Origin of the sequence: Bacillus sp. AFS077874 (assembly GCF_002566505.1) — a bacterium.
Classification (GTDB): domain Bacteria; phylum Bacillota; class Bacilli; order Bacillales; family Bacillaceae_G; genus Gottfriedia.
The window spans coordinates 1-57,671 of record NZ_NUYF01000002.1; the positions used below are offsets into that span (position 1 = coordinate 1).

A 57,671-nucleotide genomic window follows, 5' to 3' on the forward strand; every position below is an offset into this window, starting at 1 on the left:
CAAGAAAGGAAAAGTGTTAGGGGTTCTTGAATTAAGAATAATAGTGTAATTACAACTAAGGAGGGTTTATGAAAAAACGATACTTATTAGCATTAATTCTAACATTTTGCTTATTTATGTCCGCATGTAAATCAATGAATGCCAGCATTAAAACGGATCAACCGAAAACATTGAACGTTAAACAAACGAAGGTAATTAAGAATTGGGAAATTAAAGTAACTCCAAGGTTAGATCATAAAAAATGGGTTTATGATACGTCGATTAAATATTTGGGAGATAAAAATGTACAGCATTTAACCGTAATATATTACGATAAAACAAAAGTTGACTATGAGGAAGTGAAACCTAAAACACCTCTCGAATCCTATTGAAGTAGTGATTATAAAAACAGCGTTTATTCTAGAAAAAATACTCATTTATCTTTTACATTAAATTGGAGTAAAGGTAACAACAAAGTTTATACTGGTGTAACTAAATTTAATGTGAAGCCAAAATAAGTAGCAAAGATTAAAGTAAACAACTAACGCATGCATTAGTTGAAGATCACGAGTTGCTTGCAGCTCATTTTTTTATTCAAGTAAATGGCAGTTTAGTTGAACAAGGAATTCAGTTTTTTGTTAAAATATAACTAATTAATATGTTCATTAGAGGAGAATATTTAAGTGGATATCAACGATCGAAAGGAAAAGATTAAATTACTTCAATTGAAAAATAATCGAAATAACTTAATTAAAGAATTGAAGACTAAAGACATACACTTAACTCTTAATTCTTTCTTAGATCCTCAATATTCCAGAGACTTAATTATTAATTTGTATAACGAAATAGATAAGTTAGGTAAAAATAAAGAGGAATTTAAGTTTGAACATAGTAGTGTTAAAGCAGTTAATGAGCTTGATTTGTTATATAGTAAAATCCCAAAGCAACTTCAAGAAAAAGAAGTTATTTTGTTTCATTTGAATTATTTTGAAACAGGTGCAATTGTTTTAAGGTTTGGAGATATTTTTAGAGATATAAATTGGATAGTTAACTTTAGTGGGTATAACGATACTTTTGATTTTATTGTTTTTGAACTGACTTTTAATTTTGGAGTTTGTATTGAAAGGTTCGAATACTGGGATACATTTACTAACTGGGGCTTATTCAACTAACGCAGTGCATTAGTTGAACAACCTAAAGCTGCTTCGGTAGCTTTTTTCTTATTCAAGTAAATGGCAGATTAGTTGCATAAGGAATAATATAAAATTTGCTTTAATGTTAATATTAGTTTAAATAGATTTTTACATAAAAAGGGGGATTAAAATGGAAATTCGTTCAGTTAAAGGTTCTGACTACTATGTAATTTCACCTCTAATCAATGAGTGGTGGGGTGGCAGGAATATGTCTGATATGTTACCAAAATTATTCTTCGACCATTTTACAAAAACCAGTTTCATTGCGGAAAAGGATGGTAAACTCGTGGGATTTCTAATAGGGTTCCTTTCTCAAACTCATTCAAATGAAGCGTATATTCATTTCGTTGGAGTTCATCCGGAATACAGGAAGCATAATATTGGAAAACATTTATACAATACTTTTTTTAATGTTGTTGAGCAAAATGAACGTAGTATTGTCCGTTGTGTAACGTCTCCTGTTAATAAAGATTCAATTGCTTTTCATACCAAGATGGGATTTGAAATTGAACAAGGAGATCGAGTAATTGATGGTGTATCTATAAATTCAAATTATGATGGTCCAGATCAAGACAGAGTTTTATTTGTAAAACATTTAGTTTAGGTAAAACCTTATTCAACTAACTGATGCATTAGTTGAATTACATGATCGGCTGTTTAGTCGGTTTTTTTTATTCAACAAAATGGCAGTTTAGTTGAATAAGGATTCTTGGTAAGCCATGTGATAATAATAAGAGTTTTTGTTAAAATATTATTGATTATATTAGGTTATATAGACTTTGTTTAAAGAATTAAATGAGATAAGGTGTGAATTAATTTTGAAAAAAGAACAAAAGGCTCTTTTTAAAAAATTGAAAAAATTCAAGAAAAGTCTATGAGAGAGCTGTCTAAAGAATTTGGCTTAAAAAAGAGGTCATACTGTTTATTTAAAAAAGTAGGAGATTTTTTTGTAACGGGAGTCTATTCAACTAATCTTACAGATGATAATGAAATTTCAATTACTATGGATTGTAATATTAAACCATTTATTTATGATGATTTATTTTGGGAAATATTCGATATACAGGAAAATGCAAAAGAACCTATGAGTTTGAGAGCAATAGGAGCATTTGTAGCACCAATCTATCCTATCAAAGAGATTAATATTGTTGAAAATAGTTTAGTTAATATTGAAGATGATATTCGACAAACCGTAATAGAATTTATTGATACGTACGAGACGTTTATAAATTCAATGGAAAAAAATGTAGATAATTTCAATAAATTCGTCATACAACAATCAGATTTTTACCATGAAGAACTGATGAAAATGTTAGCCCATATACAAAGTGGAAATTACATTAGTGCATTAAATAGTGCAAAAGATTTAATAAGTAAAGGTGATACAGGTCCCTTAGGAACTACTGGTAATAAAGGTATTTATGAATATATTGTAGAGTATTGCGAAGAAAAACGTAACATTCACTAATAACTATAATTATCTACCATCATTTTTTCTTCAACTAACGCAATGCAAGAGTTGAAGAGTGAGCTGCTGCTTTGGTGGCTTTTTTCTTGTTCAACTAAAGGATGCAGGTTAGTTGAAATTTTAACTTCATAATGATTCTATTAATGATAGAACATTGTATGGAATATATATCCATATAATCGTTGGGATGAGAATACCTCTAAATAAGATCAATAAAAAGGAGTGAGGATAGATGATAACTATTGTCATGCAAGTAATTTTAGCGTTTTTTATTTTAGTAGGAGGATTCATAAAACTTTTACGTATGCCGTTTCAGGTTGAACATTGGAGGCATTATCAATATCCATTATGGTTCATGTCTGTAATTGGATTGATTGAAATTATTGGAGCAATAGGTATGATTAGTGGTATCTGGATTAGCTACTTAACTATTGGATCAAGTGTATTATTTGTACTTCTCATGTTAGGAGCCATACATTCTCATATTTTTCGAGCACATCAATCAATTGTAATGATTATTCCTGCGACGATCTGTTTAATACTATCTATTGTATTCATTATTAAGAACATAACCTTTGCTTAAACTTGTTCGCAATTTTGGGGAAGTTTAATAAAAGAACTTACAGTTTAATTTCCTATTATAATATTACGTTAATTCCTCCTGTATAGTCAGAGGGGCTTTTGGTGCGGTGCTTCAAAAATGACAGTGTCGCTTTTTATTTATCGAGAATTAGTAAAGATTGTGAGACTTTACACTTAAACTAACGCATGCTTTAGTTGAATAAGATTCATTTTAAATCTATCATCTAAGTAAAAAAAACTTAATTTATTCTGCCTTCATTAGTAGAAATTTAATAGATATTTGTATCTTCATTTTATTTGGGATATAATACCTTAAACCATTTTCTTTACCAGATCCATTTTAGATTTTACCCTTATTCTTTTTCGAATAGGGGTTTTTTATTTTATAAGACATAAATAAAGTCGGATTCTACTAAATAGAATCCGACTTTTTTAAGTCAATTATGCTTTTTTAACATTTGTTGCTTGAGGGCCACGTTGACCTTTTTCTACTTCAAATGTAACTGCTTGACCTTCATCTAATGATTTGAAACCATCCGTTTGAATTGCTGAGAAATGTACGAATACATCATCACCATTTTCACGCTCGATGAATCCAAATCCTTTTTCTGCATTAAACCATTTTACTTTACCTTGTTCCATTTTTTGTTGCCTCCTCGTGTGGATTACACACATTGTTATATACCAATCGTGTGGATTGCACACATTGTTATATACCAATTTTAACAAATTATATAAAGATAATCAAATTATCATACAATTCGACAATATTTTTATACCATATTTTTATGCTCTATACTGTCAAATAGTATAATAGGACCCGATTATTTTGCTCTAAACGTCGTTATATAACTAACGCATGCGTTAGTTGCATAACGTTAATAAGTATTTATTACTTATTATTAATTGGTGATTTTTCTTTTTCCCAATTTGTAGGACCCTCATTTTTTGGTAAAAATTTTCTCCAATATTCACCAGTTTCTTTATTAAAAATAATGATATTATTCTCGTTTACTGGAATCATTTCGTATTTATAATCATTCGAAAATTTGGATGTATTATTTTTATTATTTGAAAAAGTTAACATTAAAAACAATCCTAAAATAGCACAACCAATTATAATTGAAGCACCAATAAAAGCTGAATTACTTTTCATTTTCCACACCTCCATTTTACAAAATTTAACAAATTATATTACTTACACATTCTATAAAACAGTTGTTTTATCTTCTTTCCTTATTGAACTAACCTGCCATTTAGTTTAAGTGTAACCCCCTTCACAATCTCATTTAATTTAACAACCTTCATTTGAAGTTTTCATTGTTTTTTCATCATATATTCTATCAAACTTTCGGCTGTTATATTATCTGTATTTGGTACGATAATTCAAAATCCCCAGATAGTTTCAATAGGTTCAAGGAGCATTGGAAATAGGGAAAAAACGCACTAGCAATAACTAATGCGTTTCTAAATATATTAATAGTAGAAATCATCCAAGGTACTAGCATCTTCTTGTAGTCCTTCTTCATAAACAATTTCTAAACTACCTGGAACTGTATCAAATCGTAATTCATTATTTCGATCATAAATCTCAAAATCATCTGTTTTATTCTGTTCTGGTACAAATTGTTTCTGAGTCATACTCCACGCATTTAATAATAATTCTCTACCCGCAGCACTATTACTAGTCGCCTGAGTGATATACTCGTAGATTTCCTTATCTTCTTTGTTTGAAATAAATAATGTAATCTGAACTCTTGCCGTTTCCTGTTTTTTTCTCCCTCGTTTTCCCATTATACTTGCACCAAATCACTAAATTTCTTCATAGCTAAATTATACATTCCGACAACATTACTAAAAATAGGTGGTGCAAACTTAAAACCATCTTTCTATAATATTTAAGTTTCTGGAATAATAGTTATTGCAATTGTTCGAACAGGGCTATCTATTTCTTTGCTCGTGGCATTGTAGTATCTAGTCATTAATTCATGTAATTCGTTTTGAAATTGTAAAAAATGTTCATCATTAATTTTTAATTCTACTACTGAAAAAGTAGCACGATCCTCTTGCCTATTTTGTTCCTCTAAATTGTTTAGATAATTTTGGTATTGAGTCATAAGTAACAACTGATAAGATGATATATAGTTTAATTTTTCCTCTATAGTAGCTTCCTTCCATTCATCTTCATCAAGTCTTGCTTCTTCTACATTTAAAACGTAATATTTTTCTGAAACTGATTTCACCTTTTTTTCTTTAATAACGCGAATAATATCAGAATCCACCATGATTTGTATATGCCTATATAGCGTTGCTTGAGGTACATCTTTAATGAGTTTAATCATCTCTAATGGTGTTAGTCCATGCTCTTTATTTCTCATTAACGCTTGGCAGATTTTCATTCTTACTGGATGCATTATAATTTCAGTTTTATTACTCATATTATCACCTTATTCTCTGTTGATTTTAATTCTCATTATAAAGAATGAGAACAGTGGTTGCAACATATCATTAATTATATTATCATTATCGATAATGAGAACGAGCATTTACTTAGGGGGAATGATGAATTGAAACTACACTATGAGTTTGATGATCTAAAAGATTTTGATTTTATGACTTATCTACCGATAATATTGCCAGTTATATTAGTATCTGCACTATTAATTTTAATTGCATTAATTGATTTGTACCGACATAGAAAAACGAGAGAAAATGTGGTCTTTTGGACGTTTATTGTTATATTTGCGAATACATTTGGACCAATTCTGTACTTTGTTATGGGGAGAAAGGATAGTGAGAGGTCATGAAATTGGAAATCAAAAATGTAACAAAAACATTTAAAGGGAAAATTGCAGTCAATAATTTCTCAATGGAACTACAATCGGGAGAATGTATTGGATTAATCGGACCGAATGGGGCAGGTAAGACAACATTACTAAAAGTGATTTCAGACATTATCAATGCTAACTCAGGAGAGGTTTTACTAAATGGTAAAAAAATATCACAAATGAAAAGGGAAATAGGTTACTTACCACAGTATCCTAACTTTTATCATTGGATGACAGTGAAAGAAACTCTTACGTTTATGGGCAAACTTTCTGGATTAACAAAAAAAGAATTAGCAAATTCGATACCGGAAATTTTGATAAAAGTTGGACTTAAAGATGAAGAGAATTCAAGGGTTGGCTCTTTATCCGGAGGAATGAAACAACGTCTTGGTATTGCCCAAGCACTACTTCATAAACCTTCATTAATAGTCATGGATGAGCCTGTATCTGCATTAGATCCAATCGGTCGAAGAGAAGTTTTAAACCTGATTGAAGAAATTAAAAAGGATACAACGATTTTATTATCGACCCATATATTGGGCGATGCAGAAGAAATATGTGAACGATTTGTAGTGATTAAGAATGGAACAAAAATAGAAGATACAACGATAACGGAACTGTTAAATCGAAATTGCGAAAATAAACTAAATTTGGAAATTACAGCAAAAGATCAAAAGTGGATTAATGTTATTAACAAATTACCATATGTGAGGGAAGTAGAGGTCATTGGGAATAAAGTGAAAATAAAAGTTGAAAACATCTCAATAAATAAAAATATGTTATTGAAAAATGCAATCGAGAATGAAGTGGATATCCTAAAATTTGATAGTAACAATGATACGTTAGAAGATATATTCCTAAAATTGGTGGTGAAGAAATGAATAACTTCATTGTACTAACTAAAAAAGAATTTGCACAAATTATTCGCGATTATAAAGTTATGTGGTTACCAATTGCTTTTATCTTTTTAGGTTTAACCCAGCCGATAGTAACTTATTTTTTGCCATCAATTTTGGAATCATTGGGCGGTAGTCAGAGAATTACAATTGACCCGAGTATGACCAAACTAAAAGGCGGCGAAGTACTGGCCAGTACACTAGGTTCTCAATTTGATCAACTTGGGATTATGATTATAGCAATCTCAATGATGGGTATAATTCAATCGGATAAAGCGAATGGCATGTTAGCCTTTATTCTAACAAGACCTGTTACAGTTATTTCATATATAGGTGGAAAAATTATATCAAATGGTTTGATGGCTGTTTTAAGTGTATCAGTTGGATACATTGTTTCTTATCTATACGTAAATTATCTTTTTACGGATGTTCCATTTTCACAGATGATAACTGGACTTGTATTTTATCTTGCATGGGTTCTTTATATCGTTACATTTACTACGATGATCAGTACTGTTTTTCACAGCCAGGGTGTTATCGCACTAGTTTCAATTGTTTACCTTATTGGTTGTAGAATTATCGTCGGTTTGAATCCAGCAATTGATTATGTAAATCCAGCTAGTATGAGTAAACTAGCAACGGAATCTTTAATAACAGGAACAGTGAATTCGAATGGAATAATCAATATACTATTAACTATTGTTTGTATTTTGATGACACTCTTGGTTACGTATTATTGGATTGCTAATAAAAAATTTAATCATGAATAAGTCTCCATCTTAAGAAAAGAAAAAAATAAATTAAATCTTATTGAACTATTCTGCCAGATAATAAAATAGGAGCCGATCATCGTTTATCGGCTCCAAGTATTATTGAACTATCGCATGCATTAGTTAGTTAAGCAACAAAAAAAGGATCAATAACTTAGATCCTTTTTATATAAACAAATCTGAAGCAGCTCTAACATACGATTTATCATATAACTGGTCTCTAAACAAATCATCATATATACGGTTTGAACTACTACCGCTTACAATTTAATTAGCACTAATAAAAAAAGAGTGTCCCTAAAAAGTAACCCTTTTAAGACACCCTATTCTTTATCAAAAAATTTCTTAACCGAGCCCACGAACCGATAATCCACCATCACTAGAAATGACTTCACCAGTGATTGCACGTGACTGGTCAGATGCTAAAAGTACATATGCTGCAACATGATCTTCAGGCATTTGTGCAAGTTGAAGTGGATTTCTTCTTTTTATATTGCTTGCTTTTGTATCATTATCTACGGATTTAGTAAAAGTACGTAAAGGTGGGATGACAGTTAGTGCTGTTAAAGTTCCTCCTGGCGCTACTGCATTTACTCGTATATTTGGTGCTAGTTCAAAGGCAAGCTGACGCATTAATCCGATTTGAGCATGCTTACTAGCCGTGTACCAAACTCCACCACCGTCTGGATAGAAGCTTGCCCCAGATACTGTAAAAATAATATTACCATTTGTTTTTTGTAATTCCTCTAAAGCTGCTTTTGCACCAAAAAATGATCCTTTTACGTTTATATTTAATAGGTAATCATATGCATCTGATAGGGCCTTTGGTGTCACATCAGCGAATTTTGCAAAACCATCGAAAACGCCTGCATTCGCAATAAATACATCTAGTTTACCAAACTGTTCAACAGTTGCTTTTACAGCTCGTTCATTGTCTTCATATTTGCTTACGTCACCTTGAATGATAAGGAGATTGTCATTAAATTCTTCTTTCATTTGCTCTAGTGTTTCAAGTGAGCGACCAATAATACTTACCTTTGCTCCTTCTTGAATGAATTGTCTTGTAACGGCTGCTCCTATTCCAGATGCGCCTCCTGTAATTAACACTACTTTATCTTTTAATAACATCACTTGGCCTCCTTTTTCTTCTATTAAACAAAGATTGCAAGATTTCTAGTATTAATTGTTGTTTGATCTACAATAAATACCCTCTTTGAAAGCTTCCACTTCCCATCTTCATATGTAAACTCGTCATGACGTTCTCCAGAAATTAAATCATGGTGAATATCTGTGCTGCGGCTACGGTAAATCAGTAAGTAACTATTAACTACTGCCTTCTCTTCTTTAACTAGCTCTTTTACGCCAACATTACTTACAAAACGGCGGGTTCTTGAAGGAGGAATTTCAGCCCATGCATAGTCAGTTTTCAATCGATCTACTCGAAGCTTTAATAATTCAATATCATCATTAAAAGTAAACATCTCAGTAGAATAGTCTGGGCGCTCAGTTCCTTCTTTATTTACGCGTACAGGCATTTGATAGATTAAATTCGAATGCATTAAACTAAACCAATCATCAAATTCAATATCATCAAGTAGTTTTGCTTCATCAATTAACCACTGTTCAAATTGTAATTTCGCTATTAATTTTTCAACATTCATTTTTCTTCCTCCCCCCTTTATTACTTTGTCATTAATTCAAGCCAATAATGATAAAAATTGCGTTGACTTGCTTCTGTAAATTTATCATCATAGGCTACCCCAGGTCCGATAAAATCGACAGGTTCACGATGTAGTCCCATTGTATAGTTATAAGTTAAATTCTTTTGAAATAGCATTGGACCTTGAGCTGCTTCCGTTATATCTGTGAATACTTCAGTATCATCTTGCTCAAAAATACCAGATGGACTAAACGTTAAGATAAAGGAATCTCTTGATCGATTCTTCCATTCCTGAGAAGCATTTTTTTCTACTAGCATCCATGCAATTACTTCCATTTTATTGTGACTAATTGGTCTCCACATTCTAATTGAAGTATTCGAAATTAATTCGCCTTTAACTTTTGTGTGAGATATTAAAAATGACATATTCGGAAAAGCATTGCCAATCATATTTTTTAAGTTTGATAGAACTTCATATTGTTCTTCTGACAAGTTACTTTTATACTCGTCCTTCAATTCTTCAGGAAAAGCAAAGTCTGGGTTTGGTGTTCCAAGGTTTAATCCGTGTCCGTTTTCAGTATGAATTTGAAAACCGCGCTTCGAATATGTCGCATTTGGTACCATGCCTAATTTTGCAATTGAACCGTGAGTTACCATCGTATGGTATGAATCACCTACAAAGTTATCAGAACCGACCTTCCAGTTTGATTTAACGATAAAACGTTGAGGAGCTCCAATTACTTCCATCTCAGCTCGTCCTACTACGATATCTAAATACCACTTAAAATCGCCGAGAAACTCTTCAAGAGGCTCTGCATTTTCGTCCCAATTTCCAAATAAAAGTCCTTTATATGATTCTAGCTTCACTTGGTGAAGACCCATTTTTGATCGGTCAAGTCTTTCGCCATAAATATCTTTTTGAAGCGGTACTCCAACAAGTTCACCTGTATTTTTAAAGTTAAATCCGTGATATGGACATGTAAATAAAGTCTTGTTTCCTTTATCAGCACGGCACAGTTTCATGCCACGATGTGTACACATATTGTAAAATGCATTAATTTCTCCCATACTTTCGCGTGAGATAATGATTGAATATCCTGCAAGCTCACGGGTCATAAAGTCCCCTGGATTTGGAATTTCGGATTCATGTCCAAGAAAAACCCATGTTTTTAAAAATACTTTTTCATGCTCTAATTCGTAAACTGCTTTATCACCTAGAAGATATGCAGGAATGACTCCTTCATCTGGTTTGACAGTTTCGTTTAAGTAATTTACTAGTTGTTCTTTTGATAATTCATCTAAAGTTTTTTCTGTTTTAATCATGCACAGCACTCTCCCTTCATATTTCGACTATCTACCCAACTTGTACATATTTATCCTTGTTTTGTAACATTGCCAAAACGCTTAACGCTGCTAAATAACTTGTTTTAGGATTATTTGGCATTGGATCATTTTCAATCTCAAGTTTAAGTTTTCCGAACGCACCAGATGCTTCAATTAAATGACTATTTTTTATTGCAATTGGATCAGCAATAATTTTCACTTTTGTATTGTTAGCACCAAGTCCAGCTAAGGATAATATAATTGCCACATTAATATTTCTTGGGTATAGCTTAATTGCTTCAGCCGCAGAGCCTTCAAACAATATCGTTTCTTTATCGAATACTTCTTTTGATAATGCTCCAGGTGGTTTTCTAGTTGTAATTGAAACAGCCTCTAGACCACCTACAGCTTTTGCTGACTTTAAAATATCCAATCCACCAATTGCCCCTGAAGGTAAGAAAACGTTTACACCATATCTTGAACAAACCTCTCGAACTCTTTCTTCAAATGCAAAATCAGCCATGACCCCAATGCTGCTTAACAATAAGTCTTTTCCACCTTCAAGAACATTTATAGCGTACTCCTTTGCAGCATCAACTGTTGCAGCCTCAATTACTAAATCTAGATCAGAAAGAAGTAGCTCCTCTACACTTTGATAAGCTTCTGTTTCAAATTCTTTAGCAAGTTGAACGCCTGATTCTTCGGAACGCGTATAAATTGAAACAATCTTTCCACCTGGTAACATTCCATCTTTATTTATAGCTTGAAGAAGAAATTGGCCAATGTTCCCACAGCCGATTAGACCTAGTTTCATGCCCATTCACCACCCTTAGTTTGCAAATCCATATGAATCTGCAAAGAATTCCAATCCACAGTGTCTTGTTTCCCTTGAAACACCACTCTCTTTTAATCCTGGGAAATCCAATGCTAAATCATTAAAGATGGTGTGATTATTATGAAAAACTGCGCCTGCTTCTAATCGATCTGCCATTTCAATAGCTAATTCTTCATTTTCAGTCCAAACAGAAGCCCTTAAGCCAAATTCACTATCATTTGCTAGTTTGATAACTTCGTCAATAGTTGAAAAAGGTAAAATAGGAATTACTGGTCCAAATTGTTCTGCACGAACGATCTCACTTTGCTGATCAATACCTGTCACGATTGTTGGTAAGATGTAGTATCCTTGATCCCACATTTCAGGATTCAGTTGAATTCCAGCTGTTATTATATTTGCACCTGCTTTTTCAGTACGCTCGATCAATCCATTAACATAGTCATACTGAGCTTTATTATTTAATGGGCCCATCGTTACATCAGGTTGAATACCATCACCTACAACAATACGCTCAAATTCTTTTTTCAGTTTTTTTACTAATTCAACATATCTAGATTCTTGTACATACACACGCTTAATTGCCGAACATACTTGGCCAGCCGCTTTTAAAATACTCATTCTTAATCGTTTAATAGCTTCTTCATCTAAGTTTGCATCTTCTAAAATGATTGCTGGGTCATTCCCACCAAGCTCCATATATACTTTTTGAAGATTTCCAGAGGACTTTTTCATAATATCTTTACCTGTTTGTGTACTTCCGACAAAAGCAATCGTACGAACTCGTGAATCGGAACAAAGCTTGTCACCAATCATTTTTCCTGATCCTGTTACAATATTGATTACACCAGGCGGAAAATGTTTAGCCACCACTTTTAAACAAGCCATAATGGTAAGTGGACAATTTGTCGCAGGTTTCACGACAACTGTATTACCTGCTAAAACAGCAGGAATCACTCGTTTAAATGTTAAAATCATAGGAGAGTTCCAAGGAGTAATTACTGCAGTAACCCCTCTAGCTCTTCTTCTTACTTGAACTTTTTGATTTCCTGAAAGTATTTCTGGACTCCACCATTTAAGTAGCTCATCCGCTCCACCATTCATTACTTCAACGCAGCGTAATAAGTCTTTTTTAGCTTCTACTAGTGTTTTTCCATTTTCACGAACAAATAACGAAACATGTTCTTCAATGATTTTAGAAAGTTCCTGTGCTGCTGCTTTCATTCTTTCTACACGATCCTGAATCTCACTCTTTGACCAAAGTTCAAATGCATTCGATGCTGCATTAATTGCTTCGTTTACGATTTCCTCAGTACAAAATGCTACTTTACCGATTACTTCCGACTTATTTGCAGGATTAATAATATTTGATGTTTCCTTACTTTCTTTCCATTCATCATTTATGAGATATCTCCCTGATACAACTGGATATGTCGAAATCATATTGAATCTCCTTTATAATTTTTTTGGCTTAAAGCTTTCAGCTGCTCCTGGAGGTCCACCAAAAGGTTTTGCCATAGGTCCAACTGCTTCCATATCTACAACGATCATTGTTGGCTTTCTTCTTTCAGTTGCTTTCTTTAGTTCATTAACAAATTCGTCTCCTGATCCAATACGTGCTGCTTCAAAATGCATTGACTCAGCTAGTTTTACAAAATCAGGACTTAATAAATTCACTGCTACTTGGCGACCGTATGCCGCTTCTTGAATATTACGAAGAACCCCATAGCCAGAATCATCAAATAACACAACAATAATAGGAAGATTTTCTTCAGCTGCAGTCACCACTTCACCTACATTAACCATAAACCCACCATCTCCAGCCAATAATACGACCGTTTGATGAGGGCAACCCAATTGAGCTCCTATAGCTGTAGGAAGACCTTGACCGATCCCGCCACCTGATGCGTGAATAGATGTTCTCGGTTCATAAATATCGAATATTCTACTACCCCATACATTTGCTTGTACTGTCACATCTCGAACCAAAATCGTATCTCTCGGTAAAATCTCTCTCATACCATCTACAAACTGTTCAAACGGACCAAGTGTTTTACGAAGTTGTCCTCGCACTTCATTTCTTAGTGAACGTACTTCTTCTATGTAAGAAGGTAAAACCGAAATAGACTTTTCATCAATTTTATTTATTAAAGCTGATAAAATATCTTTTGCATCGCCGACTAACCCAACTGTTGCTTTATAATTACGATTAATTGCATTAAAATCTGCATCAATTGAAATATGTTCTTCTGGGACAGGGACTTTCCAGTTAGAAGTTTCATTTCCTCTGAAACGTACACCTACGCTAATCAATAAATCTGCATTTCTCAAAAACTCTTTTGTCGACTCATTGGCTGCAAAATGACCTATACATTGCTCATGATCCTCTGGTATCGAACCTTTTCCAGATTGACTTGTAATGACAGCAGCTCCAAGAATTTCAGCTAAATTTGTTAACTCCTTTGAGGCATTGGCAGAAATAACACCGCCACCAGCCCAAATAACTGGACGACGTGCTTCTGAAATTTTTGAAATTGCGATATCTGGTATTACGGTAGTTAATTGCGGTTTAAAAACATCTACCTGTACTTTATCGATTGAAACGTCCTCAATAATTGCTGATTGAAAGTCGATTGGAATTTCTAAGCTAACTGGTCCTGTTGGAGCAGTTAATGCTTCTTCAATTGCTTTTCTTACTACACCAGCTGTTTGTTCTGGTCTTCTAAGTCTTACAGCATTTTTACAAGCACCGCTCATCATTGAAAGCTGGTCTTTGCATTCATGTATGTACCCTTTACCTGTACCAAGATAAGGTGATGCTACTTCTCCAGTCAGATGAAGTAGTGGAACTCCAGCTGCCCATGCTTCTACTAATGAACCAGCAGCGTTTCCAGCTCCTGTTCCTGTACTAGTAATAACTACACCTAATTTTCCTGTCGAACGTGCATAGCCATCTGCCATATTTACTGCTCCACTTTCGCCTCGTGAACAGATCAGCTTGATACTTCCATCCCTTAGAATCGCGTCATAGATGGGCATATTGTGAATACTTACGATTCCAAAAGCGACTTCTACACCTGCTTGAACTAACTCTTTTACGACGGCATCCGCAGTAGTAAATACGATCTCTTCTTGATTTTTCATCTTAGTATCCTACCTTTGTCTTATAATTTATTTAAAGTGCTTTACCGATTGCACCTGCAGTTTCAATTGTAGAACCAGCTACATAACTCGCTTTGTCTGAAGCAAGAAAAACAATTACACTAGCAACTTCTTCCGCTTCACCTACACGACCTAGTGGAATATTTCTTTTTATCGCAAGATCTTTATAATATTCTTCGGGATCCATATCAGGAGCATTCTTCAGCCTTCTACGTTCCCACTGATCTGTCCGAATTAATCCAAGACTAACTGAATTGACTAAAATATTGTCAGATGCTAATTCTTGAGACAACGTCTTACTTAAATTTAAAAGTCCTGCACGGGTTGCTGCTGTTGCTACCATATGACGCTCAGGCTCTTTTGCTAGAGTTGCATTTATATTAATAATTCGGCCCCCTCCTCTTTTCACTAAATAAGGATGAGTTGCACGAACTGCATAAATAATTGCGAAATACTTTAATTGAATTTGTTCCTGCCACTGTTCATCAGTAATATCGAAAAAATGCCCCATAACACTTTGACCAGCTGCATTCACTAACGTATCAATTCCACCAAACTTTTCTGCTGTTTGTTGAATAAACGAATTAACTTCCTCTTTTGATGTAACATCACACGTCGCAGCAAATAGATCTTCGCGTTTGCCATATGTGAGTAAATGCTTTAATGCTTTATCTGCGCGCTCTTTGCTTCTTCCGCAAATTGCTACTTTAGCACCTTCACCTAAAAATAATTCAGCTGTCTTCAGTCCAACACCAGAGGTGCCACCCATAATTACTGCAACTTTTCCCTTTAACCCAAGATCCATCCCGTCACCCCTTATAAAAGCTTTCATGGTTCTTATTCCTTAAAGCATTTTTATTTAAACTTTTTATCGCACTTTAACTGTGGTATCTACCCAGCCACGATCTGGCTCTCCGCCCATCGCTTTACGAGCTTCTGGTTTTGGTGGACCAGCAATTCCCCATTGATCCATTAGATGTGGCACGCGTTTCCAAACTCGCGCTCTCCACTCAGCCTCATCTTCAATTGTTTCAAGATAACATGTATATTCCATGACAAATCCACCAAGATCTTGAAAATAACAAAAGATATTATTACCAGGACCATGTCGACCTGGACCCCATAACTCACTTAATCCGGCTTTCCTAACATTACTAATACCTCGCATCAGTTCATCCACCGAATCAACTTCGTAAGCAATATGATTAACTGAAGCGTGTGCATCTTGGTTAAATGCAATCGAATGATGTTTTCGATTACATCTTAAGAAGGACATTTGGTGCTCACTCCAATCCGTCACTTTGAATCCAAGCACATCAGTATAAAACCCCACGATCATATCTAAATCTTTTGTGTTCATAACTACATGGTTTAATTTCACAGGATCAACGTTTTTATTAGTCCAAATTGATGTTTGAACCTCTACCCAGGCAGAAAGTTCAATTACACGGTTTTCTGGATCAACAAATCGAAGACCATATCCTCCACCAGCTTCATCCAAATAACCTGGCTCTTCAACAATATGTACACCTTTTGAATGTAAGATTTCCGCTGCGCGATCAACTGCATTTTTATCGACCATTCCAAATGCGATATGATGCAAACCGCATTTATCACCCTTTCGAAGGCTTAGTATATGATGCTCAGGTCCTGCCCCTCGAAAATAAGCAATCTTGTCATCCGAAGCATTTACACGATCTAAACCCCAAACTTTTTCGTAAAAGTTCACTTGTTCCTCAAAGTTTGGTGTGATCAAACTTATCTGTCTTAAATGAGTAATTCCTAGCACCAACAATCCCTCCCATTTATCTATATAAAGCGCTTTCTTTTATTAACTCTATTGAAAAAGGCAGCTGCAATTTATTCAAAATGCAGCTGACCCTTTTTAATTAACCTTTGATGATTGCTTCTCTTTCTTTAGCACGTTGTTTACGAAGTTCTTCAAGCGCGCTACCTTCTGGATAGGTTGGAAGGTTTGGTTTCACTGCGCCAAGCATAACTAACATACGTGCTTCAGTATCTCCATCATTTCTAATGCCTCGATGAACACCAGGAGGAGAACTAATACAATCTCTAGCTTTTAAATTAATTTCATGTACTTCATCTTTACCAACTTCTTGAATTAAAGCAGTAACTTCTCCCTCAAGAATAAAAAATACTTCTTCTACATCATCGTGTAGATGTAAAGGTCCGATACAGCCAGGAGGTAGAACCATTGTACTTAATGTAAAATGTTCTGCTGTAATTACATTTGAATCATTATTCGCTGTCGCTCCACGACCAATATAACGCATTTGAGCACGCTTATATCTCGGATCAATTTCCTCTTGAAACTTTAAAACATTCCAATCTAGCGTACGGTCTTCTAAGCGAGCCACGTATTTTTTTTCAAATTCTTTAACTGAAAAAGTTTCATTTGTCATTTTTAAAATCCTCCCTGTATTGTTGTTCTTTTTAAACAAAATGTTTTGTATCGAACACTTATTGTGTTTTATATACAAAACAGTGTTTTATCTATAAAATAATTCTAGGATGGATTATCCTTTGTGTCAACATAGTTTTTAGAAAATTTTGATATGTCATAAAAGTTAAATATAAAAAACCACTGTATTTCCAAGGTTTATAACTTGTTTTTTTTTGCAAAAAAAATATGGGTTCCCTTAGTTTGGGAACCCATCAGTGTGTAGACAAAGTACAAAAAACTTGGGTTTCAGACTGATTGCAAGCGCTTGTCAACAGTCTGATGGATTCCTTTAGTTTGGGAACCCATATTTTTAAATTTAACTATTTTACCTGATTTGAAACTCTGCCATTGTAACCCATATAGTTTGATAGTAAAACAGAGACATCTAGAAGTTTAGGCAATGCAACTTTATTCATGAAATCTTCCTGATAAGATAATTCAGTCGCTACGATATTCAGTGCTGCCAATACTTTTCCTGTTCTACCGTAAATAGGTGCAGCGATTGAATGAATACCTTGGTGAAATTCTCCACTAGTCATTGAATAGCCATTTTGGCGTATTTTATCTAATTGATCCATAAACTCTCCAGGCGTCGTTAACGTTTTATCTGTATAAGGTGTTAAATTTGTAACTTGGAACAGTTGCATAAGACTTTCCTTTGGCTCGTATGCAAGAAGTAGCTTTCCATTTGCAGTTGCATGAGCTGGTAGTCTTAAACCAATATTGACATTGACTGCCGACACCCCTCTAACTGGTGCACTTCCAACATAAACTACTTCATGTCCATCTAAAATTGATAAATGACAAGAAGCACCTATTTCATCACGTAATGATTCCATATAAGGTTGTGCAATTTCAGGTATTTTCAAGCTATTTATATAACTAAAACCTAATTCAAGAACTTTAGGAGTTAACGAATATTGTTTCGTATTTTCATCCTGTGTTAAGTATCCAATTGACTGCAATGTATAAAGTAATCGATAAGGTACTGTTCTGCTTACCCCTAACTTTTTTGCAATCTCTGAAAGTGACAAACTAGGATGTTCCTCATTAAAAAGCTTAATAATTTCTAATCCTCTAACTAAAGAATTAGCGCTATATTTTTCTTTTTCTACATTATCCATCGAGCAAACCTCTCCTAATACAATAGATTCAATTCTACTTTTGACTTATCGGTTGTTTCTTTAAAAAGTTTAACACGGATTGATTAAATATTTTAGGATCTTCTTGATAGCATAAATGCCCTGTATTTGGAACGATAACAAATTCTGAATTTGGAATCAACTCGTGAAATATTTGTGATTCACTTACTGGAGTTACTTGGTCTAACTCCCCACACATAACAAGTGTTGGAACAGATATTGAAGACAGAATCTCCATTTGGTTTAAGTTCGATAATGAGTAGGAAACAGAACGGTAACCAGATAGACGAACTTGTGACATTATACGTTCTGCCTCTTTTATAACCTCAGGTGATGCATTTGGCGCAAGTAATGCTTTTACTCTTTTTCTGGCTAGTTCAGTTGGATGTAGATTTTCAATTGAGTTTAATCTATTTTGAAGTTTTTTCTCGTTTTCTTCTCTACTTAACCCAGCTGCTCCACGTGTTGCATCTGAAATAATTAACGCATCGACCATATGTGGAAAACGATTCGTAAAATCAATTGCAATTGCCGATCCCATTGAATGACCTAGTAAATAGATAGAATCTAACCCTAGACTATCCAAAAACTCTTTAAGAACATTAGCAAACTCGGAAAATTCATGGAACTCCTTTTGTAGATCGGAACTCCCACCATAACCTGGTGCATCCCAAACAATAACTCTATACTGTTCCTTCAATTCACTTAATTGATGCTTCCATGACTGAGAATTATTACCCAAACCATGTAAAATTACAAGAGGTTGTCCTTCTCCTGTTTCTTGATAATGAATCGATAACTCTTTTAAATGACTAATCGGCATTCGCATTACCTCCACTCTATTTTCTATACTCAAAATCTACTAAGCTAAATATCAAAAAACATAATGTTTCATATAAAAAACATGTTTTTTTAACTTGAATTATAGATTTGTCAGAATTTAATGTCAATAACCCAATTTTTCATTGGATAGGTAAATAATTGATTATGCATTGAAACATAAAAACTGGAAAATTTTTCAGTAAAATCATAATTGACAAACTTTTCTAATTATTTTATCTTTAAAAGAGTTTCATCTTTAAAATATGAAACAGTGTTTTATATTTAAAACATTAACACATCGAAAGGAGTGAATCGCTCAAGTTTGAGCCAAAATTAATACTTGAAGTATCAAAACAAATTATTTGAACTTCAATATCTATTAGGTAAACGTAGTTTCTGCTTTTTCCTTCCAAATTTTAAACGTAATTACTTGATTTTAAAAGGAGAGAGAATTTTAATGCTACATAGACAAAAAAGATGGATTTTAATTGCTTTACCAATCTTTTTCTTTTGGTTCTTTGGACAAATTGATAAAGTTGGCATTTCTGTCATACAAACAGATCCAGAGTTTTTGAAGGCACTCGGAATGACTGGTGTTGACAAAAATGCAAAAATTGGTCTTCTTTCATTTGTTTTTACGATTGCATATGGAATTTCGAATCTATTTTGGGGATTCATTATTGATAAGTTTGGTGCGAGAAAAACGGCTATAGCTGGATTATTTGTTTGGTCTCTTACTATGTTTTCATCTGGTCTCTCCACTACATATGAAGCATTTATTATAAGTCGAATTATTCTAGGATTTGGAGAAGGGATGATGATTCCTGTTTCGGGGAAATTTATTTCTGCTTGGTTCAACAAACGAGAGCTAGGGCGCGCTCAAGCTTCTTGGCTTACAGGTAACTATTTAGGACCAGCAATTGGAGCAGTTATATTAGTACTTGTTATTTCTTCACTTCATTGGCAATCAGCTTTCTTTCTACTCGCTGGATTTAACTTTTTAATTAATATTCCAATGTTTATATTTCTTACAAGAAATACACCTGGTGAACACCCGTGGGTTAGTAAAGAAGAGTTGGATCTCATTCATCTTCCAGTAGAACCAATAGAACATCAAGTAAGTAGTTCCAATGGGAATAAAAATTTTATTCAAGATTATCGTTTTTGGATTGTATGGTTTGGTATGTTAGTCTGTTCTTTCCTTTTCTTTGGCATAAGCATATGGCTGCCAACATATTTGATCGAGGCAAAAGGTTTTGAGCGTGAAGGTATGACAAGTATTACTTCTTTATCGTGGTTATTTGCCCTTGGATTTGTACTCGCATGTGGCTTTCTTGCCGATAAAACAAGACGCCCAAGCTTAATGGCATCAATCTTATTTTCACTGACTGCTCTATTTTTAACAACAGCAGTTTTTGTTCCAAATCCAGTATTAGCAGGGATTTGCATGGGACTTGCTATGGGATGTCAAGGTGGAGTCTTCCATCTTAGTAATATGTTCTTAGTAAAATATTCAACTCAAGAGACGGCAGGCCGTGCAGCAGGCTTAATAGGATTTACAAACTTAATGGGTGGATTTTCTAGTTATATTATGGGCTGGTTACGTGATTCTTCAGGAGGCAATTTCACGACCTCAATTATTATGTTAATCATTACGGCTCTCTTAGGTTTGATTGCATATTTATTTTCTATTAAAGAAGAAGCAACCGAACTACGTGCTGTACCCCTTCCTCCACAAAAAATTAATGCTTAATCAACGTTTTGAAGACGCTTTAATAAAAGAGGAGCGTCCTAAAAGTATAACTTTCAATGGGTAGCCCCTTTTTTATAACGGTAAAAAACAAATAAGAAGTCCGATTTTCCAAATAAACACTGAAGAGTTGCAAAGAACAATGAACTGCAATTAAATTTATTAAAACTGCAATTAAAATTGGAGAACCGCAAATAAAATTGCCAAAACTGCAATTAAATCTAAGAAAATTGCAATTAAAATTCATAATTACCTATACCAGTTGGGGTATTACGACATGAAAATTGTATAATAGTAGATGACTTGAATTGGATAACTAGCAAATATATTGTAACTCTTACTAAATCAAATAAAACTCTACTAATATCTTTTAAAAACAGCCATTTTCTCAACTAAAATGAATAGATCTGTTGAGATACCCCTACTACTTTAATCTTCATATAAAAAAGGCGTCTCATGTCAGTTAATCTGACTTTTTGAGACGCCTTCTTTTACAAATAGATGATCACTATCCAAAATTGAATTTTCTACAGTGATCATCTCTAGTATTACTTATCTAAATCAATTTTAGTTCCAGGGCGGACTGTCCAGGAAGGATTTTTTCCTACCTTATCCCCTTCTTTTACTCCTTTAAGAATGGCAATGTATTTCCCTTGTTTTTTGCCAGTTTTTACATTTTGTTTATAGATAGTTCCTTTTTTAAGTACATACACATATTTTGATTTTCCTGATCCTTTAACGCTCGTCTCAGGTATTGCTAACAAATCCTTTGATTGTACTACTACTTCAAGATTTGTTTCATAGCCAGGATATAGATTCTCTTGTGAATCTAGCGTTGCTCTAAAAGAGTAATATGGTATAGCTTCTTTTTTGGAATTCTTATCTTGATTTGTGGATTGATCATTCATAGGATAGTTACTTACCTCTGAAATGCTTCCTTTCCAGTTTTTATCGGCAATAACCTTTGAAGTGACTTTAATTGCTTGACCTGGCTCAACTTTTGCTTTCTCTTCTTCTGTTAGCTTCCCTTCAATTTCAAATGGTTCGTTTGAAGCGATTTGCATAATTGAGATTTGTTGTTTATCTGTTACCTTATAGCCTTGACCGATACTTTTGTTCAAGTTAAGTACTACTCCATCACTATTACTGTTAACAGTTAATGATTCTTGCTGTGCTTTTAGCTTTTCAGCTTCAAGTGTATATTGTTCTACTTTTAGCTGTGCAGCATTAAGCTCTTCCTTTGTAGTATTAAGTTCAGCTTGTAGCGATTGAATCTCTGGTGTATTTGTTGTATTTGTTGCATTTTTATCTGTATTATTTGCATCAGTTGTACTCGGTGTTGATGTTGACGCTGAAATAGCATTTTGAATGTCTTTCTCTAATGATGCAATTTGGTCGTTTTTCTGCGTAACAGTTGTTTCTGCTAGCTTCTTATTCACTTCTGCTTGTCCAATTTCCGCTGCTATAGTTGTATCTTCATAAGAAAAAAGTTTTTGCCCTTTAGTGACAGTATCTCCTTCTTTAACAAAAATCTCATTTATAGAACCTTTAGTTGGATTAACGTAAATTGTTTCAGTATGACTTTGTACGACACGACCAGACACAGTTTCGGTTTTCGTAAAACTTTTTACCGTTGGACTGATAAACTGTAATGTTTGAGATTTACTTTTTTTAATTTCTACCACCGCTACGCTAAGAACCACAGAAACGATTAAAAGAACAATGATCCCCATTAAAATAAATTTCTTCTGACGTGGCGTAATTACTTTTACTTGTTCTTTTTCTTCGTCAATTCTTTTCGCCGTTTCCATAAAACGCTTGCCCCTTCCTTATCTTGCCAAAAACTTAATACGACATCTCCTATATCTATTGTCTATTGTTTTAAAAAGCGTTTCAAGGAGATTTTTTAGAAAATCATAAATATTTGATATGTTTTTTTTAATAATCCATTTATTTGTACTTTTGAGGGAATTTTAGGTTGATTTGGGCTGATTTTTGTTATTTCGGAATATTCAAATTTTAATTTCAAAAAAATAATTTTATCGTTTATGTTTTAATTTTTCCTAGGAAGAACGAATGAGTAGAGACTACTAAAAAAGTCACAGAACCCCTTGATAAATCTATGTATTTTCGCACATACTTTCATTAATTTAATGAAAATTTAGACTCTATAAGATTAAAATATAATATTTAAAACATTCATACTATTATTGCGTAGTATTATTGAACTATGTTACAATACAAAAAATATCTTTCTAGAAAAGCTATAAAATTGTATTTCGTATACGCATTAGAAAACGCTTACGAAAATTTCGAGGAATTAACATTCTTTCCTCTATCAATTTGGGAAATTATTACAACTCTCCCATTGCAAAAAGATTAGTTACTACACACTCTTTTAAGCGGTGTGTATTTATTTACTAAAAATACAGATTATTCACAAAAGGGGGAGTCTTTGGATGAATGCTTTTTTCAGGAAAAAGTCGATTGAGCAGCTTCAACAAGATGGGGCTAAAAATACCGGACTTAACCGCGTTTTAGGTTTATGGCAACTGACTGCCATTGGTTTAGGCGGAATCATAGGTGTAGGTATTTTCGTATTAACCGGTGTAGCAGCTGCTGAACACGCTGGTCCGGCAGTTCTCTTATCGTTTATTATTGCTGGTTTAGCTAGCGCAGCAGCAGCATTGTGTTATGCAGAATTTGCTGGATTAATACCGGTAGCCGGAAGTGCTTATACTTACAGCTATGCTGTTTTAGGAGAAGGTACAGCTTGGTTAATCGGGTGGGATTTGTTACTCGAGTATGCTTTAGTTGTTGCAGTAGTAGCTATTGGATGGTCTGGCTACATGCAAGAGTTTTTAACACAAATGGGAGTTCATATTCCTGTATGGGCACAAGGCGCGCCTGGTACGGGAGCAGGTCACAAGGTTGACTTAATCGCAGTTTTAGTAAGTCTTGGAATTGCTGGCTTACTTACATTAGGAACTGAAATGGGTTCTAAATTTAATTCATTAATGGTTATCATCAAATTAGGTATTATTCTTTTAGTTATTGGCGTTGGAAGTTTTCATATTAATACAGCTAACTGGCACCCATTCATGCCTTTTGGTTTTCATGGCGTAATGAGTGGAGCAGCTCTAGTATTCTTTGCTGTATTCGGATATGACACATTAACTACAGCAGCTGAAGAAGCAAAAAGACCGCAACGTGATTTACCACTTGCAGTTATCATATCATTAGCTGTCGCTTTATGTTTGTATGTTGCAATGTCACTTATTATTACGGGGATGGCTCCGTATGAAACACTTAATAACGCAGCTCCTGTAGCAAAAGCTTTTAGTAATATTGGTATGAAATGGATTACGTTAATCATTTCTGCGGCTGCCATTGCAGGAATTCTATCAGTATTGTTCTCGTTTATGCTTGCTGGATCACGTATTTGGTTCTCAATGAGTAGAGATGGTCTATTACCAAACTGGTTTACAAAATTACATCCTAAATATAAAACACCTTATCGTCCTACTTTATTAATTGGTTTAATTACGGCATTTGTAGCAGGTGTTACGCCAATTAACGAAGTTGCAGAATTAGTTAATATCGGAACGTTAACAGCATTTATTTTAATTTGTTCTTCTATTATTGTATTACGTATAAAACGTCCTGATTTAAAAAGAGGTTTCAAAACACCATTGGTACCGATTATTCCTTTAATTGGGATTGGATTTTCTGCATATCTAATCGCTAGTCTTCCAGGTATTACATTTATTCGTTTTATTGTCTGGATGGCTATAGGACTTGTTGTGTATGGATTATATGGTAAGAAAAGAAGTAAGCTTGCGACAGCGAATAACAATAATAAAACGAAAATAAGCTAGAGCAGTATTAAAAAGCCACAGGGAAATTGGTTTTCCTTGTGGCTTTTTAAGCATTAGTACAGCATTAATCGAAACAAAAAAAGCATGTATCCGATTTTCTAATAGGCTTTTAGAAGGTCAAAACTTACTTTCTAGCTCCGTCTTTTCCAACTTTATATTTACCTACTTTAGTATTAACAGCCATTACGCCAGATTTGTTGAAGTAATAGTATTTACCACTGATTTTTTTCCAGCCATTATTAAATCTTGAGCCATCACTGTTTAAGTAATACTTCTTACCACTTACTGTTAACCAACCAGTTTTTACTACGCCGTTTTTATCGAAGTAGTAGTATTTACCGCTGATCGATTTCCAGCCATTGCTAAATCTTGAGCCATCGCTGTTTAAGTAATACTTCTTGCCACTTACTGTTAACCAACCAGTTTTTACTACACCGTTTTTATCGAAATAGTAGTTTTTACCACTAATTGACTTCCATCCATTGCTATATCTTGAGCCATCGCTGTTTGAGTAATACTTCTTACCACTTACTGTTAACCAACCAGTTTTCATTACTCCAGACTTGTCGAAGTAATAGTATTTGCCACTAATTGACTTCCATCCATTACTAAATCTTGAGCCATCGCTGTTTAAGTAATACTTTTTGCCACTTACTGTTAACCAACCAGCTTTTGCTTTCACACCAGTTGAATTAAAGTAGTAAGTTTTTCCTCCGATTACATTCCAGCCATATACTTTTTCACCTTTACTATTTAAATAGTAAGTGTCTTACCATCGTTTAACCAACCAGTTTGCATGAAGCCATCTTTATTAAAGAAGTACCACTTGCCACTATTATTTAACCAGCCAATGTGTAAAGTACCATCTTTGTCTGCATAAACCATTTTAGTGCCAACTTGTTTCCAAGCGCTGCGTAATAAACCAGATTTAGCATCAAAGTACGCTTTGTCACCGTATAAATTAAAGATACCAGATTGTGCTACACCTTTTGAATCAAAGTAGAAGTACGTATTGTTTTCTGGAACAAACGTGATGTCTGTTGCCATTACTCCGCCCTCTTGATCGAAGTAGTAACGTTTTCCACTTAAATCTAACCAACCTCTATGCATTTCACCAGTTGTTGGGTCAAAGTAGAATGTTGATGTCCAAGTGTAATCTTCTTCTGTTTGTTTAAGTTCTAAGAAGCCTTTGTGCATTTTACCTTCTTCATCATAGTAGTAAACTTTATTATCATCTTTTACTACCCAACCTGTTGTTAATGGAGCATCTGCACGATTAATTACTACTTCCTTCACTGTTTCGTTACCAGCAAGGTCAGTCGCTCTTAATGTAAATTTGTTTTCTCCCTCTTTTAAAGGAACCGTTACTTTATAATCTTTGTTTAGTGGTTTTACGACATCAACTGGGCTAATTAATGGAACTTCAAATTCGTGGTTTTCACCAACGTAGAAGTTTAAGTAGCTATAGTTATCTTTTAAGTTTACATTAAATGTAACTTGATCTACATTTTTGTCCACTCGCTCAGGAGCATCTACATTAATTTCTGCTGCATGCGTATCTACATAGACATGTCGAGCAACCGAGAAGCTCTTATTAGCAAAGTCTGTAGCTTCAACTTGTACAGTGTAAGGACCATCTTGGTCAAACGTTACAGTTGTTGAATAGTTGTAGTGTCCAGTCTTCGCATCAAAATCAACTGGAACTTCTTTTCCATTAACTTTAACTGTTTTAATACCAATTTCATCTGTTACGAAACCTTTTACCGGAACTTTGTTATCACTATAAGCTCCCCATGGTTCTGGTGAGTTAGGAATATATTCACCGTTTTTATCTTTAGAGCCATCAGTAATAAATACTAGTGGAAGATCAATGTCACCAATTGCTGCAGTATCCTCTGCGCCGTTACCTGCATAGTCAACAGCAACTACTTCTACTATTGCCTTATTTGGAGCTGATGATAAATCAAATGAAGATTTAGTATTGTCAGTAGTTCCAACTTTGTTTCCATTTACGAAGATCGTATAATTTTGCACTCCAGTTCCATTATCTGATCCTTCCCAAGTTACAACTTTTTTATCTGGATCATAAGTAGCTTTAATGCTTGGAGCGTGAGTATCTACATAAACAGGAATTTTCTTAGATTGCCACTGTGCACCTTCATAACCAATTACAGACTTAATCTCGTAATTGTATAATCCGTCTGGAACGACTTCACCGTTTACTTTACCATCCCAAATTGTTGACATGCTATCCTTCACGATACTGCCTTTACCACTGTCATAGGTATTTTTTGTAACATCAGATTGAGCACTTAAGCGGCGAAGGAATTTACCGTCTTTGTCTAGGATGTTATATTGTACTTCTTCTGCATTTCTTAAGAATGATGGAAGTGCGTTAATATCATCGGCAAATTTATCCCCGTTTGGTGATACTGCATAAAAGTTCTTTCCAGGAACAGAACCCCAGTAAGTTTTATCTCGATCAACTTTCATGTCATGTGCTTTACTATTAAGCCATGTTAAATCAAAAAAACGAGTTTCACCAAGATCTTTAAATCCATCAACGATTGGCAAACTGTCCCATTTACCGTAGAAGCCTACGTATGGTGCAGTTAAGTTTGGATTTCCAAGAGTACCGATAAGGTTTACAGATCCTTCAACGAATATATTATTATGAAGATCCACAGAAATCTCTTTTCCAGCCTTATCGAATCCTGGAATTTTTGCATTAGTTAGATCAATCTTTACAGTGAAATCAACAGATTTACCCGCAGGTACCATAATTGAATCTGGTGCATCTATTTTCGCACCTTCTAATGCGCCTGTTTGAAGAGCGTTATGATCGACATCATTAGTTTGATAGAATTCATCTGTTAGTGCAGTAGTATCTACTTTATAAAACGCATCTTTATCAGAAATATTTTTAGCTGTATAAGTCATTGAAACTTGCTTAGATTGGAAATCCTTCAATTCGTATTTCGCTTCACCTGTTGACTTGTTATAGAAGTAAACTGGTGTTGTAACAGCATTTTCAATTTGCATCATGCCAGCACCTTGACGGCGAGGAGAGTACGGATGACCATCTAAATCATTAATTACCTTTGAAGTATTCATTAATAATACTTTCGCTAAATGAGTTCGTTCGCTAACGCTTAAAGAACTGAAACGCTTATCATTTTTCAAGTATTCTTGTACCAATGCAGAACCACCGGCTACATGTGGAGCTGCCATTGAAGTACCACTCATTACTTCATATTGATTGTTATTAACAGTTGAATAGATATTTCCACCAGGAGCTGTAATTTCAGGCTTCAACTCAAGACTTGGTGTAACTCCCCATGAAGTAAAGCTTGTCATTCGTCCCATTTCAGGACTTTCATTTTTCGCTGTTTGAGCAACATGTATTGTTCCTGAACCATTAATCGCATTCGCTAACGCTTCACCATCTGCTTTTGAGTTAACAAGCATCATTGGAACATCCCAACCGCCCTGGTTATCGTATTGAACTCCGTTTGTTGCATTCCACACGATAATACCAGCAGCACCAGCTTGAGCAGCATACTTTGTCTTATCAGCAAAAGTATATGTTCCACGAGCTACTAATACGATTTTTCCTTTTACATCTACACCTTTATAATCATCTGGTCCACCTAATTTGTAGCTTCCATCAGCAGCGTTTTTCCCAAGGTTTACAACTGGAATATTTCCACCAAATTTATCTGATAGATCTTTCCAACCATCAATACCTTTACCTAAGACACTTAAACTATTATTTCCATCAACGGTGATCGCATGTTCATAAAGATAAGCTTCATTTCCAGAAGCAGCTACTGAGATTGTATCTTTATTAAGACCAGGTGCACCTGTTACACCAATATCAGGATTTTGTGATAGAGGATCATCCCATCCAGAACCAATTTGATTTGAGTTACCTGAAGAAACAGCACACACAATACCATTGTCAACTGCACGAGTAATTGCAAGATCTTCTGCGCTATTTGGCTCATAAGAAGATGCTACAGAACCAAGACTCATGTTTAGTACATCTGCACCTAGTTTAATAGAATCGTCGATCGCTGCAAGATAAATATCAGACCATGTAGATGGATAGCTTGGGTCATTACTAAATACTTTCATCGCAAGAACTTGTGCTTCCGGTGCAACCCCTTTAATACCACCGTTTGCTTCGTCACCATTTGCAGCAGTAATACCTGCTACGTGCATACCGTGCATAGAAGCACCAGGTCCAAGATCTGTTACGATATCGTTTTGGTCATAATAGTTATAACCATAAGGAACTTTGTCAGTGTAGAACTTACCTGGTAAAGCTTTATCTTTTACAATTTGAGCTACAGAATCTTTTGTTAAGTCCTCTTTTGAAGGATCAGTTAATTTAAAGTCACGGTGTGTTGGGTCAATCCCTGTATCAATAATAGAGATAACCATTCCTTTACCGTCGTAGCCAGTATCTTTCCAAGTCTCTTTAGACTGGATAAATTGATGACTCTTCGTCATATCAGGAGTAGATGGCTCAGCTGTAGGACGATTATATTCATTTGCTATATAAACATTTTTTACACCTGAAGTAGCTTCAATTTTTGCTACATCACCAAATTCAACTACACCACTGAAACCGTTAAATGCAGTTGAAAATTGTTTCTTATAATTAATAGTAATTCCTTTTGCTTGTAACTTAGATTTAACTGAGTTTTGTTGGCTTTCTACTGTAGCGTAAAGATTAGATTTTTGACTTTCAGATAAATCTTTAAATAATTCCCCTTGTTTTGTTGCGTATTCAATTGGTGACTGCCCGTCCACTTCAACGATGACGCGAACTTTATCTGACGCTTTTAAATTTGCTTTCGCATCAGATACTTTGTTTTTATTTTGTAATTCTTTTGCTTCCTGAGTTTGTCTAATTTGTTCTAATTTTGATGCTAAATCACCTGGTCGGTAAGATTCAGCTGAAGTTGGTGAAACAAAAGCTAAATTAGAAAGAGCAAGAGCAGATGCTAAAGCATATGTAGTTATTTTGCGATTATTTTTGTTATTCATTTCTTAGTTCCTCTCAAAAATTTTTAAGTGAAAAATAAAATCGATCAGTACAAAACCTTCCTAAAAAACTTCCCCTGTTTTTTACGGTCATTCGAGGAATATCGACAGATTCATCGCCTTATTTCTCAATAAAGAACATGCCAAATTACCTCTAATACTTTCCCAGATAACCCCCTAATATCTCCTTTCATCGTTATGAATCTATTAATGCCTATACATTCTTACATAATTTTTTAATAAAATTAGTTTTTAAGGAATAATAGATAAATTAAATAATTCTTTTTTTGAGCCAAAACTCCTTTATAAAATTTACAATATTTTTAAAATTTTTACATTTTTTTGTATTTTTTAATAAAAATATGTAATTTTATGTACTAATTTATCGATTTGAAGCAGTTTTTTATAGATTTAAAGTTCTAGATATGTCTATACCAATAGATAAATATTCACAAATTTTTAATAAATGTAAAAGGATGTCATAGGACTTCTGTGGTAAATTTAGGAGAAAAAATTTCAAAATCAAAGTAGGTTTTGTTGGTCGAAGATGGCAAGAAGATTAGATTAACAATACAAATAGGATCAAAAAATAAAAAAAACAGCACCCCCAACAGGTTTGCTGCCTTAATATTTTATTTAAAAAACTTAGGTAAATATTCTTTATGAGCTTCTAGCATTTCGTCAACGATTGCTACAGCTACTTTATCATTTGCTACAAGCGGATTAATCGTCAAAGCAAGAATGGCTTTTTCGCGACTTCCTTCTACAGCAGCTTCAATTGCTGTTTGTTCGAAAGATTTAATCGTTTGAATTAATCCTCGTACTGGAACTGGTAATTCACCGATTGTTAGTGGAATTGGACCATCTTTTGTGATGACACAGCTAACTTCTACTGCACCGTCATATGGTAAGCCTGAAATAGCTCCCTTGTTCATCGTGTTTAATGGTTGGATATCTCTCGTATCATTATAAATAGATGAAATTAAACGACAAGCCGCATCAGAATAGTAAGCTCCACCACGTTTTTCTAGCTCAGGTGGTTTTATATCTAGCGCTTCATCTTTATATTTTTCAAAAAGAGTAGCTTCAATTTTTTGCACGACTTCTGCACGCGTTTCATTCGATTCAAAATCTTTTAATGCTCTTTCAAGCATTTCAGATGTTTTATAATAGTAATGGTGATAAGAACAAGGAATGACATTGACTGCTTTTACGAATTCAGGTGCCCATTCTTCAGCATCTATATTTTTTACAAAACTAGCATTAGCAGGATCCATAATCATTTCAAGCACTTGCTCTTTTACACTAACTCCGTCTAAATAAACCTCTGTACCATATACCATATGATTTAGACCTGCAAAATCAATACGTACACGTGAATGATCTACGTTTAATAGTTTTGCAACACCCATTTCCATTCCGATCGGTATATTGCAAAGACCAATGAATCTCTTAATATTTGAATATCTTAATGCTGCTTCTGTAACCATACCTGCAGGGTTTGTAAAGTTAAGAATCCAAGCATCTGGACATAGCTCCTCAACTTCTTTACAAATATCCAAAATAACAGGAATTGTACGTAAGGCTTTAAACAATCCACCTGACCCGTTTGTTTCTTGACCGATTACCCCATGTTTAAGTGGAATTCTTTCATCAAGTGCACGTGCAGCTAGTTGTCCAACACGAAGCTGTGTTGTAACAAAATCAGCATCTTTTAAGGCTTCACGACGATCATACGAAAGATGAATCTCCATTGGTACTCCAGCTTTTTTGACCATACGCTTTGCTAGTGCACCAACTGTTTCTAATTTTTCGCGGCCAGCTTCTACATCAACAAGCCAAAGCTCAGTTACTGGAATTTGTTCATAGCGCTTAATAATTCCCTCAACCAATTCTGGCGTATAACTTGAGCCCCCACCTATTGTAACGATTTTAAATTTCATTGACATTACTTTAGGCCCCTTTCATACATGTCAACGAACTCTTTTGCCAAATCTTTTACAGTCATTGCATTCATTAAGTGATCTTGAGCATGAATCATTAAAAGTGAAATCTCCGTTGGAGTGCCACCAATCTCTGATTGAATAAGCGTTGTTTGAATATGGTGTGCCTCATTTAAAGCATCACCTGATTCTTTCAATTTCTTGCGAGCTAAATCGAAGTCTTGTTTTTTTGCTGCTTGAATCGCTTCCATTGCAGCACTTCGACCATTTCCACCATGAAGAATCAGTGTGAAAATTTCCGTTTCATTTTTTACCATAAAACTGACCTCCTCTCTTTATTAATAAAATTTTTTATCGTCATAACCCCATGGTTATTAATTTTCAAAGTTATAAACCTAAAAGGTATTCATCGTATTTTTCTTGAGTAAAGATCAGAAAAGTCACTTATCAACAATTACTATTTATTTTCAATTAAATTGATAGCTTGCTCTAAGATCGCTTCACCATCACACATGCCGTAATTCATCATATTAATTACTTCAACTGGAATGTTTTTCTCTTCACAGATTTCTTCCATTTCTTCTAAAAGGAAACGTACTTGTGGACCTAACAATAACACATCAGCTTCATCGATTTCTGAGCGAACAACTGATTCAGAAACTGCCCAAATGCGTGCTGAAATCCCTTTTGATACAGCAACTTTTTCCATTTTAGAAACGATTAGACTTGTTGACATGCCTGCAGCACAGCAAAGTAAGATATTCATGATGATTTCCTCTTTCTTTAGTAAGTTTTAAGTTTTTTTATATTTCATTCTTATTTATAACGACAAATCGACCGATTCGATCGTGAACCGCTAATGATTTTTTATTAGCAAACATGCTAATAACTGATAAAAAGAACGGAAGACCTTGAAAAATAAACATCGTCAAAAATTTAAAGAAACTTCTAACAATCACTAGTAATACATAAGGAAGTATTCCCTTTTTATTATTAATGCGTGTTAACTTCAATCGAAAGATCTTCTTTCCAATTGTCGAACCTCTTAACAATAAGGTTGTTAAGACGTCATAACAAAAATAGATTATAAGCGATTGGAGAAATGCTTCATTAAAAAGAGCCATTACCTTTACAGCTGCATCTTGACTAGCAGTTGCTTTTTGAAGCTCAATCATATTTGCTAGAACTCCTGGAAAGTTTGGAAGTCCCGTGATTCGATACACAATTGACAAGATGATTGAAACAATTATTGCATCAATGACAAAGGCACCGATTCTTTTTAATCGAAACGAAGTAATAATTTTTTGTCGATTTTCCATCAGTTTTAGTCCCTTCTTCTAATCAATTATTCATCTATTTGCTTGGGAGAATTATTTACTAGCTTTCTCCATTTCTAAATTTTTCTTATCCCAAATTCGAATGAATGGGAACCAAATGATCGAAGCCACTGCAAAAGCTACCAATTGCATGACTACCCCCATAATCTTACCACCTGTCATTAGATAACCACTTATGAAATATGGTGTTGTCCATGGGATGATTGTTCCAGTTGTATGTGGGAAAATTCCCATTGCCGTACCAAAGTACGTTACTGTTAATACTGCTACTGGAGCTAGAATATAAGGAATCATTAAAAATGGATTTAAAACAATCGGAACACCAAACATGATTGGCTCATTAACGTTAAAGATAGATGGCCCAATTGCTAGACGTCCTACCTTCTTAAGAAGTTTTGACTTCGCTAAAAATGCCATATAGATTGCAACTGGTAAAGTAGCACCAGAACCACCCATCCAAATTCCATTCTCATAGAATGTATACGTAATGATATGTGGTAACGTTTTACCAGCTTTAAGTGCTTCTAAGTTTGCATCTGCATTTGTAATCCAAATTGGTTCCATAACAGACGTGATGATTGATGAACCGTGGATACCAAAACTCCATAAAAGGTGTTCCATTAAACATGCGACAAGTGTACCAACATAAGTTGATCCTAAAATTGTAAACGGTTGTGTCACAACTTTATGAACAAACGTTGCAAAATCTCCCCAACCAGTATGACTAAATCCGTATCGAACTAGTAAGAAGAAAAGGATAATCACAAAGCCAGGAATAAGAGCCGTAAATGAACGTGAAACTGTTGGCGGCACAGTATCTGGTAAAGTGATGATGATCTTCTTTTGTAAGAAGTAACGATAAATTTCAGCAGTAATAATTGCAATGATTAATCCAACAAACAAGTATTGTGCACCAAAAAGATCAGGTGACCATGCAGATACTGTTTCCTTACCATCTTTGAAAGTACTCATAATATTAACAATTAAATAACTTGCTAATGCTAATACCCCAGCTGGAACTCCATCAATATTCTTTTTATCGACCTTATAACTACTTGCTAAGGAATACGCTACGCCAAATACTGCAACTAATGCGATAATCCCCATTGAACCGTTATAAACGATGTCTCCAAAGGCATTCCAATTTTCACCAAATACTTTTGCCATGAAGTTTTGATACCAATCCGCTTCTAACCAAGCTACGATAATGAAAAATGAACCAATGATCATTAGTGGCATGGCAAACATAATACCGTCACGCAAAGCAAGTAAGTGTCTTTGATTACCTATTTTCGAAGCGATCGGTAAGAATTTTTTTTCAAAAAAGCTGCTGTTCATTTCGATATCCCCTCTCAAAGGAATTAGGATCTTGGTAAATCAGTAATTCCCCATATACCAAGATCCCTTTTAGGATTTATTTCTTTTTTAAATTTAAGATTTAAAGTTTGAATTTAATAACAGTTGTGTAACTACCGTAAACTTTAACTTTTCCATCAAGAGTGAAAGCACGAACTTTAAAGTAGTACGTTTTACCTTTAACTAATCCTGTTGCAGTAAATGTTCCAGTTGTTGTTGTTTTTGTTGTTTGATCAGAGAAATCGCTTTTTGTAGCACGAACGATTTCATAACCAGAAACACCACTTACGCCTGTCCAATTTAATTTAATTGAAGTAGTACTTGCTTTTGTTGCTTTTAGTCCTGTTGCTTTAGCAACATCCCATTTTGCATAAAGTGTTGTATTTGCTGTTACTTTATCTGTTGCAAAGTTCCATGCAGTTTTAAGTCCTGCATCTTTGTACCATCCAGCAAAGACAAATCCTTTTTTCGTTGGATTAGCTGGTTTCGCAATGATAGAATCATAGTTTCCAGTTATAGTGGCTACGTTAGATCCACCTTTACTGTTAAATGTTACTGTGTATTTGCCAATACCCCATTTAGCGTAAAGTGTAGTAGATGCTGTTACTTTATCAGTTGCAAAGTTCCATGCTTGTGTACCTGAAGCATCTTTATACCAACCAAGGAATGTATAACCTGTTTTTGTTGGTGTTGGAGATGTAATCGCTTCATTGTATGTTGCAGTTACTGGTTCTACTGCAGATCCACCTTGTGAATCAAATGATACTGTTTGTTTTGCATCCTTAGATACTGTGCGTACAAAAGTCATCACGTGGCTATCATTTGCAAATTGTGCTTCTCCGTTCAATGTCATTCCAGAGTATACAACCGTCGCAGTGATGTTAGCTGGCTTATCAGTGTTGTATGTTACTTTTCCATCCGCATCAACAGCAACATCGTCTGGTGAAGATGATTCGTAACTAACATCTACATATTTGTTTCCATCTGTGTTTAATCCTTTTTCAGCCATTGCATCTTTTAACCAAGTTGGGTACGCAAATGCGTTCTTGTCAAGCTCAGTAGGAGCAATTTTTTCAGCTGACTTCATTGGATCAACAACTTTGATTGTGTAAGTGATTTTTTTCGGTGTTCTAAAGAATCCGTCGATTACATAGCCCGTAACTGTACTAGTTCCTGGTCTTAAAGCAGTTGCGTATGAACCATAGTGCACACCATCTACACTAATTCCTGCTGCATCTACATTTCCAACTTCACCGTAAGCTGCTAAAGTTCTTAAATCAAGAACTTGAGATACATTTGAATCAGCATTGATTTGCGTTGGTAATCCATTGCTATATCCAGCTAAATCCCAAGAATTCGTTAACCAAGCTACATTGTTCGTATATCCTGTTGTTTTAGCATCCAATTTAACTGAGTCACCAACATTAATCGTGAATGTATGTGTGTCTTCGTTATATTTAGCATTTGGATTCATAGCTGCTACATTCGTTGGATAATTAATACTTTCTGTTCCGTTATTTACTGGCGCAGAAACTTTTGATCCTAAATCTTCTACATATGCAGCATCCTCAGGGTTTTGAGTTAACCAATAAGGCATAGATGTTACAGTTGAAGATTCCATTGATAAGCTGTTACCAGAATCAATTGTTCGTCGGTCCATCGTTCCGAAAATATTTGTATTGTATTTAGACATCATCACTTCATCACGTGGAATTAATTGATCAACCATTAAATCAGGTGTCACATGCGTTACGTCATTTCTGTTTGCAGAAAGAGAATCCCAGTTCATGAAGTTATTTGGTATACGCGTCATTTGCCATGTTGAACCTTCAAGGTCAACCGTTGAACTTCCGATACTAAATCCTTTTTCTTTCAATGCACCTAGAGAAGCTGCGTAGAAAGTTGACATAAATGGATTTTTCTCTCTCTTTTCATTGAACCACCATTGGTTCATACCATCTAAGATTCCTTTAGCGTTCATTTTCTCTGCATGGTGAGATAATGTGTAGTATGAAAGTGCAGCTTCTTCTTCATCAGAATAGTTCATGTATGATTCGTAAGATACACCACTTACGCCAATATCGTCTCCGTTATGAGCAGAAATACCAAAATATCTTGAGTGGTACTGTAATGACATATCAAGTAATGAAGTTGAGTTATATGACTTTGGATATCTTGTTTCATAATCATTGTGCTCTGAAGCTGTTGTAGACGTTTTTACACCATTCATTACTTTGTATTCATTTGCAAAATCAAGTGGAGAAATTACTGCAACACCTTGTGCTTCAAGTGCAGCTTTTTCAGCTGGTGTATAACCGCCCATATCTCTTGCAGCTACAAGCATTTGTAATGCCAATGTTGCATTTAATGGACCATCTTCGTAGTCATTTCTTCCCCATGCATTTGATACACCGTCAAGGAATTCTGGATTTAAATTAGCCCATTTAGTTGGAGCTGAAGGAGCATTTAATCCATTTCCAGGAGCTGTTCCATTGAAGCGAGATTCAATTGGGTTCTCCCCAGTAACACTTACTTGATAATAGTTGTTTAAAACCATTGCGTTTGTATGATTAATTAAATCATTTTTCACAAGAGCCGCTAATTCAGGATCACTATCTTTAAACGTGTTATAAGCTAGGTCTAATGTAAAGTAATGACCTACTAATTCGTCTGTAGACGTAGTTGCTTTATAATAGACTTTGTTTGAGTCTAAAGCTTTTGTTGCATCATCTAAATTAGGATTTTGCTCTTTTACAATATTCGTTAAACGTTGTGGTACCGCAACAGTGTCATACGCTTTGATTCCAGCTGTTCCTCCACTGATTTTACCTGGAACAGAATATTTAACTGTATTTCCATTTACATCAGTCGTAGTTCCTGCACTTTTTTGAAGCCAAGCTTGATCCCATGATTTGCTTTCTGCAGTCGTAGAACCATTGTTGCTGCCCTCTACTTTATATGATCTAGCAAAGAAGCCAGCAGAAGCAGGTTTTCCTGTTGTGTCCAACGTATAATTTCCTTCATTATCAACGAATACTGGTTTACCTTCGTTATCCGCAAGCCACTTCTTACCTTCATCAATCATCGTTACTTTGCCACCTAGTGAGTTAACAACATAAACAACATCGTTAACATTGTCTTTTGAAGGTACTTTTAACTGAGTTCCAGATACATAACCAAGCGTTACAATGGCTTCAACAGCACGAACAGCAGAAGCTTTAGCATCTATTGTTCTAGCATCTTTTTCACCAAAGTTTTCTTTCATATAGTTATATCTCCAAATTTCACCTGAAGCGTACATTGTTGTCCATAATCCATCATTATCTGTATCAGAAATTGAGCTTATAGCATCTTTATCTGCAGTCATAAGAGCTTTAATCATATTATCCTTATTAGCAAAACTCATAGAACCAGATTGGAATCCAAATCGATCTGCGTAGTTTCTAGAAATTTCTTCTTGAACTAATGATTTGCCCATTAGAGACATTTTTTTTCTTACAATATGAGTAGCATTTCCTTTTTCGCCTAGAATCCAAAGACCATTATTTCCATCAGACATAATGTTTGTAATTACTTCTTTGGCGTTAAATTGTGTCGGGTTTCCGTTTTTATCGACTCCTGAACCTGAATTTTCACCAGTTTGAGGAATATATCTTCCACCTTGTAAATATTGAATTTGATCAGCTGGAGCTAAGTTTGGATCATATAAAGTAATTGCATCAGATACGATACCAGTTGTCACAGGATGATCTTTTTCTTCACCAAAATTTACGTTTCCATTTGACTTAATTAAAGTATCCTTTGAAACTAACCATTTTACGCCATTTTCTCCATTAACATAGCCAACATAGTTTTTTGAAGGAAACTTAGTTCCTGATGGAGCAGTTGGAATATTTGATGTTTGCAAGTTAGATGATGAAAGAGCAGCAGGAATCTTCGAATCTCCCGCATTGTAATAGTAAACTACCTTTTCAAGATTAGTAGATGCCTGCGTTTCAATTACAGAAACCGTAATATTCACAGTAGCTGCATTACCACTTAAATCTACTCCAGTACCTGTGATGATTGCAGATCCGCCAGATACCCCTAAAATCTTTCCACTATAATCACCTTTTGCGTTACCAATCGTGTCAACATATGCAACGTATGGATCAGAGGTTGTCCATTTTATTTGCTTTGTTGTATCTAATCCACTTGGTTTTGCATGAGTGATTTGTGTAGTATTCATAAAAATCTTAGTGCCAGTTGAGATTGGCGCTACTGATTGAGTTGTAATAGTTGGTGCTGCTTTTGCAACAACTCCACTAAATGGAGTTGCAAACATTGAAGCTGCTAATACTGAAGCCGGTAAAGCTCTACCTAAAAACCATTTATTTCTTTTCATTTATCTTCCTCCAAAATAATTTTTTTAATTAAATTTCTAATCGAAGATCCCTTTTTTATAAGTAACCGTTTTCAAGATTATCTAAAAAGGACAACTAATTTTTTTACTAGAATGATCGCTAAACTGCTACGAACCATATTGAAACAAGATTTTTGAAATTTCATATTGAAAATCGTTAAAATTATTTGATTTTAATACTTTCTGCTTCGTCTCGGGGTGGTCCATTAAATGTAAAAATAATCGACTTAACTCTTTGTGTAAAAACAAGTCTCCGGCACGAAGATTAATTAAAAATAAGATTTGTACAACTTTCCCATCAATTGTTGGTGGATTTTTAAAAATCACCACACTGATTGAATCCTGAATCGCAACCATTTTTAATGCATGTGGCGCAGCAATTCCATTTTGCAGTATCGTCGATATTTTTTCTTCACGCTCGACAACTAAAGCCGGATAGTTAGGTGCTGCAAATCCTAGTTCAACAACGCTTTTTGCCTTTTCTTTTATAAAGGCTTTATAGTCAAACGACTCTTTGCTTTCTTCTATATAAAACAAATCTGTATGAAATAAAGATAAAAGTGTTGGTACATCTTCTTTAACTTTATTAGCCGGGTATCTAGTAAGCGTACGACGAATTCTTTGGACATCCGTTTCAGTTAGTATTGGTGCTACTTGAATATACGGAATCGAAATATTGTCAAATGGAATCGAAGTCGATGAAACTAATAAGTCATAATCTTCTAAATTTAATAATTGAAGCTCACTATACAAAACGACGTTAATTCTTGCCCCTTGAAAAAGTGTTTCAAGTTTCATTTTCATCAAATCAGCCGACCCTGCTCCTAAACCGTAAGATAGTAGAATTTTTCTGTAGGAACTTAATTGTTTTTGCTTCTCCCTTTCCACGTGAGCTGCTAAATGCATTGTAATATAACCCATTTCGTCACTAGAAAGTTCGAACCCCCATATTTCCTTTATCATTTCAGAAAAATTTAAAGCAATCATAAACACATCTGAATACCTACTGTATACATCATCTATCAATGGATTCGTAAGCTTTAAATTGAAATATAATCTTCTTAACAGAGGATACATATGCATGATCAGCGTATTTAAAAGTTGCTGATCGCCTGAAAACTGTGTAAAGAATGTTTGATCTAATCGTTCCAAACAATTCCCTAGTTTTTGTTTTAAGTCATTTTTTTCATGTTCCTCAATATCGTCTACACTCGATTTACCACTTATATGTGCAGCTAAATAAATAATTTCACTTTCTGGTAATACGACATGATATAGTTCAGAAAGAATTTCACAAATCCTCTTTGCTATATTCATAAACGATGGTTTGATTAGAGAAACATCTAACTTTTTCTCTTGATTAGGCAAGATAAAGTTGTGTTGAGTTACTCGAAACGAGAGTACTTGGATATGCACTAAAATATTCTCAAGTGCAAAATAACTTAATTTCAGCTGATTATTCTGTACTTCTTCACTCAAAACAGCTCGAATTTCCTCAAAAGGAAAAGCTTTCTCAAAAGTTTGATAATTCGACTTCTTTAACAGCCCTGTTTCTTTTTGACTTAAGAAGTAGGAAAACGCTCTTCTAAAATTCGTTTCATCCCCAAGTAAACGAACTCCGTAACGTGATTTTGTTTCTACTTTTAAATCAAAAATCCTTACTTGCTTTTCAACTTCAATCATGTCGGTAAAAACTGTCGATCTGCTAATCATTAGACTATCAGCAAACATATCGATCGTTTGAAACTCTGTCGTTTGAAGCAAAAGCATAATAATATTATTCACTCGAACGCGAGGTAAATCTGGTGCTAATGCCCCGTCTATTTCATTCATATATGTTTGAACCAACTCTTGGTTCTCTACATATAGTAAATAGCCCTCACCACGCTTTTTCTGAATCACAAATCCTGACTTTTCTCCAATCGCGTTTAATTCTTTCAATTCATTTCGCAATGTACGATTCGAAATAGCGAATTCTGATTCAAGTTCCTGTGAAGTTAGTGATTTTCCTTTTTGATACAAATATTGCAAAATTATGTCTCTTCGCATACATTACCTCACCACCCTAGATGCCTAATCTAGTATTTTAAGTTTACTTTCCATCAAATCTATTTAACAGTTTGAATTTTTCCAAAATAGTTCGCAATTTAAAACAAATAAGTCTAGTCCATACGGCACACTACATTCTAATGCAATAATACGACCTATGTCCTACAATAAAATACAGGTACATTTTACTAGCACCAACCGATTCTATTTCTTTTGTATACAAAAAAAATCCTTATCTTAGCATAAAAGCAATAGGATCAAGGATTTTGGCTTTTTGTTGTTTTAAGCATTTCTTAACAACGTATTAGAAATTCTGTAAGATGCGGTTAACACTTTAATTCGCACAAACACGAAAAGCGCTCCCATAAAATGGGAACGCAAAAGCGGGTCAATAATGTAAGATCAATCTTTTTAAATCTTTTAATAGATATTCAATTAATAATTAAACACCATAATACTTAGCAAACAACTCTTTATTCCATTCATCTCCACCATCCACATTAGAGCTTTTAAACACAGGTGGTTTTAATCCAGCTTGATGATATTTTTTTGCTAATAATATAGAAATTGATTGAGCAACATATGCTCCAGCTATTGTGGAAGTTGCCCCCATACCTGTATTTGCTTCTTCTACATAAAAGGCTGCATCTCCAGACCCGGTGCAATTATCTATGACTACATCACTAAAATCGCAAAGATATTTTCCGCTACTATGTCTTGATTTTGATCCTTCAGGATGATTTGGATTTGTAAAAGCAATAACCTTTGCACCGCATTCCTGTGTCATTTTTGCAAGTTCAACAGTCATTCCATTTCTTCCCGAATTGGAAGCAATCACAAGAATATCCTTTGAGCTGATTTTGTATAAATCAAAAATTACCTTTGCATAAGCTTCTATTCGTTCAATCACTGTACTTTTTAATGGATGGTCATGTAGAAAAAACTCATTCGGTAAAATTGGAGAGACACCCGCAAATCCACCCGCTCTTACATAAAATTCTTCTGCAAACATATGGGAATGACCTGAACCAGTAACAAGGAAGCGACCACCATTTTGAATGGCTTCAAAAATACAAGTTGTTGCATGGTCAATGTTTTGATTCTGTGTTGTATATAGTTTTTCGAGATTTGCCATCACATACTTAAAATAATTCTCCATAAATGAATACCTTCTTTTATCGATTTAATAAAATTACCAACCGTACTTCTTTTCACTCCATTTTTTAATAACTAGATCTTGTTTTACGAAAACAAGACTATTTTGTTCGATATCTTTATCGATGATTGCACCTGCTCCTAACACACTATAAGCCCCTATTTTACATCCAGGCATAATAATCGTATTCACACCAGTTCTACAATAATCACCAAGATAAGCTGCATTCGAAAAATATATAGGTATTTCTTTCCGTCCATTTATAACGTGCTCAGTTTCACCGTCATCAAAGCGTAATGTTCCACAAACCGTAGCTGCACCGATATCCGTATAACTGCCTATTGCGCCATAAAACTCGCCATAGTGGTAAAGATAGACCTTATCCATTACCATCCCACCAAGGAACTCTGCACAATGGTCGAATATACAATGCGAACCAATTGAAACTCCATCATAAATCATACAATAATTACGAATGGCCGTATGATCGCCTATAACTGCGTTGCCATTGAAAATCGCACCATTATCTATGATTGTATGATCACCTACAATTAGATTACCGTGAATGACAACTCGATCACCAATTGAGGAATTCTTACCAAGCTTTACGTGACCATGAATAGTTGCATTTTCTGAAATCGTCGCACCTTCTGCTAGTTCGTTCTCTTTTATTGCATTACAAAAATGATTCACCATATATTCATTCGCTTCTAACATATGCCAAGGCTTATCGATATCAAAGAAATAGCCATTACACTCAATCGCTTGTAATTTTGTTTTCTCAAGTGATTTTAGAAGGGCAGCTTCGATGTATCGTTCTTTCGGAGCACCCACTCCTACTTTTACATTCGGAAAATAATCGGGCGTTCTTTTCAATTCATCTAGTAATGACTCGTCAAAAAGAAATCCTGCGAATTGATGGGTAATACTGTCACCACGGTAGTGAGCACCGATTGACTGAACAAATCCATCCTTTATACTCGCACCGATCCAATTCCTTGATGTCTCTTCTAATTTTTTTAACAAAACAGTAGGTTTTTTCGAATTAGCTAATTGCTCTAAATCCTTTTGTTCGATAATCGTATCACCGTAAAGAACTAGAAACTCCTTAGTACTTGAAAGTTTCTCAACTCCCTTTATTAAACTTTCTGCACTTCCTAAATTTGATTGATCAACAACAAATTTAACATGATCTATGTCGAATAGAAGATTCTCAATTTCTCTTTGATATTCCTCATTAACGACAACAACTATCTCTTCTATTCCCACTGCTAAAATGGATTCAATATTATAACGTATTAATGGTTTACCAGCGATTTTTATTGCTGTTTTGGAGCGAACTGCGTTGAAAGGATTCATTTTGCTCCCTTTGCCTGCCGCAAGAATTACTGCACTTTTTACCATTCTAATACCTCGACTATAAAATTTTTTTACTTATATTCAACTAATCGAAACTTATTTTTGCCTGCTAAAAGATAAGGCATTAATTCGTATGCAAAAGGATGAACAAATCCAATGACATTATGTTCAACGGATTGCCCTAAATCTTTTAATGAAATTTGTACCTCTCCCTCATATTGTGCACTTCGATTATTTAAAATAGAAACTGTATATTTCTCCCTTGGAGCACGATAGCAATGAGGTACTTCCATTCCCCTTGTATCAGTTGCACGAATGAGATTTGCTGGTTGATCTACTCTTGAAATAAGAACCTGCTCACTAATTTTCACCTTTGTCTGTTCGGGAACATATTGATTAAAAACAACTGGAATTTCTATATAGTCCTGTTTGTAACATCTAGCCATTTCGTTAAGCTCTGAAAAATCCGCAAATGAGTCACCAATTAACACATCATTAAAACCATTTGCAAATAACTCTAGCATGGCAATATGGCTAGGCAAGAAGCGGTGTTTTTCAATTGTACAAACTCCATGACCTAAATGGTGTAAATCTTTAGGCGAAAGCTGCGAAGCAACAAATCCTCCAACTGGCACACCGAATAAAGCAAACATATTGTTAATTGAGCGTATGTCTTCTAAAGACAATGCTGTATCTGGTAGAGGAAAAAAATTATGACAAGCTGTAAGTTGTCCGATATTCCCTTCTCTTTCTATTGTTTCTAAAAACTCACGGCATTCGCGTAAAGCGTTTCCATTTTGATTATTAGAAGAAGACATTGAAGCATTTACTTCTATTAGAATTCCCTGTTTATTTTTTGAAAGGAGCGCAACTTCTTCACTCGTAAACCCTCCATCGATGCGGAGCCTTGTGATGCCCATATTCTGTAATGCTGTAAGGTCGTTTAATGTACAACCCAACTCACTGAAAACTTCATCATTCATATCTGCTGACACAGTCATATTAAGTTCCTTGCAATACCTAAATAATTCATTCCAAGTGTCCGCATTTACATTTATTGCACCTTCAAAACCATGATTATTTAAAATCAGCGAAACAAATACCTTTTTAAAGCCTAATAATTTAGCCTTCTCTAAATAATCTTTGATTTGATCTAAAGGATAAAAGTTGGGATACACACTAATTCCTATTTCACGCATATTCGATCGCCATTCCTTTAATTTTATTTTGAATTACTTGTATTTCTCACCAATAATGATGGCACCGAAAACTGGATCATAAAGAGGTGCAGATAGTTCAACTTGTGGTAAAGCCACACTTAACTTCTCCTTTAGCGTATCGAAATACTCAGCTGATTTCGTCAACAAACTTCCTGCCACAGATAGTCGGAAATTAATTGAACCCATTTGTCGGCTGATTCCAATGACTAAACGAACCAACTTATCTAGTTCTCCTTCGACAATTGTACGAGCAGCTTCGTCACCTTTTACCCATGCCTCTAAAACGATTGGTGTACATGAAGCTACCTTATCTACAGGTATTGTATCTTCCAAGTATAATAAATCCATAAAATCTTCCGGAGAATTCAACTTAAAATGAGCCAGCAATTTTTCGGTAAATGAAGTAGGAGCAATTACTTTGTCATACTCATTCATAACAGCCGTGATTGCATGTAAACCGATTTGGAAACCGCCACCCTCATCACTTATTAATCCGCCCCATCCGCCTGAGCGTATTGTATTTCCTTTTGAGTCTACTCCCATAACAATGGAGCCTGTTCCAGCAATCATCAAAGCATCTTTTCGATCTCCGTTCCCACCTACAAGAGCAATTTCTGCATCATTTACTACTTCTAGCTGGCAAGTAAAACCACTTTCTTTTAATGCATTCAAATAAATATCAATATCTTTCGGTCGATCTACTCCTGCAGAGCCTAGTACAAGAATCGCATTTTGTAAACGCTCTCCAAAATATGAAACAAGTGATTCATATATTTCACTAAATACTGGTCTAAGCCCTTCTACACCGATGTTGTTATAATTTGACATCCCAAAATTTTGATCAAATAACGTATCTCCATCCAGACGTTCTTTGACCATAACTCTCGTTTTCGTTCCTCCGCCATCCATTCCGATTATCAATCTATTCATTATGTGTAGATCCATCCTTTCGTTAAGCTAGTGAGTTATCGTATCAATCTACTAATACTTATCTTATTTCATTTTAGTTTTCAAATTTGTTATGAATGTATAGTTGCATTTATTGTAAAGTAAACATTTCTCATTTACTAGGTGGATATTTTCTTCATGTAAAGGAAAAAAACCACTTATTCAATGTTAACAACTCGTCAAAGTTCTAGATTGTAAATGAAAACAAAAAAAGTACCCTATAGTTAGACTTTTTAATTGTCTACTCTAGAGAGTACTTTTTAATTGTATTTATATGTGCAGACTGTAATTGACAACACAAGGGCTGACACTTTTACAGTTCCAATATTCCATCAAGATTCTTTGACTCAAAATTATCAAGCATTGCACGTACTTCATCTGTTGATGATGTATTCATTAATTGATTTCTTAATTCACTTGCCCCTCTAAACCCACGAACATATATCTTAAAAAAGCGATGAAGAGCCTTGAACGAACGCAGCTCTAAATATGAATATTTATCATGGAGATCCATATGCAATCTTAAGAGATCAAGTAGTTCCTTACTGCTATGTTCTTTCGGCTCCTTTTCAAAAGCAAACGGATTATGGAAAATACCGCGGCCAATCATAATCCCATCAATACCGTATTGATGAGCGAGCTTTAAGCCAATTTGACGGTCAGTGATATCCCCATTGATCGTTAAGAGTGTATCAGGTGCCACTTCATCACGAAGTTTCTTTATCTCCGGTATTAATTCCCAATGTGCATCCACTTTGCTCATTTCATCTCTTGTACGAAGATGGATCGACAGATTGGCAATGTCTTGTTTCAAAATATGAGTTAGCCAGTCACGCCATTCGTCTACCTCAGAGAAACCAAGCCTTGTCTTCACACTTACAGGTAATCCTCCTGCTTTTGCTGCTTGTATTAGTTCTGCTGCGACTTCTGGACGGCGTATCAGACCGCTTCCCTTTCCGTGCCCTGCCACATTAGGTACAGGACAGCCCATATTGATATCCACACCTTTAAATCCAAGTTCTGCCATACCAATACTCATTTGTCGGAAGAATTCGGGCTTATCACCCCATATATGAGCTACCATCGGCTGTTCATCCTCTGTAAAAGCCAAACGTCCACGCACACTTTTGTTTCCTTCTGGGTGACAATAACTCTCACTGTTTGTAAACTCTGTGAAAAACACATCTGGTCTGGCTGCTTCACTTACAACGTGGCGAAAAACAACATCCGTCACTTCTTCCATTGGTGCTAGTATAAAAAATGGTCGCGGTAAATCACGCCAAAAATTATCTTTCATTTCCATTTTCAAATCCTCTCATTATGGGATTACAGTCCAATCTCATATCCCAAAATTAAAAAGCAAGATATACTTGCTTGCACTTGTATCGTCATTCCCTTATTATTTCCACGCCATCAAATAGCAATCCAGTGTTCTTAGTTAATAAGGGTTTCGCTAAAAAAAACTGAAGAACTTTAGAAGTACGCTGGGTTCAATACACTTAGTGTCAGTTCCCTTCCTTAAGTACTAATTTCGCGACAGCTTCTACGTGACTAGTATGTGGGAACATATCCACTGGCTGTATTTCTACTGTTTTATAACCACCGTCTTCAAGTACTCGTAAATCTCTTGCTAATGTAGCAGGATTACATGATACGTAAACTACTTTGCTTGGTTTCATATCAATGATTGTATTTAATAAAGCCTCGTCACAACCTTTTCTTGGAGGGTCTACAACTAATACTTCAGCTGTAATTCCTTGCTTGTACCAATTAGGTATAACTTCTTCAGCTTTCCCTACTTCAAATTCAACATTTGTCATCTCGTTAATCCTAGCATTTCGTTTCGCATCTTCAATCGCTTCTGGTACAATTTCTACACCATAAACCTTTTTAGCCTTTTGAGCTAAAAATAATGATATTGAACCGATTCCGCAGTATGCATCAATAACTGTTTCACTACCATTTAAGTTTGTATACTCGAGTGCTTTATCATATAAAACCTTAGTTTGTGTAGGGTTTACTTGATAAAATGATCGAGCTGATATTTCGAAAGTAATATCACCAATTTTATCTTTGATTGTTTCACTTCCGTATAATACAATTGTTTGATTTCCAAGAATCACATTTGTTTTTTCATTATTTACGTTTTGAATAATGCTTGTAATTGTTGGATATTTCTCAACAATTCTAGCTATTAATTCTTCTTTTTGAGCAAAGTTCACTTTATTAGTAACAAGAACTAGCATTGATTCATTTGTATAGTAACCATAGCGTGCCATAATATGACGCAATAGTCCTTTGTGGCCAACTTCATCGTATGGCTCGATTTTTAATTCTTCACAAAGATCTTTCACAGCTTGTATCATTTCATCATTTTCTTTTCCTTGAATGTAGCATTCATTCATTGGAATAATTTCATGGCTTCTCTTTTGATAGAAACCAACAACTAATCCACCTTCTAGTTCCCCTACTGGAACTTGTGCTTTGTTACGGTAACTCCATGGATTTTCCATTCCTAACACTGGATGAATTACTACGTCATCAAGTTTCCCAATTCGTTTTACAACTTCTACTACTTGTTTATGTTTCGCCTCAAGTTGGCCTTCATAGCTCATATGTTGAGTTTGACAACCACCACATTGATTGTAAATTGAACAAATCGGTTCAACTCGTACATCACTTTCTTTTTGGAATTCTATAATTTTACCGAACCCAAAGCCTTTGCTTGTTTTTAGCACCTTAATTTGTGCTTTTTCACCTGGAAGTGCATTTGGTACAAAGATCGGATATCCTTCTACCTTTGCAACTCCATGTCCCTCATGAGTTAAATCGATAAATTCAACATCTATAAATTGATTCTTTTCTACAGGTAACACTCTTTTCGACAAGTCCCTTACCTACCTTTCAACCTTTTATTAAACCATTTCATTATACAAAATAAATAACCACGTTAACTACCGTGGTTACTTTTTCTAGTATTTACTACTATTTCACTTATTATGGTACATAGATTTCTAGGTGGTTGTAAAGCATATCAACAGTACATGGTGTTTCTCCACCATACTCACCATCAATATTTAATAGTAGTTTATCATCAGACATAATTTTCAAGTGGCTTGCTCTAGTATAAAGAACATATTCATTTTGTACATGCTGACCACTTAATAGCTGGGCACATACTCTGATGATTTCGGCTATATTTGATTTCTTTAAGACTAATAAATCAAATTGCCCATCATTAATACTTGCCTCTGGTGCAATTTTTTCAAATCCACCAACTGAATTTGTATTCGATAATAAGAACAAATACGCTTCTTCATCAAAGACTTTTCCATCGTACTCAATTTTTAATCGAGTAGGCTTAACCCTTGGTAACATTTCAATACCTTTTAAATAATATGCTAGTTGTCCTAACATTGTTTTTAGTTTGCTAGGTACTTCATATGTTAATTCTGTAATTTTACCGGCAGCTAAAATATTTACAAAATATTTATCATCAACTCTTCCAATATCAAGAGGTACAGTTTGCCCATTTGTTATGACTTCAGCCGCTTCCATAATTGAAACATTCACACCAATTGCTCTAGCAAAATCATTTGTTGTCCCAACCGGGATTAATCCTAACTTTGGTCGATATTCTTGTTCTGCCATACCACTAATGACTTCATTAAGTGTTCCATCTCCACCGCAAGCTACAACTAAATCAAATTTTCGTTCACATGCTTCTCTTGCTGCGATTGTCGCATCACCTGCACCGGTTGTTGCATGACAAGAGGTTTCATAACCTGCTTGCTCGAACAATTGCAACACATCGGGAAGCTTTTTCTTAAAAATTTCACGACCAGAAGTAGGGTTGTAGATAATTCTTGCACGTTTCATCATTAACCATCCTACTTATTTATTTAAGTTCTCTAACTTATATCCTAACCTAAAAAGTTTTTGTAGTAAACTTTTTCCATTTACTTATCTATTTTTACCTTTCTAAAGCATGTTCAAACCCATATTGAAAAGCAATATTATATTAAATTTAGATTACATTCGATTCTTTGCTATATTTTTCTATCGTTTTGAACAACTTAATTATTATAGTACATATTGATGATAAATACATTAAAGTAGAATTAAGGATTGATAATGAGATGGAAAACAAACCGTTCGTGAATGTAGAGTATTTTGCTCTAAAAAAGTTGAAAATTTACCGAGATAGTGTTTTGCGTTTTTTATTAAGAGCAATAATGGCTAGTATGTTTATAGGCTTCGGAGTTATAGTAGCATTTAAATCAGGTCATTTCTTTCATGCTGCGTATACACCATTTGCCTACCCAATGGCTGCTATAACAATTACCGTCGCCATCCTTCTAATTGCATACGGTGGTGCTGACCTATTTATAGGAAACATATTTTATTTTGCCTATACTGCCATAAGAGGAAAAATGAAATGGCCAGAGGTGTTACATTTATGGCTTATATCTTACATTGGAAACATACTAGGTGCTGGTTGTTTTTCTTTATTAATTCATATAACAGGATTATATAACGACCCAACAGTAAAATGGATCTCCTTTTGTATGCATCAACAAGCCAGCCATATTATTGAATCATTTTGACTCTAAACAATACAAAAAAACTACGGAACTTATAACCCGTAGTTTTTTGTATTGAAAACCTTATCTTTTTTGAATTTCTTCCATTAAGATCTTATTTAATAGTGGTGGATTCGCTTGACCTTTAGTCGCTTTCATCATTTGACCAACAAGGAAACCAATAGCTCGGTCCTTACCATTTTTAAAGTCTTCAATAGATTGTGGGTTAGCATCAAGAGTTTCAATAACGATTTTACGAAGAGCGCCTTCATCAGATAATTGTACTAAACCTTTCGCTTTTACAATTTCATTTGCGTCTCCGCCGTTTTCGATTAACTCAGTGAATACTTTTTTCGCAATCTTAGAAGAGATTGTACCGTCTGTAATTAACTTAAGCATACTAGACAAGTTTTCTGGCGTTAAAGCAACTTCATGCAGTTCTTTTTGTGATTTATTTAAATATGCCGAAACTTCACCCATTAACCAGTTAGATGCTAATTTTGCATCTGCACCATTGTTTACTGTTTCATCAAAGAAATCAGACATTTCTTTTGTTAAAGTTAATACCATTGCATCATATGCCGGTAAACCTAATTGCTCTACATAGCGTTTTTGACGAGCATCTGGAAGCTCCGGAATACTTTGGCGAACACGTTCTTTCCACTCATCATCAATGTATAGTTCAACTAAGTCTGGTTCTGGGAAGTAACGGTAATCATCCGATCCTTCTTTTACACGCATTAAGATTGTAGTTTTTGTAGCTTCATCGTAACGACGTGTTTCTTGTTGGATTACTCCGCCAGATAATAAAACTTTTTCTTGGCGAACTTGCTCATGCTCTAATCCTTTTTGAACGAAAGCAAATGAGTTTAAGTTCTTTAATTCTGCTTTTGTACCAAATTCCTCTTGTCCAAATGGACGTAAAGAAATATTCGCATCACAACGAAGTGAGCCTTCTTCCATTTTTACATCAGATACCCCACTGAATTGAATAATTGACTTAAGTTTTTCTAAATATGCATAAGCCTCTTCAGGAGTTCTCATATCCGGCTCAGAAACGATTTCAATTAATGGAGTTCCTTGACGGTTAAAGTCTACTAATGAATATCCTTCATCTGTATGATTTAACTTTCCAGCATCCTCTTCTAAGTGAACGCGAGTAATACCGATACGTTTCTTTTTGCCACCAACTTCGATTTCAATCCATCCATTTTCACCAATCGGCTTATCAAATTGAGAGATTTGGTAAGCTTTTGGATTATCAGGATAGAAATAGTTTTTACGGTCAAACTTTGTCTCAGTTGCAATTTCACAATTTAATGCCATTGCTGCTCTCATACCAAAGTTTACAGCTTCTTCATTTAATACTGGTAACACACCTGGATAACCTAAATCAATTACACCAGTGTTTGTATTTGGTTCTGCACCAAACGCATTAGGGCTTGGTGAGAAGATTTTTGATTTTGTTTTTAATTCTACGTGTACTTCTAAACCGATTATCGTTTCAAAATTCATCTTTCCCGCGCCTCCTTATAGTTGTGGTCTTTGTTTTGTAAAGTCAGTTGCTTGCTCGTATGCATGGGCAACTCTGTAAATTGTAGACTCATCAAAATGTTTACCGATAATTTGTAATCCTAATGGAAGACCATTATGGAAACCACAAGGAACAGAAATCGCAGGAACACCCGCTAAGTTAATCGGAATCGTTAAAATATCATTTGCGTACATTGTCATTGGATCACTTACTTTTTCTCCTACCTTAAATGCAGGAGTTGGTGTAGTTGGGCCAATAATAACATCATAGTTTTCAAATACTTTCTCGAAATCTTCTTTTATTAATGTACGTACTTGTTGAGCTTTTTTATAGTAAGCATCATAGTAACCAGAACTTAATGCATAAGTTCCTAACATGATACGGCGTTTTACTTCGTCTCCAAAGCCTTCAGCTCTAGTTTTCTTATAAAGATCAATTAAGTTTTCTACATCAGCTGCACGATGACCGTAACGAATACCATCGAAACGAGCTAAGTTAGCAGATGCTTCAGATGAAGAAATTAAATAATATGTAGCTAATGCATATTTAGAATGTGGTAATGAAACCTCTTCCCAAGTAGCGCCTAAGCTTTCTAATAAATTTAATGCAGCCATAACAGACGCACGAGCTTCTTCACCAACACCTTCTCCTAAATATTCTTTAGGTACAGCGATACGAAGACCTTTTACATCACCTGTTAACGCCTTAGCAAATGAAGGAACTTCTACATTTGCTGAAGTTGAGTCACTTGCATCTAATCCTGAAATTGCTTGTAATAACAATGCATTATCTTCTACATTTCTAGTTATTGGACCAATTTGGTCTAGAGAAGAAGCAAATGCTACTAAACCAGAACGAGATACACGACCATATGTAGGTTTTAAACCAACAACTCCACAAAATGAAGCAGGTTGACGAATTGATCCACCTGTATCTGAACCTAAAGAGAATAATACTTCTCCAGCAGCTACTGAAGCTGCAGATCCACCGCTACTTCCGCCTGGTACGTATTCAGTATTCCAAGGATTACGAGTACCACCGAACGCAGAATTTTCATTAGATGAACCCATTGCAAATTCATCCATATTTAATTTTCCGATCGTAATGCTTTCAGCTTGAGCTAATTTCGTAACAACTGTCGCATCATAAATTGGATTGAAGTTCTCAAGAATTTTACTCGCACAAGTAGTACGAAGACCCTTTGTAACGATATTATCTTTTACACCGATAGGCATACCAGCAAGAATTCCACGAGACTCATCCCAAGGCTTTTCATCAAGTGCTTTTGCTTGTAGACGCGCTTGCTCTTCATTTAAAGTTAAAAATGATTTTACTTCACCATCAACTGCTGAAATTCGCTCATAAGATTCATTTACTAACTCTTCTACTTTAATCTCTTTTGATTTTAATTTGCTATGTAATTCTGAAACTGTATATTCAAATAATGACATTCTAATTTCCCCCCTTAATCCAATATTGACGGTACTTTAACTTGTCCATCTTTGTGGTCTGGTGCATTTTTCAGTACCTCTTCAATTGGTAAACCTTTACCTGGCTCATCTTTACGTAATACATTACGCATTTTTAGGACATGTGTAGTTGGTTTCACATTTGTTGTATCAAGTTCACCTAACTGCTCAGCAAAATCTAAAATTGCTCCAAGTTGTTTTGAAAACTTCTCTGCTTCTTCCTCTGTCACCGCTAAACGCGCTAAATGAGCAACGTGCTTAACTTGCTCCATTGTAATTTTTGACATTTATATGCACCTCCATATTATTCGCACAACATACAATATACTGATAATACCAAATTTCCCATGTGTCGGGCAACATTCCACTTAAATACAAGTAAAATAATTACAGACTGTCCGTCAAACGCTCTCTTTCTTCTTTACTTCACCTAACAGAAGCTCATTATCGTATAGGATAACTCCGCTCCTCATTAGGTTAGATGAACCTCGAAAGAAATTCGCTTTCAAACAGTCTGTCCTAAAATTCTTACATATAAAATTAATCAAACGTTTGTTTAAATATGGACTAAAGTTTATTCGGCAGGGATTCTTGTTAGTTCAATTCCATATTTTTTAAAATACTCAATTGAATAATCATCCGGATAGCCTACATTATATACAACTCTAGTAATTCCCGCTCCATTTATCATTTTCGCACAAGCTCGACACGGTGCAGTTGTACAATAAATTGTCCAATTATCACCTTTCGTTTTTTGAATCCCTGATTGTACTAATTGATAAATCGCATTTTCTTCAGCATGGAAAGCATCACAAGGATACTGATCTGAGTATTTGCCACTGTCTAATAACCCTTCTTGGCGAGCAGCAAAGCGTGGACATCCTCCATCAATACAATGCTTAGCACCTTTCGGATATCCATTATACCCAGAAGCAATTATTCTATTATCACTTACAATAACTGCTCCAACCCTTCTACTTCCGCAAGTTGAACGAAGAGAAGTTATAAATGCCTGTCCTAAAAAATAAGAGTCCCAATCATCGCGAGTTCCTAAAGGAATTGAATCTACTAATTGAATTATTCTCTGTAAAATTTGCATGGTATCCCTTCTCTCTGTTCACTATTACTTATTTAAAATTATAGCATAATAATATGGGGAAGGTTGAGTTAGAAGTAAAGTATTGAGCATAACAAAGAGAGCGTAAATTTACTTACGCCCTTCAAAATAAATAACTCATTATAAAATGATGCTGATTCTAATTTGATAAATTTATAATTTAGCATCTACTTGTGAGTCAATTCACAAGTTTTTATTTAAAAAAACACCTAATTAAAAAATACGTGCTTCCTAAAGGATTATAATGTATAAAAATTTTAAAATGATGATCGAAAACAAACTAGCTGCTATGTATAGTAAAATTTTCATTCTCTTATCAGGTATTTCTATATCCATACTTCTCACCTTCTAAACTATAGAAAATGTATCCATTATAAGAATTCCTAACTGATTGTGTTAAACCTATTAAGATCATATTTGATAACAGTGAACTTCCACCATAACTTAGAAATGGTAGCGTAATACCTGTTACAGGTAGTAAACCTATTGTCATTCCTATATTTTGAAAGATTTGAAAAGCTAATACGGATACCGCACCAACACAGATCAATGTTCCAAACAAATTATTAGTTTTTTTCAAAGTATCTAAAGAAATATTCATTATTCTATTTAGCAAAAGAAAAAACAAGGCTATGCATAAAGCCCCTCCAACAAATCCAAATTCTTCACCTATATTGGCAAAAATGAAATCAGTATGTTTTTCTGGAATGTAGACAGCTCCATTTAAGTATCCTTTTCCAGATAGTTGACCAGTACCAATTGCAAGTAAGCCCTGTTTTGTTTGAAATCCAGCATCACTATGCTCAAATGGATTTAACCAGCCTTCAATTCTACTTCTCTGATGAGGCATTAATAAAGATAATATTCTTGCTTCAAAGTAAAATTAAAGATGGTGGCAACGAAATAAGTAGAATTTTACATAACAATATTAAATTAGTTTTTACATTATTTATTTTAAATACCCTATTATGTTTATCTACCAACGCACTAATACTTATAAGCAAACTAATCTTCATAAATTCTGAAGGTTGTAATGAACCAATAAACGGTAACTGAAACCATGCTTTTGCCCCGTTAACTGGTCTCGCAATACTTTCAGGAGCAAATATTAAAACGATTAAAAGTAGAATACATGTTGCATAAATAATCCAGTTTATCCTTTTGATTAGATTAAGATCAATTGTCGCAACTAATATAGATATAGTAAGTCCGATTAAATAGAAAACACCCTGTCTTATTACGAAACTTCCCTGATACTGACCGCTTTTACTAGCCGAATAGATCGCAAAAATACTAATAAGCATTAGACACAACATTAAAATTAACATGATAAAGTCGTAGGATTTAATAAGATCTTTTTTAGGATTCATACTCAAATTCCTTTAACATTCATTCCTTTTAACCATTATACTAATTGCTTGATTGCTTTTACTACGGAACAAGCTGATGTTTCAAAAAACATTCTAATTTTAGACATACTATAGACAAAAGTAATTTTAATCTTTGATGATAAGTAATAAAATAAGAAAACCCCACAAAGAAATTATTTTCCTTGTGGGGTTTCTTCTTTTAAAGGTTGTCAATAAAACAAGCCTTTACTCTATTTATTAAAGCATTTCTGAAGTTGTTTTACCTTGCATGTGAAGAACTAGGTAGTCTGGTCCGCCTGCTTTTGAGTCAGTACCTGACATGTTGAATCCACCAAATGGTTGGTAACCAACGATTGCACCAGTACATCCACGGTTGAAGTATAAGTTACCAGCGTGGAAATCTTCACGTGCTTTTTCGATGTTTGCACGGTTGTTAGAGATAACAGCACCTGTTAAACCGTATTCAGTGTTGTTAGCAATTTCTAAAGCGTGATCAAAGTCGTTAGCTTTGCAGAATGCTACAACTGGTCCAAAGATTTCTTCTTTCATTAAACGAGCATCTTCAGCAACGTCAGCAACGATTGTTGGTTTGATGAACCAACCAGTAGAATCGTCTCCTTCTCCACCTGTTACTACACGGCCTTCTTCACGTCCGATTTGTACGTAGCTCATTACTTTATTGAAAGCAGCTTGGTCATTAACTGGACCCATGTAAGTTGAACGGTCTTCTGGGTTTCCAACAGTTAATTCGTTTGTTAATTCGATTGCACGAGCAAGAACTTGATCATACACATCTTGGTGAATTACTGCACGAGAACATGCTGAACATTTTTGACCAGAGAATCCGAATGCAGAAGAAACGATTGATTTAGCAGCTAATTCTAAATCAGCTTCTTTATCAACTACCATTGTGTCTTTACCGCCCATTTCAGCGATTACACGTTTTAACCAGATTTGACCTGGGTTTACTTTTGCAGCGCGCTCATAAATACGGATACCTACTTCTTTAGAACCAGTAAAGCTGATGAAACGAGTGCGTGGGTGATCAACTAAGTAATCTCCTACTTCAGCACCACTACCTGGTACGAAGTTTACTACTCCTGCAGGTAATCCAGCTTCTTCTAATACTTCTAAGAATTTGTAAGCAACTACTGGAGTAGTACTTGCTGGTTTTAATAGAACAGTGTTACCTGTTACTACAGCAGCTACAGTTGTTCCAGCCATGATTGCAAATGGGAAGTTCCAAGGAGAGATTACAACACCAACTCCTAATGGAATGTAGTTGAAACGGTTATATTCACCAGGACGGCTTTCAACAGGAATTCCGTCTTTTAATTGTAACATTTGACGAGCATAGAACTCTAAGAAATCAATTGCTTCAGCTGTATCAGCATCTGCTTCATTCCAAGGTTTACCAGCTTCTTTAGTTAATAAAGCTGAGAATTCGTGTTTACGACGACGAATAATTGCAGCCGCACGGAATAAGATGTCAGCACGAACTTCAGGTTTAACTTTTTTCCATGTATTAAAAGTTGTATCAGCAATTTGCATAGCTTTTTCAGCTAAGTCACGGCTTGCTTTAGATACAGAACCAATAACTTCTTTATGATTTGAAGGATTTACAGATACGATCTGTTCTTCAGTAAAGATACGCTCTCCACCAATGATTAGTGGATATTTTTCACCTAAATAAGATGAAACTTTTGCTAATCCTTGTTTGTATTGTTCTTGATTTTCCTCTAAGCCAAAGTTTGTAAATGGCTCATGTTTGTAAGGTATAACCATTGAATAAATCCCCCTTTAGTTTGAAAATAGCAACAACTGTAACCGTTTTTCTATCAGTGTTTTCAGTCAATTGCTAGTAGAATAACTACTGTATAAAAAACTCACATTTACATAATACAATATTCCTATATATTCTTCAAATATGAAACGCTTACAGATTCTTCCCTTATATTAAAAAAAAGGAAGAGTTGTCCTCTTCCTTTTAGTTATAAATATGCACACTTGGTTCCTTAGCATCTACA

48 protein-coding genes and 2 pseudogenes (1 of these 50 running past the window's edge) are annotated in these 57,671 nt (G+C 34.7%); 11 read left to right on the forward strand and 39 right to left on the reverse strand.

From position 1 onward, the window contains the following. Positions 1 to 68: 68 nt before the first annotated feature. From COJ46_RS00570 to COJ46_RS00590, 5 genes are all read left to right on the forward strand, one after another. Positions 69 to 371: a hypothetical protein gene (locus COJ46_RS00570; RefSeq protein WP_098565594.1), complete on the forward strand. Its 303-nt coding sequence runs from the start codon at positions 69 to 71 to the stop codon at positions 369 to 371. A gap of 291 nt (positions 372 to 662) precedes the next feature. Continuing rightward, on the forward strand, positions 663 to 1,151 hold the full coding sequence (locus COJ46_RS00575) for a YxiF family protein (protein WP_097974047.1): 489 nt from the start codon (positions 663 to 665) through the stop codon (positions 1,149 to 1,151). 151 nt (positions 1,152 to 1,302) lie between these two features. Further along, the gene (locus COJ46_RS00580) at positions 1,303 to 1,776 is read left to right on the forward strand and encodes a GNAT family N-acetyltransferase (protein ID WP_097974045.1); all 474 of its coding nucleotides are present in this window, start codon (positions 1,303 to 1,305) and stop codon (positions 1,774 to 1,776) included. Between the two features lie 270 nt (positions 1,777 to 2,046). Continuing rightward, positions 2,047 to 2,640, forward strand: a complete 594-nt coding sequence (locus COJ46_RS00585) for a hypothetical protein (protein WP_097974044.1) — start codon at positions 2,047 to 2,049, stop codon at positions 2,638 to 2,640. Positions 2,641 to 2,872: 232 nt separating this feature from the next. Then, complete coding sequence (locus COJ46_RS00590) at positions 2,873 to 3,223, forward strand: DoxX family protein (protein ID WP_141437757.1); 351 nt, start codon at positions 2,873 to 2,875, stop codon at positions 3,221 to 3,223. Between the two features lie 440 nt (positions 3,224 to 3,663). Here the strand turns inward: COJ46_RS00590 and COJ46_RS00595 are convergent, their stop codons facing one another. From COJ46_RS00595 to COJ46_RS00610, 4 genes are all read right to left on the reverse strand, one after another. Beyond that, positions 3,664 to 3,864, reverse strand: a complete 201-nt coding sequence (locus tag COJ46_RS00595; RefSeq protein ID WP_097974042.1) for a cold-shock protein — start codon at positions 3,862 to 3,864, stop codon at positions 3,664 to 3,666. 250 nt (positions 3,865 to 4,114) lie between these two features. Further along, complete coding sequence (locus COJ46_RS00600; protein WP_098565595.1) at positions 4,115 to 4,378, reverse strand: hypothetical protein; 264 nt, start codon at positions 4,376 to 4,378, stop codon at positions 4,115 to 4,117. Positions 4,379 to 4,698: 320 nt separating this feature from the next. After that, the gene (locus COJ46_RS00605; protein ID WP_098565596.1) at positions 4,699 to 5,016 is read right to left on the reverse strand and encodes a hypothetical protein; all 318 of its coding nucleotides are present in this window, start codon (positions 5,014 to 5,016) and stop codon (positions 4,699 to 4,701) included. Positions 5,017 to 5,120: 104 nt separating this feature from the next. Next, positions 5,121 to 5,660 (reverse strand): helix-turn-helix domain-containing protein, encoded by a 540-nt coding sequence (locus COJ46_RS00610; RefSeq protein ID WP_097974038.1) that lies wholly within the window; start codon positions 5,658 to 5,660, stop codon positions 5,121 to 5,123. Positions 5,661 to 5,789: 129 nt separating this feature from the next. Here COJ46_RS00610 and COJ46_RS00615 point away from each other — a divergent pair, with 129 nt between their 5' ends. From COJ46_RS00615 to COJ46_RS00625, 3 genes are read left to right on the forward strand one after another with little or no spacing between them, the layout of a single operon-like run. Next, the gene (locus COJ46_RS00615; protein ID WP_097974036.1) at positions 5,790 to 6,029 is read left to right on the forward strand and encodes a PLDc N-terminal domain-containing protein; all 240 of its coding nucleotides are present in this window, start codon (positions 5,790 to 5,792) and stop codon (positions 6,027 to 6,029) included. Further along, complete coding sequence (locus tag COJ46_RS00620) at positions 6,026 to 6,931, forward strand: ABC transporter ATP-binding protein (RefSeq protein ID WP_097974034.1); 906 nt, start codon at positions 6,026 to 6,028, stop codon at positions 6,929 to 6,931. Before COJ46_RS00615 ends, COJ46_RS00620 begins: the two co-directional genes overlap by 4 nt. Next, positions 6,928 to 7,716 carry an ABC transporter permease gene (locus tag COJ46_RS00625; RefSeq protein WP_097974032.1) on the forward strand — a complete coding sequence of 263 codons (789 nt, stop codon included), beginning with the start codon at positions 6,928 to 6,930 and terminating at the stop codon, positions 7,714 to 7,716. The genes COJ46_RS00620 and COJ46_RS00625 overlap by 4 nt, the downstream gene beginning before the upstream one ends. A 345-nt stretch (positions 7,717 to 8,061) precedes the next feature. Here COJ46_RS00625 and COJ46_RS00630 read toward each other — a convergent pair whose 3' ends face one another. The 11 genes from COJ46_RS00630 to COJ46_RS00680 all read right to left on the reverse strand — a co-directional run bounded on the left by COJ46_RS00630 (position 8,062) and on the right by COJ46_RS00680 (position 19,122). Further along, positions 8,062 to 8,844: an SDR family NAD(P)-dependent oxidoreductase gene (locus COJ46_RS00630; protein ID WP_097974030.1), complete on the reverse strand. Its 783-nt coding sequence runs from the start codon at positions 8,842 to 8,844 to the stop codon at positions 8,062 to 8,064. A gap of 23 nt (positions 8,845 to 8,867) precedes the next feature. After that, entirely contained in the window at positions 8,868 to 9,377 is a 510-nt protein-coding gene (locus tag COJ46_RS00635) for an aromatic-ring-hydroxylating dioxygenase subunit beta (RefSeq protein ID WP_097974029.1), read from the reverse strand. A gap of 20 nt (positions 9,378 to 9,397) precedes the next feature. Further along, positions 9,398 to 10,699 (reverse strand): aromatic ring-hydroxylating oxygenase subunit alpha, encoded by a 1,302-nt coding sequence (locus COJ46_RS00640; protein WP_097974027.1) that lies wholly within the window; start codon positions 10,697 to 10,699, stop codon positions 9,398 to 9,400. Between the two features lie 31 nt (positions 10,700 to 10,730). Then, complete coding sequence (gene nadX, locus COJ46_RS00645) at positions 10,731 to 11,513, reverse strand: aspartate dehydrogenase (RefSeq protein ID WP_098565597.1); 783 nt, start codon at positions 11,511 to 11,513, stop codon at positions 10,731 to 10,733. A gap of 15 nt (positions 11,514 to 11,528) precedes the next feature. Then, a complete protein-coding gene (locus COJ46_RS00650) occupies positions 11,529 to 12,974 on the reverse strand; it encodes an aldehyde dehydrogenase family protein (protein WP_097974024.1) in 1,446 nt (481 codons plus the stop codon). A gap of 12 nt (positions 12,975 to 12,986) precedes the next feature. After that, a complete protein-coding gene (locus tag COJ46_RS00655; RefSeq protein ID WP_098565598.1) occupies positions 12,987 to 14,675 on the reverse strand; it encodes a thiamine pyrophosphate-binding protein in 1,689 nt (562 codons plus the stop codon). Positions 14,676 to 14,706: 31 nt separating this feature from the next. Then, a complete protein-coding gene (locus COJ46_RS00660; protein WP_097974021.1) occupies positions 14,707 to 15,498 on the reverse strand; it encodes an SDR family oxidoreductase in 792 nt (263 codons plus the stop codon). 63 nt (positions 15,499 to 15,561) lie between these two features. After that, positions 15,562 to 16,482, reverse strand: coding sequence for a VOC family protein (locus tag COJ46_RS00665; protein WP_097974019.1), 921 nt, complete (start codon positions 16,480 to 16,482; stop codon positions 15,562 to 15,564). Between the two features lie 100 nt (positions 16,483 to 16,582). Then, positions 16,583 to 17,116 carry a cupin domain-containing protein gene (locus COJ46_RS00670; protein WP_097974017.1) on the reverse strand — a complete coding sequence of 178 codons (534 nt, stop codon included), beginning with the start codon at positions 17,114 to 17,116 and terminating at the stop codon, positions 16,583 to 16,585. Positions 17,117 to 17,477: 361 nt separating this feature from the next. Then, positions 17,478 to 18,281, reverse strand: coding sequence for an IclR family transcriptional regulator (locus COJ46_RS00675; protein ID WP_097974016.1), 804 nt, complete (start codon positions 18,279 to 18,281; stop codon positions 17,478 to 17,480). A 34-nt stretch (positions 18,282 to 18,315) separates the two neighbouring features. After that, complete coding sequence (locus COJ46_RS00680; protein ID WP_097974014.1) at positions 18,316 to 19,122, reverse strand: alpha/beta fold hydrolase; 807 nt, start codon at positions 19,120 to 19,122, stop codon at positions 18,316 to 18,318. Between the two features lie 456 nt (positions 19,123 to 19,578). Between COJ46_RS00680 and COJ46_RS00685 the strand changes: the two genes are divergently transcribed. After that, positions 19,579 to 20,874 (forward strand): MFS transporter, encoded by a 1,296-nt coding sequence (locus COJ46_RS00685; protein ID WP_097974013.1) that lies wholly within the window; start codon positions 19,579 to 19,581, stop codon positions 20,872 to 20,874. Between the two features lie 545 nt (positions 20,875 to 21,419). On the opposite strand, the gene COJ46_RS00690 is transcribed toward COJ46_RS00685, so the two are convergent. After that, entirely contained in the window at positions 21,420 to 22,682 is a 1,263-nt protein-coding gene (locus tag COJ46_RS00690) for an efflux RND transporter periplasmic adaptor subunit (protein ID WP_098565599.1), read from the reverse strand. A gap of 648 nt (positions 22,683 to 23,330) precedes the next feature. On the opposite strand from COJ46_RS00690, the gene COJ46_RS00695 reads away from it, so the two are divergent. Beyond that, a complete protein-coding gene (locus tag COJ46_RS00695) occupies positions 23,331 to 24,749 on the forward strand; it encodes an amino acid permease (protein ID WP_097974009.1) in 1,419 nt (472 codons plus the stop codon). A gap of 124 nt (positions 24,750 to 24,873) precedes the next feature. On the opposite strand, the pseudogene COJ46_RS00700 reads toward COJ46_RS00695, so the two are convergent. The 16 genes and pseudogenes from COJ46_RS00700 to COJ46_RS00775 all read right to left on the reverse strand — a co-directional run. Further along, a pseudogene (locus tag COJ46_RS00700) lies at positions 24,874 to 25,479 on the reverse strand (hypothetical protein); the annotation flags it as partial. Positions 25,480 to 25,502: 23 nt separating this feature from the next. Beyond that, positions 25,503 to 29,804: a S8 family serine peptidase gene (locus COJ46_RS00705; protein WP_098565601.1), complete on the reverse strand. Its 4,302-nt coding sequence runs from the start codon at positions 29,802 to 29,804 to the stop codon at positions 25,503 to 25,505. 629 nt (positions 29,805 to 30,433) lie between these two features. Next, entirely contained in the window at positions 30,434 to 31,750 is a 1,317-nt protein-coding gene (locus COJ46_RS00710) for a 6-phospho-beta-glucosidase (protein WP_098565602.1), read from the reverse strand. Then, on the reverse strand, positions 31,750 to 32,061 hold the full coding sequence (locus COJ46_RS00715) for a PTS lactose/cellobiose transporter subunit IIA (RefSeq protein WP_097974004.1): 312 nt from the start codon (positions 32,059 to 32,061) through the stop codon (positions 31,750 to 31,752). The genes COJ46_RS00710 and COJ46_RS00715 overlap by 1 nt, the downstream gene beginning before the upstream one ends. A 140-nt stretch (positions 32,062 to 32,201) precedes the next feature. Continuing rightward, positions 32,202 to 32,510 (reverse strand): PTS sugar transporter subunit IIB, encoded by a 309-nt coding sequence (locus COJ46_RS00720; protein WP_097974002.1) that lies wholly within the window; start codon positions 32,508 to 32,510, stop codon positions 32,202 to 32,204. A 37-nt stretch (positions 32,511 to 32,547) separates the two neighbouring features. After that, entirely contained in the window at positions 32,548 to 33,063 is a 516-nt protein-coding gene (locus COJ46_RS00725) for an RDD family protein (protein WP_097974000.1), read from the reverse strand. Between the two features lie 51 nt (positions 33,064 to 33,114). After that, positions 33,115 to 34,419 carry a PTS cellobiose transporter subunit IIC gene (gene celB / locus COJ46_RS00730; RefSeq protein WP_097973999.1) on the reverse strand — a complete coding sequence of 435 codons (1,305 nt, stop codon included), beginning with the start codon at positions 34,417 to 34,419 and terminating at the stop codon, positions 33,115 to 33,117. 100 nt (positions 34,420 to 34,519) lie between these two features. Continuing rightward, entirely contained in the window at positions 34,520 to 38,821 is a 4,302-nt protein-coding gene (locus tag COJ46_RS00735; protein ID WP_098565603.1) for an InlB B-repeat-containing protein, read from the reverse strand. Between the two features lie 126 nt (positions 38,822 to 38,947). Continuing rightward, on the reverse strand, positions 38,948 to 40,888 hold the full coding sequence (locus COJ46_RS00740) for a BglG family transcription antiterminator (RefSeq protein ID WP_098565604.1): 1,941 nt from the start codon (positions 40,886 to 40,888) through the stop codon (positions 38,948 to 38,950). Positions 40,889 to 41,330: 442 nt separating this feature from the next. Beyond that, complete coding sequence (locus COJ46_RS00745; RefSeq protein WP_098565605.1) at positions 41,331 to 42,047, reverse strand: SIS domain-containing protein; 717 nt, start codon at positions 42,045 to 42,047, stop codon at positions 41,331 to 41,333. A 33-nt stretch (positions 42,048 to 42,080) separates the two neighbouring features. Further along, positions 42,081 to 43,448, reverse strand: a complete 1,368-nt coding sequence (locus COJ46_RS00750; RefSeq protein ID WP_218008673.1) for a nucleotidyltransferase family protein — start codon at positions 43,446 to 43,448, stop codon at positions 42,081 to 42,083. A 26-nt stretch (positions 43,449 to 43,474) separates the two neighbouring features. Continuing rightward, positions 43,475 to 44,602: a MupG family TIM beta-alpha barrel fold protein gene (locus COJ46_RS00755; RefSeq protein ID WP_098565607.1), complete on the reverse strand. Its 1,128-nt coding sequence runs from the start codon at positions 44,600 to 44,602 to the stop codon at positions 43,475 to 43,477. A gap of 33 nt (positions 44,603 to 44,635) precedes the next feature. After that, positions 44,636 to 45,553 carry an N-acetylglucosamine kinase gene (locus COJ46_RS00760; protein ID WP_176527912.1) on the reverse strand — a complete coding sequence of 306 codons (918 nt, stop codon included), beginning with the start codon at positions 45,551 to 45,553 and terminating at the stop codon, positions 44,636 to 44,638. A 331-nt stretch (positions 45,554 to 45,884) separates the two neighbouring features. Then, positions 45,885 to 46,868 carry a tRNA dihydrouridine synthase gene (locus COJ46_RS00765; protein ID WP_097974048.1) on the reverse strand — a complete coding sequence of 328 codons (984 nt, stop codon included), beginning with the start codon at positions 46,866 to 46,868 and terminating at the stop codon, positions 45,885 to 45,887. Positions 46,869 to 47,076: 208 nt separating this feature from the next. After that, on the reverse strand, positions 47,077 to 48,459 hold the full coding sequence (gene rlmD / locus COJ46_RS00770) for a 23S rRNA (uracil(1939)-C(5))-methyltransferase RlmD (RefSeq protein ID WP_098565609.1): 1,383 nt from the start codon (positions 48,457 to 48,459) through the stop codon (positions 47,077 to 47,079). A 109-nt stretch (positions 48,460 to 48,568) separates the two neighbouring features. Continuing rightward, positions 48,569 to 49,453: a diacylglycerol kinase gene (locus COJ46_RS00775; RefSeq protein ID WP_097973985.1), complete on the reverse strand. Its 885-nt coding sequence runs from the start codon at positions 49,451 to 49,453 to the stop codon at positions 48,569 to 48,571. Positions 49,454 to 49,710: 257 nt separating this feature from the next. On the opposite strand from COJ46_RS00775, the gene COJ46_RS00780 reads away from it, so the two are divergent. Then, a complete protein-coding gene (locus COJ46_RS00780; protein WP_097973983.1) occupies positions 49,711 to 50,178 on the forward strand; it encodes a formate/nitrite transporter family protein in 468 nt (155 codons plus the stop codon). A 60-nt stretch (positions 50,179 to 50,238) separates the two neighbouring features. Here COJ46_RS00780 and gatB read toward each other — a convergent pair whose 3' ends face one another. The 7 genes and pseudogenes from gatB to COJ46_RS00815 form a co-directional block, all read right to left on the reverse strand. Continuing rightward, positions 50,239 to 51,669 carry an Asp-tRNA(Asn)/Glu-tRNA(Gln) amidotransferase subunit GatB gene (gene gatB / locus COJ46_RS00785; RefSeq protein WP_098565610.1) on the reverse strand — a complete coding sequence of 477 codons (1,431 nt, stop codon included), beginning with the start codon at positions 51,667 to 51,669 and terminating at the stop codon, positions 50,239 to 50,241. A gap of 15 nt (positions 51,670 to 51,684) precedes the next feature. Next, positions 51,685 to 53,139 carry an Asp-tRNA(Asn)/Glu-tRNA(Gln) amidotransferase subunit GatA gene (gene gatA, locus COJ46_RS00790; protein ID WP_069032660.1) on the reverse strand — a complete coding sequence of 485 codons (1,455 nt, stop codon included), beginning with the start codon at positions 53,137 to 53,139 and terminating at the stop codon, positions 51,685 to 51,687. Between the two features lie 14 nt (positions 53,140 to 53,153). Then, on the reverse strand, positions 53,154 to 53,444 hold the full coding sequence (gene gatC / locus COJ46_RS00795) for an Asp-tRNA(Asn)/Glu-tRNA(Gln) amidotransferase subunit GatC (RefSeq protein WP_069032659.1): 291 nt from the start codon (positions 53,442 to 53,444) through the stop codon (positions 53,154 to 53,156). Between the two features lie 287 nt (positions 53,445 to 53,731). Next, the gene (locus COJ46_RS00800; RefSeq protein ID WP_069032658.1) at positions 53,732 to 54,256 is read right to left on the reverse strand and encodes a deoxycytidylate deaminase; all 525 of its coding nucleotides are present in this window, start codon (positions 54,254 to 54,256) and stop codon (positions 53,732 to 53,734) included. Positions 54,257 to 54,590: 334 nt separating this feature from the next. Beyond that, positions 54,591 to 55,602: pseudogene (locus COJ46_RS00805) on the reverse strand (FtsW/RodA/SpoVE family cell cycle protein). A 279-nt stretch (positions 55,603 to 55,881) separates the two neighbouring features. Then, positions 55,882 to 57,429 (reverse strand): L-glutamate gamma-semialdehyde dehydrogenase, encoded by a 1,548-nt coding sequence (gene pruA / locus COJ46_RS00810; RefSeq protein WP_097973978.1) that lies wholly within the window; start codon positions 57,427 to 57,429, stop codon positions 55,882 to 55,884. A 202-nt stretch (positions 57,430 to 57,631) separates the two neighbouring features. Further along, positions 57,632 to 57,671, reverse strand: partial view of a CamS family sex pheromone protein gene (locus tag COJ46_RS00815; protein WP_097973977.1) — the final stretch only. The gene runs 1,163 nt beyond the window's last position; 40 of the gene's 1,203 nt are visible here — the last part of the coding sequence; the start codon falls outside the window, past its right edge; the stop codon is at positions 57,632 to 57,634.

Bases quoted from the DNA above. Each gene is read 5' to 3' on its own strand.
- COJ46_RS00570 (WP_098565594.1), top strand. From the start codon at position 69: ATGAAAAAACGATACTTATTAGCATTAATTCTAACATTTTGCTTATTT.
- COJ46_RS00580 (WP_097974045.1), top strand. From the start codon at position 1,303: ATGGAAATTCGTTCAGTTAAAGGTTCTGACTACTATGTAATTTCACCT.
- COJ46_RS00585 (WP_097974044.1), top strand. From the start codon at position 2,047: ATGAGAGAGCTGTCTAAAGAATTTGGCTTAAAAAAGAGGTCATACTGT.
- COJ46_RS00590 (WP_141437757.1), top strand. From the start codon at position 2,873: ATGATAACTATTGTCATGCAAGTAATTTTAGCGTTTTTTATTTTAGTA.
- COJ46_RS00595 (WP_097974042.1), bottom strand. From the start codon at position 3,864: ATGGAACAAGGTAAAGTAAAATGGTTTAATGCAGAAAAAGGATTTGGA.
- COJ46_RS00600 (WP_098565595.1), bottom strand. From the start codon at position 4,378: ATGAAAAGTAATTCAGCTTTTATTGGTGCTTCAATTATAATTGGTTGT.
- COJ46_RS00605 (WP_098565596.1), bottom strand. From the start codon at position 5,016: ATGGGAAAACGAGGGAGAAAAAAACAGGAAACGGCAAGAGTTCAGATT.
- COJ46_RS00610 (WP_097974038.1), bottom strand. From the start codon at position 5,660: ATGAGTAATAAAACTGAAATTATAATGCATCCAGTAAGAATGAAAATC.
- COJ46_RS00620 (WP_097974034.1), top strand. From the start codon at position 6,026: ATGAAATTGGAAATCAAAAATGTAACAAAAACATTTAAAGGGAAAATT.
- COJ46_RS00625 (WP_097974032.1), top strand. From the start codon at position 6,928: ATGAATAACTTCATTGTACTAACTAAAAAAGAATTTGCACAAATTATT.
- COJ46_RS00630 (WP_097974030.1), bottom strand. From the start codon at position 8,844: ATGTTATTAAAAGATAAAGTAGTGTTAATTACAGGAGGCGCATCTGGA.
- COJ46_RS00635 (WP_097974029.1), bottom strand. From the start codon at position 9,377: ATGAATGTTGAAAAATTAATAGCGAAATTACAATTTGAACAGTGGTTA.
- COJ46_RS00640 (WP_097974027.1), bottom strand. From the start codon at position 10,699: ATGATTAAAACAGAAAAAACTTTAGATGAATTATCAAAAGAACAACTA.
- nadX (WP_098565597.1), bottom strand. From the start codon at position 11,513: ATGAAACTAGGTCTAATCGGCTGTGGGAACATTGGCCAATTTCTTCTT.
- COJ46_RS00650 (WP_097974024.1), bottom strand. From the start codon at position 12,974: ATGATTTCGACATATCCAGTTGTATCAGGGAGATATCTCATAAATGAT.
- COJ46_RS00655 (WP_098565598.1), bottom strand. From the start codon at position 14,675: ATGAAAAATCAAGAAGAGATCGTATTTACTACTGCGGATGCCGTCGTA.
- COJ46_RS00660 (WP_097974021.1), bottom strand. From the start codon at position 15,498: ATGGATCTTGGGTTAAAGGGAAAAGTTGCAGTAATTATGGGTGGCACC.
- COJ46_RS00670 (WP_097974017.1), bottom strand. From the start codon at position 17,116: ATGACAAATGAAACTTTTTCAGTTAAAGAATTTGAAAAAAAATACGTG.
- COJ46_RS00675 (WP_097974016.1), bottom strand. From the start codon at position 18,281: ATGGATAATGTAGAAAAAGAAAAATATAGCGCTAATTCTTTAGTTAGA.
- COJ46_RS00680 (WP_097974014.1), bottom strand. From the start codon at position 19,122: ATGCCGATTAGTCATTTAAAAGAGTTATCGATTCATTATCAAGAAACA.
- COJ46_RS00685 (WP_097974013.1), top strand. From the start codon at position 19,579: ATGCTACATAGACAAAAAAGATGGATTTTAATTGCTTTACCAATCTTT.
- COJ46_RS00690 (WP_098565599.1), bottom strand. From the start codon at position 22,682: ATGGAAACGGCGAAAAGAATTGACGAAGAAAAAGAACAAGTAAAAGTA.
- COJ46_RS00695 (WP_097974009.1), top strand. From the start codon at position 23,331: ATGAATGCTTTTTTCAGGAAAAAGTCGATTGAGCAGCTTCAACAAGAT.
- COJ46_RS00705 (WP_098565601.1), bottom strand. From the start codon at position 29,804: ATGAATAACAAAAATAATCGCAAAATAACTACATATGCTTTAGCATCT.
- COJ46_RS00710 (WP_098565602.1), bottom strand. From the start codon at position 31,750: ATGTCAATGAAATTTAAAATCGTTACAATAGGTGGGGGCTCAAGTTAT.
- COJ46_RS00715 (WP_097974004.1), bottom strand. From the start codon at position 32,061: ATGGTAAAAAATGAAACGGAAATTTTCACACTGATTCTTCATGGTGGA.
- COJ46_RS00720 (WP_097974002.1), bottom strand. From the start codon at position 32,510: ATGAATATCTTACTTTGCTGTGCTGCAGGCATGTCAACAAGTCTAATC.
- COJ46_RS00725 (WP_097974000.1), bottom strand. From the start codon at position 33,063: ATGGAAAATCGACAAAAAATTATTACTTCGTTTCGATTAAAAAGAATC.
- celB (WP_097973999.1), bottom strand. From the start codon at position 34,419: ATGAACAGCAGCTTTTTTGAAAAAAAATTCTTACCGATCGCTTCGAAA.
- COJ46_RS00735 (WP_098565603.1), bottom strand. From the start codon at position 38,821: ATGAAAAGAAATAAATGGTTTTTAGGTAGAGCTTTACCGGCTTCAGTA.
- COJ46_RS00740 (WP_098565604.1), bottom strand. From the start codon at position 40,888: ATGCGAAGAGACATAATTTTGCAATATTTGTATCAAAAAGGAAAATCA.
- COJ46_RS00745 (WP_098565605.1), bottom strand. From the start codon at position 42,047: ATGGAGAATTATTTTAAGTATGTGATGGCAAATCTCGAAAAACTATAT.
- COJ46_RS00750 (WP_218008673.1), bottom strand. From the start codon at position 43,448: ATGGTAAAAAGTGCAGTAATTCTTGCGGCAGGCAAAGGGAGCAAAATG.
- COJ46_RS00755 (WP_098565607.1), bottom strand. From the start codon at position 44,602: ATGCGTGAAATAGGAATTAGTGTGTATCCCAACTTTTATCCTTTAGAT.
- COJ46_RS00760 (WP_176527912.1), bottom strand. From the start codon at position 45,553: ATGAATAGATTGATAATCGGAATGGATGGCGGAGGAACGAAAACGAGA.
- COJ46_RS00765 (WP_097974048.1), bottom strand. From the start codon at position 46,868: ATGAAAGATAATTTTTGGCGTGATTTACCGCGACCATTTTTTATACTA.
- COJ46_RS00775 (WP_097973985.1), bottom strand. From the start codon at position 49,453: ATGATGAAACGTGCAAGAATTATCTACAACCCTACTTCTGGTCGTGAA.
- COJ46_RS00780 (WP_097973983.1), top strand. From the start codon at position 49,711: ATGGAAAACAAACCGTTCGTGAATGTAGAGTATTTTGCTCTAAAAAAG.
- gatB (WP_098565610.1), bottom strand. From the start codon at position 51,669: ATGAATTTTGAAACGATAATCGGTTTAGAAGTACACGTAGAATTAAAA.
- gatA (WP_069032660.1), bottom strand. From the start codon at position 53,139: ATGTCATTATTTGAATATACAGTTTCAGAATTACATAGCAAATTAAAA.
- gatC (WP_069032659.1), bottom strand. From the start codon at position 53,444: ATGTCAAAAATTACAATGGAGCAAGTTAAGCACGTTGCTCATTTAGCG.
- COJ46_RS00800 (WP_069032658.1), bottom strand. From the start codon at position 54,256: ATGCAAATTTTACAGAGAATAATTCAATTAGTAGATTCAATTCCTTTA.
- pruA (WP_097973978.1), bottom strand. From the start codon at position 57,429: ATGGTTATACCTTACAAACATGAGCCATTTACAAACTTTGGCTTAGAG.